Source organism: uncultured Friedmanniella sp. (genome assembly GCF_964244005.1).
Lineage (GTDB): Bacteria > Actinomycetota > Actinomycetes > Propionibacteriales > Propionibacteriaceae > Microlunatus.
This window is the reverse complement of the sequence record NZ_CAXTHG010000029.1, coordinates 1-51,773: the sequence shown is the minus strand read 5'-3', so window position 1 is coordinate 51,773 and position 51,773 is coordinate 1. Positions and strand designations below refer to the sequence as shown.

Sequence of the window (51,773 nt, the reverse complement as noted above, 5' to 3'; positions counted from 1 at the left end):
CCAGGGCCGGGTTCGAACCGGCGACCTTTCACTTTTCAGGCGAACGCTGCTACCAGCTGAGCTACCTGGCCGAAGGTCAGGCAGAAGTTCTGCCTCGCGCGGCACCAGACCTGGGTCTGCTGCCGCCTCCGCGACCCCGACGGGACTCGAACCCGCGACCTCCGCCGTGACAGGGCGGCGCGCTAACCAACTGCGCTACGGGGCCTTGACGGCCCTACTCGCTGCACCCTCATCGGGTGCCCGCGAAACTATAGCCTAGGACAGCGGACGGGGCGAAAAGCCGAGCGCGGGTTCGGGGCGAATGAGCGGCACGGTCCAGGTCAGGGTCGAGCCCTCGTCCGTCGGCACGGCCTCGAAGCTGCCGCCGAATTCCTCAGCTCGCCAGACCAGGTCGACCTGCCCGGGGTAACGGCCTCCCGTGTCCAGGGGCAGGCCTCGCTCGCGGGCGGTGACGGTCACCTCGGTCGCGGTGGCGGAGATGTCGACCGTCAGCTCCTCGACCGTCGTGTAGCGGCCGGCGCCACGAACGATCTGGTAGACGACGGCCGAGACGTTGGCGACGATCACCCCAGGAATCAGCAGGTCGTCCGCACCGTCCGCGGTGATGACCGGTTCGAGGCCCAGGGACGTCGCCAGCGGTTGGATGCTCGCCTCGACGGCCCGGAGCAGTCCGAGATGACTGCTCTCGTGGCCTTCGAAGGAGAAGATCGTGTGCCGGACGTTACGGGTGATCTGGTCGATCTCCGCCACGGCGGCGGCCAGCTTGTCGCGGGTGCTCTCGCCCACCTCGGGCCGGAGGCTGTAGAGCGACAGGCCGACGGCGAACAGTCGTTGGATCACACTGTCGTGGAGCTCACGGCTGACCCGTTCCCGGTCCTCCAGCATGAGCAGCCGAGACCGGTCGAGCCGTGCCTGCAGGCTCTGGTGCGCGACGGCGGCCTGGTTGGCGAACAGCTCGGCCATCTCCTGGTCCTGAGCGCTGAAGTAGGGACGGCCCCGCAGTCGACCGATGACGATGGTGCCCTGTGGCGCGTCGGAGCTCAGCGGGGCAACGAGGAGGGGGCCGATGTCGACGACCTCGCCGATCCGCTCGGCCATCTCATGCCGGAACGAGGCCATGTCGTCCACCCGAACCGCTCGGCCCGTGCGCATCGTCTTCAGGGCCACGCTGCTCGGATCCAGTGGGTAGCGCATGCCGCGCAGCCGGCTCTCGCCTCCCGGCACGTCGGGCAGGCAGACCGTCGCCACGTGCATCCAGGAGGCGTCCTCGGTCGGGGTGAAGATCATCACGAGGTCGGCGCCACCCAGGCCGTGCAAGGCGTCCGTCACGATCTGCAGGGCGTTGATCTCACCGGTCGGGTCCAGCAGTGCCCGTGTCACGCGGGTCCCGGCCTGGAGCCACTGCAGCCGTGTCCGCGCGAGATCGGCGAGCCGGGCCTGCTCGAGCAGGTCGCCGGCTCCCTCGGCCAGCCGGCCCACCAGCCGGAGATCCTGCTCGGAGAACGCGCCGGTGGCGCGGCCGGCGAGGTAGAGACAGCCGATCAGCCGGCGCCGGGACAAGATCGGGGTGGCGACGTAGGAGCTGTCAGCGGTCTTGTCCGGTTCGGCGTCCTCGTGACCGACGACAGGTTCACCCGTCTCGGCCACGGCTCGCAGCGCGGCTGCACCCCGCGGGTCGATGACCAAGGTGATCTCGTCGCGGTCGGCGACCAGGAACGACGGTTGCAGCAGCCCGTTGTCGCTGAGGACGGCGAGAACTCCGTAGCCGGCGGTCAGCACCTCTCGGGCCAGCTCGAGGACCCGCGGCATCAGCTCGGCTTCGGTCAGCTCGTTGACCATCTGTTCGCCGTGCAGACGCTCCAGTGCGGCGATGAGGCGCTGCGTCCGCACCTCGTCCGGGCCGAAGGGAGCATCCAGAGGGGTGGTGGGGGCCACGGCAGTACCTCGAATGAGTGGATGCTGCGCGTCGGTCCACGCGACGGACCCTCGCCCAAGATGTTAGTACGTCGATGCTTCAACCTGAGGCGCTGGGGGCGAGCTTCTCAGTGAGTGATCATGGCGCTCGGTGGGCTGAACGGGCGCGGACCGGCCGGAACCTCACCCTCGGACCGTCAGGAGCGGCGGACTCCGACGAGCAGGTAGAGGAGCGAGTTCCCGGCGTTCAGTACGGTCAGGACTCGCCAGAGCGTCTTGCTGCCGCGGATCTGGTCGGCCGGGCGGCGTCGGAGGTCTCGCCAGGCGAAGGCGGTGATGAGCGGATAGGCGGCAACGAGGCCGGCGGCGAGAGGGTTCAACCGCGTGCGTGTCATGACTCCAGGATCGACGTCATGTGCGCTTGGCGTCCAGACCGAGCGGCGATCAGGCCAGCAGTCTCTTGATCCGGATGCTCGAGCTGGTCAAGGACTTCTCGCTCAGCGGTCAGCCGAGGCCCACGTGGTCCGGGTGTGGGCGAGGTGGACGCGGGTCAGCTCCTCCAGCCCCGACCGGTCCTTGGCGACCAGAAGGTCGATCATCTGGCGGTGCTCGCGGGCGGAGACGATCAGCGTGCCCGCGCGGGCGAGGGCCTCGAGCCCGAGGAGCCGGTTGCGGCCGCGCAGCTGGCGGACGATCTTGACGATCTCGCGGTTGCCGTGCAGACCCAGGAAGCTGGTGTGGAACTCGGTGTCGAGCTGGAGATAGGTGCCGATCTCGTGGGCTCCGGCCGCGGCTTCCAGCTCGTGCGCGAGACCGCGGAGCCGGTCGACCTCGGGCTCCATCGTGGGGTCGTAGTGCTCGGCCACGGCACCCATCGTGGGCACCTCGAGCAGCGTCCGGGCCTCGACGAGCTCGTCGAGCTCCTGGTCAGACACCTCGGTGACGCGGAACCCCTTGTTCCGGACGGCGACGACGAGGTCCTCCTTGACCAGGTCCAGCATGGCTTCGCGGACGGGCGTGGCTGAGACGCCCAGCATCTCGGCGAGGGCAGGCGCGGAGTACAGCACGCCCGGCCGCATCCGGCCGCTGATCAGGGCCGCGCGCAGCGCCTCGTGCACCTCGTCGCGCAGGCTGCCCCGGCGGGCCCGGGCGGGGAACGAAAGGTCCATCCTGCCGTGGGCTGGCGTCGCGGCGGATGGCTCGGCGGGCGTGACCGGGGCGTCGGCGGAGAGGGTGGCGGCCATGAGCGGAAGGCTACTCTTGTGACAGTGCAATGTCACATGATACAAACGTGTTCCGACGAGACGAGGAACGCGAATGACCGAACGCAAGGCCTGGCACGGCATCTTCACCGCGAGTGCCCTCCCCTTCCACGACGACTACTCCGTGGACTTCGACGGCTACGCCGAGCACGTGGCCTGGCTGGCCGCCGCCGGTACGCACGGCATCCTGCCGAACGGCTCGCTCGGGGAGTACCAGACCTTGTCCGACGAGGAGCGCGCGCGGGTGGTGACCACCGCGGTCGAGGCGGCCCCGGAGGGTTTCGGGCTGATGGTGGGCTGCGGCGCGTACGGGACGCTGCAGTCGGTCCGCTGGGCCGAACAGGCCGCGGACGCCGGGGCGCAGTCGATCTTGCTGCTGCCGCCGAACAGCTATCGCGCCGACCCCGAGACGGTCCTGACCCACTACCGCGAGGCGGCCAAGGTCGGGCTGCCGATCGTGGCCTACAACAACCCGCTCGACACCAAGGTCGACCTGGTCCCCGAGCTGCTGGCGCAGCTGCACGCCGAGGGTCTCATCGTCGCGGTCAAGGAGTTCACCGGTGACGTGCGCCGGGCGTACGAGCTCCGCGAGCTGGCGCCTGAGCTCGACCTGCTGATCGGGGCCGACGACGTGCTGCTGGAGCTCGGCCTGGCCGGCGCCGTGGGCTGGGTGGCGGGATATCCGAACGCGCTGCCCGAGGCCTGCCTCGAGCTCTACACCCTGGCGACCTCGGGCAACGTCGCCGACCTCGAGCGCGCGCTGACGCTCTACCGGGACCTGCACTCCCTGCTGCGCTGGGACTCCAAGGTCGAGTTCGTGCAGGCGATCAAGCTGTCGATGGACGTGGCCGGCCGGAAGGGGGGCATCTGCCGGCCACCCCGGGCCGCGTTGCCGGCCGAGATCCACGCGCAGGTCGTGAAGGACACCAAGGCGGCCCTCGGCAAGGGCTACCGGTAGGCAATGACTGCCGCAACCGTCGGGACCGACCAGGTGGGATACCTGAGCGGCTCGCAGCTGGCCGAGCTGGCGACGCCGGCGGAGTGCGTCCAGGTCCTGGAGCGCAGCCTCCGCGAGGGCGGTGTCGATCCCGAAGCGGACAGCCCGCGGCTGTTCAGCGGGCTCGGCGCCGGCGAGTTCTTGCTGATGCCCACCGAGGTGGGTCCGTACGCCGGGGTCAAGGTCGTCACCATCGCGCCGGGCAACCCGGCGGTCGGCCACCCCACCATCCAGGGGGTCTACGCGCTGTTCGACGCCGAGCACCTTGCTCCGTTGGCGCTGATGGACGCGGCCGAGCTCACCCTCATCCGCACCTCAGCCACCACCGCCCTCGCCGTCCGCCACCTGCTGGCCGCCGGGGACCGGGCGCGGATCGGGCGGCTCGCCGTGATCGGGACGGGGCCCCAGGCGGTCCGCCACGTCCGCGCGATCGCGAGCGTGGTCGACGTCGACGAGGTCGTCGTGATCGGCCGGCGGGCCTCCGCCGCGGCGGCAGCGGTCGATCGGCTCAGCGCGGAGCCCATGCAGGTCCGTGCCGGCAGCCCGGACGAGCTGGCGGGGTCCGACGTGATCGTCTGCGTGACGTCCTCGGCGGTCCCGGTGCTGGAGGATGCGCAGGTGGCTCCGGACACGGTCGTTTGCGCCGTAGGATCGCACGGCCTCGACCGGCGCGAGATCCCGGCCGCGTTGACGCTGCGCAGCGACGTCGTCGTCGAGGGGAGGGCCTCAGCCATGCGGGAGGGTGGTGACCTGATCCCCGCCCGTAGCGTCGAGGAGTGGTCGCGGCAGCCGCCAACGAACCTTGCCGAGCTCGTCGCGGGCAGGTTCGTCCGTCGCCCGGGCCACCCGGCGCTGTACTCCGGCGTTGGCATGGCGTGGCAGGACATCGTCGTCGCCGGTCACCTCTTCACCCGCTGGCGCGAGCGCGTGTCGGGCTGACTGATCCCGTGTTGACCAAGGAGATGACCATGAACGCCACCACCGAAGCACCCCCGTTGCCGCCGGACACCCAGCTGCCAGCGGTCGACCGCTTGGTCGCGGAGGCCTCCGCCGCGGCCAAGACGTGGGCCGGCACGCCGCGAGCCGACCGGGCTCAGGCGCTGAGCGGCGTGGCGGCGGCGCTCGACGGTGCGGTCGAGGAGCTGCTGCCGATCGCGATGACGGAGACCCGGCTGGCCGAGGGGCGACTGCGCGGCGAGCTGCGGCGGACGACCTTCCAGCTCCGGCTGTTCGCCGAGGCGTTGCGGGACGGCTCCTACCTCGAGGTGCGGATCGACCACGCCGACCCGGACTGGCCGATGGGTGCTCCGCGACCGGACCTGCGGCGGATCCTGGTCCCGCTCGGGCCGGTGGTGGTCTTCGCGGCCAGCAACTTCCCGTTCGCGTTCAGTGTCGCGGGCGGCGACGTCGCGTCGGCGCTGGCCGCGGGCTGCTCGGTGCTGCTCAAGGTGCATCCCGGACATCCGCGGCTGTCGGCGGCCACCGGCGAGGTGGTGACCGAGGCGCTGGTTGACGCCGGCGCTCCGGCTGGACTGTTCACGCTCCTGTACGGCGAGGAGGCGGGCCGTGCGGCCCTGCGGGCGCCGCGGGTCAAGGCCGGCGCGTTCACCGGCTCAGTCCGGGGCGGTCGTGCCCTGTTCGACCTCGCCTCGAGCCGACCGGAGCCGATCCCGTTCTTCGGTGAGCTCGGCAGCCTCAACCCGGTTTTCGTCACCCGCTCGGCCGCGACCGCGCGGGGCGGCGCGGTGGCCGAGGAGTTCATCGCCTCCTTCACCTTGGGGGCGGGGCAGTTCTGCACCAAGCCTGGCGTGCTGTTGGCTCCTGTCGGCTCGCCCCTCACCGACACGCTGGCCGGCAGCGCGCTGCCGGAGCCGGCGCCGCTGCTCAACGAGCGGATCACCGACGGACACCGGCAGGTCCGCGACCGGCTGGCCGGCCATCCCGCGGTGACCGTGCTGGCCGCCGGGTCGGACGAGTCCGTCACCGCAGCGGACGGGGTGGGTTCGGCGGCGCCCGCGCCCACCGTGCTGCGGACGACCGTGACCGCGCTGCTGCAGGACCTCGACGAGCTGTTCTCCGAGTGCTTCGGACCGACGGTGCTGGTGGTGGAGTACGACGACGAAGCCGAGCTCCTCGCCGTCGCCGACGCCATCGACGGTCAGCTCACCGCCACCGTCGTCGCCGAGACCGACGACGCGATCGTGCCGGAGCTCGTCGCCCGGCTGGTGCCGAAGGCGGGGCGGCTGCTGTGGAACCAGTGGCCGACCGGGGTCTCGGTGACCGAAGCCCAGCAGCACGGCGGGCCCTACCCGGCGACGACCGCCTCGGCCACCACCTCGGTCGGGACGGCCGCCATCAGCCGGTTCCTCCGCCCGGTCGCCTTCCAGGGTTTCCCGGAGCAGTGGCTGCCGGACGAGCTGCGGGACGCCTCTCCGACCGCGCCGCCGCGGCGGGTGGACGGACACTGGCAGCTGTGAAGACCCGTCGCGTGATCAGTGCCGTCGACTCCCACACCGAGGGGATGCCGACCCGGGTCGTGACCGGCGGCGTCGGCGTCCTGCCCGGGGCCACGATGGCCGAGCGGCGGCAGTGGTTCATCGAGAACTCCGACGACCTGCGGACGCTGCTGATGTACGAGCCGCGGGGTCACGGGTCGATGAGCGGCAGCATCCTGCAACCCGCGACCCGGCCCGACGCCGACTACGGCGTGCTGTTCATCGAGGTGTCCGGGCTGCTGCCGATGTGCGGCCACGGCACGATGGGCACCGCGACGGTCCTGGTCGAGACGGGGATGGTGCCGGTCACCGAGCCGGTCACCACGATCAGGCTGGACACCCCCGCCGGCCTGGTGGTCGCCGAGGTCGCGGTCGAGGACGGCAGTGCACGGTCGGTCACCCTGACGATGGTGCCGTCGTTCTGCCTGGCGTTGGACCAGGTCGTCGACGTGCCCGGGCTGGGCCAGGTGCGCTACGACATGGCGTACGGCGGCAACTTCTACGCGATCGTCGACCTCGACGACCTCGGACTGCCGTTCGAGCGGTCGGCCAAGGGTGAGCTGCTGGCGGCTGGACTGTCGATCATGGATGCGATCAACGCCCAGAACGTGCCCAAGCACCCCACCCGGACCGACATCACGGGCTGCCACCACGTGTACCTGAAGGCGCCAGGCTCGACCGCCCAGCACTCCCGGCACGCCATGGCGATCTGGCCCGGTTGGTTCGACCGGTCGCCGTGCGGTACTGGCACCAGCGCGCGGATGGCTCAGCTGCACGCGCGCGGCGAGCTGGCCGTCGGCGACACGTTCGTGAACGAGTCCTTCATCGGCTCGCAGTTCCAGGGCCGGATCGCCGAGACCACCAGCGTCGGGGAGCTGCCCGGGATCATCCCGCGGATCACCGGTCGGGCCTGGGTCACCGGAACTGCCCAGTACATGCTGGACCCGACCGACCCGTTCCCGGCGGGCTTCCTGCTGTGAGCACGCACGCCGACGTCGTCGTGATCGGCGGGGGAGCTCTCGGAGCAGCGTGCGCCTACTTTGCCGCCCGCCAGGGCCTGCAGGTGCACGTCGTCGAACGCGGCAAGATCGCCAGCGGGACCACCAGCGGCGGCGAGGGCAACCTGCTGGTCTCGGACAAGGAGGCCGGTCCCGAGCTCGCCCTGTCGCTCTACTCCCGGGACGTGTTCCGCGACGACCTGGCCGAGTACGGCCCCCGGTGGGAGTTCCAGGCCAAGGGCGGGCTGGTGGTCGCCTCGACCGAGTCCGGAGCTGAGGACCTCGCGCGGCTCGCCAGCCGGCAGCGGGCGGCCGGGATCGAGGTGACCAACGTCGGTGGCGCGGAGCTGCGGGACTACGAACCGCACATCGCACCGACGTTGCGGGCGGGGGCGTTCTATCCGCAGGACGCGCAGGTCCAGCCCATGCTGCTCGCCGCCCACCTGTTGCGGCTGGCCCGCCACCTGGGTGCTGTGGTGCAGACCGGGACGGCGGTCACCGGCTTCCTCCGTCGTGGCGACCAGGTCACCGGGGTCCAGACCTCGGCGGGCACCATCAGCACGGGGGCCGTCGTCAACGCGGCCGGCACCTGGGCGGGCGCCGTGGCCGAGCTCGCAGGCGTCGACCTGCCGATCCTGCCGCGCCGTGGCTTCGTGCTGGTCACCGAACCGCTGCCCCTCACCATCCACCACAAGGTGTACGCCGGCGAGTACGTGGCGAACGTGCTGAGCTCCGACGAGGGCCTGCAGACGTCCCCGGTGATCGAGGGCACCGCCAGCGGGACGGTGCTGATCGGCTCCTCCCGCGAACGGGTCGGCTTCGACCGGACCGTCTCGCTGCCCGTGCTCGCGCGGCTGGCGTCGGGTGCTGTGGCGTTGTTCCCCACCCTCGCGTCGGTCAAGGTGATGCGCAGCTATCTCGGGTTCCGGCCCTACTGCCCCGACCACCTGCCGGTCATCGGCCACGATCCGCGAGCCCCAGGGCTCTGGCACGCCAGCGGGCACGAGGGCGCCGGGATCGGTCTCTCCGTGGGGACCGCCAAGCTGCTCACGCAGGCGCTAGTCGGACAGGCCACCGACTTGGACCTGGCGCCCTTTCGGCCCGAGCGGTTCGACGACGTCCACGAACAGAGGCAGTCCGCATGACCCCAGCGACCCCTGGGACCGAGGACGCGATCATCTTCGACGGTCAACCGGTCCCGGTGTCCCCGGGGCAGAGCGTCGGGGCGGCGCTGGTCAGTGCGGGGATCCGCTCCTGGCGCACGACCCGGAGGGACGAGCGTCCGCGCGGCATGTTCTGCGGCATCGGGATCTGCTACGACTGCCTGGTCACCGTCGACGACGCACCCCACCAGCGCGCCTGCCTGACCGCAGCCCGGCCGGGGATGCAGGTCAGCAGTGGGCCCGTTGCCGCGGCACGTCCGGTGCCCTCCCCGTCGGCTCGGCGGGGTGTCGACGACGCCGCTCCGGTCGACCTCGCCGTGGTCGGCGCAGGTCCGGCCGGGCTCGCGGCTGCGGCGACGGCCGCCGAAGCGGGTCTCCGGGTGGTCGTGATCGACTCGAACCTGCAGCCCGGCGGCCAGTACTGGCGGCACCCCGACGAGACCACGACCCCGGCTGCGCGGACCGGGCAGCACGAGGGGCGGGCGTACGACCGGCTGCGGCAGCGCTTCGACGCCGGCCGCGACGCCGGCCGGCTGCGCTACCTGCCCAACACCCAGGTGTGGTTCGTCGAGAGCCCCACCGACGACCTCTTCGTGCTGCGGACGACCGGCTTCAGCGACGTGGAACTGCAACCTGCGGGGCCGCGGCTGGTCCGGGCCCGGGCGCTGGTCCTGTGCCCGGGCGGCTACGACCGGCAGCTGCCCGTTCCCGGGTGGGACCTGCCGGGGGTGATGGCCGCCGGCGGCGTGCAGGCCATGCTCAAGGGTTACGCCACGCTGGTCGGGACGCGGGCGATCGTCGCGGGGACGGGACCCTTCCTGCTGCCGGTGGCGGCTGGCCTGGCCGCCGCCGGCGCGGAGGTCGTCGGCATCTCCGAGGCGGGGGCGGTGACGTCCTGGCTGCCCGAGCTCGGGGGTGCGGCACAGGTGCCCTCGAAGGGCCTGGACGCTGTTGCGTACGCAGCCCGGCTGCTTCGGCACCGGGTCCCGTACTGGACCCGGTCCGCGGTGACCGCGATCCACGGGACTGACCAGGTCCACAGCGTCACCGTGAGCACCCTCGACCGGGTCGGGCGGGTCAAGCCCGGCACCGACCGCGAGGTCGAGGTCGACCTGGTCGCCCTGGGGTGGGGGTTCACGCCGTCGCTCGAGCTCGTCACCTCGGTCGGCGGCGGCACCCGGCTCGACGTCGACGGCTCACTGGTCGCCGTCGTCGACGACCGACAGCGCACCACCGTGCCCGGGGTCTACGCGGCGGGGGAGGTCACCGGCGTCGGCGGCGCCTCGCTCGCGGTGCTGGAAGGCGAGCTGGCGGGGCTCACGGTCGCCGCCGACGTCGGCGGCCACCCGGACGCGGCCGCGGAGGACGCAGGCCGGATCCGCCAGCTGCAGGGCGCCATCGCCCGCTCCCGTGCGTTCGCGGCGGCGATGCACCGCGCCCATCCCGTTCCCGAGCACTGGGACGAGTGGCTGACCCCCGACACGGTCGTGTGCCGCTGCGAGGAGGTCAGCTACGGCGACATCCGGCACGCCTGCGACGAGCTCGGCGCCGAGGACGCGCGGACCGTCAAGGTGATGAGCAGGCCGGGGATGGGCTGGTGCCAGGGCCGGGTCTGCGGGTTCGCCACGGCGAAGATCGCCGGGTCCGGCGGCCCGCCGACGGCGGATGCGCTGCGCCCCATCGCCAAGCGCCCGCTCTGTGCGCCGATCGCTCTGGGTGAGCTGGCTGACCTAGCCGACTCGGCTGAAGTCCTGGGAGGCTAGCGCCATGGAACGCGTGCTCGGGATCGGTGGTTACTTCCTGCGGGCGGCGGACCCGGCGGCCCTCAGCGCCTGGTACCGCGACTGCCTGGGGCTGGACGTCGACGAGCGTGGCCTCTGGCAGCAGGACGTCGGCCCGACCGTGTTCGCGACCTTCGAGTCCGACACCGACTACCTCGGGTCCCTGAGCCAACAAGCCATGCTGAACTTCCGGGTCCGCGACCTGGACGCGATGCTGGCCCAGCTGCGCTCCCAGGGCGCCGACGTGACCGAGGACATCCAGGAGATGGAGCGCGTCGGACGGTTCGGCTGGGTCACCGATCCCGGGGATCACCGGGTCGAGCTCTGGCAGCCCGCCTGACGACTCCGGTCAGGGTGCCGTCGGCCAGACCGAGGCCGAGATCTTCGCCGCGATCGTCCCGAGCTGCTTCACCTCCGTACGGCTGAGGTGGTCGAAGATCAGCTCTCGCACCCAGGCCACGTGTGCGGGTGCGGTGGCGACCACCTTCTGGTGTCCCGCGTCGGTCAGGGTGGCGAGGGTGCTTCGACCGTCCGCAGGATCGGGTCGCCGCTCGACCCATCCTTGCTCCGACAGCCGGTTCACGATCTTGGACAGCCGCGAGAGCGTGCTGTTGGCGCGCCGTGCCAGCTCGCTCAGCCGCATCGTGCGGCCTTCGCGTTCCGACAGGCTGGCCAGCACGCCGTACTCGACGTGACTGAGGCCCGCGTCGCGCTGCAGCTGCGTGTCCAGAGCTGCGGGCAGCCCCATCACCGTCGCCATCAGCGGCACCCAGGCCGCTGCCTCGACCTCGTCCAACCATCCCCGGTCTGCACCGCTCATGGCGTCAGGCTAGCCCGGTTTACTTGACAAGGAAAGTTTCTCGGTTCAGACTATTGCTTGCCAGGGAAAGTAAATCTCCACCAGCTCACCCGTCAAGGACTCACCGTGGTCATCGCGTTCTACGTCATCGCCGGCCTCGCCGCGCTCGCCTTCCTCGCCGCCGGCCTGATGAAGCTCGCGCGCCCGAAAGACGCCCTCAAGCAGAACGGCATGGGCTGGGTGGACGACTTCTCCGCCTCCGCGGTCAAGCTCATCGGCCTGGCCGAAGTCCTCGGAGCTCTCGGACTGATCCTCCCGGGCGTCACCGGCATCGCGCCGGTTCTCAGCCCCGTCGCAGGCATCTGCCTCGTCGCTCTGATGATCGGCGCGGTCCTGGTCCACAACCGCCGCAAGGAGCCCGCCGGCCCGGCGATCGGACTCGCTGCCTTGGCCGCCGTTGCCACCGTTCTCGGCTTCCTCGTCATCTGAACCGCCGACGCCGCCACGACCTGCTGGCATCCCCAACGGGATTCGAACCCGTGCTGCCGCCTTGAAAGGGCGGTGTCCTAGGCCGCTAGACGATGGGGACCTGGTGCAGCGGTGACTATACCGTCGGCGGTCGAGTCAGGCGTGGTCGTCGCGGACGGGGGGCACGAGCCCGGCGTTCAGCATCGTGATCAGCCGGTCGGCGGCAGCAGGGTCGGCGCGGTGCCGCAGCAGGGCTTGATAGCCGACGACCAACGACTTCAGGTCGGCGACGCCGAGGTCGCTGCGTACGTCGCCGCTGGCCTGAGCGGCGGTGAGCAACCGCTCGAACGCTCGCAGCCACTCCTGCTCGGCTTCGGGGACGGCGGTGGCGAGGTCGAAGCCCGTACCGGCCAGCGCCTCCATCAGGCCTTGGTCGACGCCGCCCTCGCGGACGACCCAGTCGAGAAAGGCGAAGAACGCCGGCCCGGGCTCGGTCCGTTCGGCCATCTGTCCCGCGTACGCCGTGTGGTGCGCGAGCCGGTCGGCGACGATGGCGGCGAAGAGCGCGTCCTTGGTGGGGAAGTGCCGGTAGACCGTCCCCGGACCCACGCCGGCCCGACGCGCGATCTCGTCGATCGGGACAGCGAGGCCGTCGCTGGCGAAGGTCTCGTACGCGACCTGCAGCAGCCGGGCGCGGTTGCGGACCGCGTCGGCCCGCAGGCTGCGGGGTTCACCCACCGGAACTCCTAGCGGTACGAGGATCAGCCTAGACAAGCGGAGTGGACGTTCCTCATACTAGAAACGGAACGCCAACTACTACATCCTAGGACCCCATGATGACCACGATCCGTTGGACCGATGCCGACATCCCCGACCAGACCGGACGGGTGGCGGTGGTGACGGGGGCGAACACCGGGATCGGCCTGACGACGGCCCGCGCACTGGCGGCACACGGAGCGACGGTCGTCCTGGCGGTCCGCGACGTCACCAAGGGTGCGGCGGCGGTCGCCCAGATCGTCGCCGCGGTGCCGACGGCGGACGTCAGCGTCCAGCAGCTCGACCTCGGCTCGCTCGCCTCGATCCGGGCGGCCGCCGAGGCCCTGCGGTCGGCGCACCCGACCATCGACCTGCTGATCAACAACGCCGGGGTGATGTACCCGCCGCTGAGCCGGACCGCGGACGGCTTCGAGCTGCAGCTCGGCACCAACCACTTCGGACACTTCGCGCTCACCGGGCTGTTGCTGGACGGGCTGCTGGCCGCGCCCGGCTCCCGGGTGGTCACCGTCTCCAGCGTGGGGCACCGCATCCGGGCGGCGATCCACTTCGACGACTTGCAGTCCGAGCGGAGCTATGACCGCACGGCCGCGTACGGTCAGGCCAAGCTGGCCAACCTGATGTTCACCTACGAGCTGCAGCGGCGGCTCGCGGCGACCGGCGCGGGGACGACCGCCCTCGCCGCCCACCCCGGGGTGGCGGCCACCGAGCTCGGCCGTAACTCCCCCGGCGCTCTGAGGGCGGCGTTGCGGCTGCTCACGCCCTTGCTCCAGACGCCCGAGATGGGCGCCCTGCCGACGCTGCGGGCCGCGACCGACCCGACCGCGACCGGCGGTCAGTACTACGGACCGAACGGCCTGGGCGAGGCCCGCGGCTATCCGGTCGTCGTGCGCTCGAGCCCGCAGTCCTACGACACCGCGCTGCAGTCCCGTCTGTGGGCCGTCTCCGAAGAGCTCACCGACGTCCGGTTCGTCGGCCTCGACCCCAAGGCGAGCGTTCAGCCGTAGACGGTGATGTGCACGTGGTTGATGTGGTTGGCGCTGTCGCTGCCGCGGCTGGACATGTAGCGCCAGCCCTCGCTGTCACGCTGGATGTTCCAGATGTGCTGGTGGAAGATCACGTATTGGATACCGAGCTCGCGCGCGTGGGCCCGGGCCCAGTCCCGGACCGCGTAGCCCAGCGCCTGACCCTTCTTGGACGTGTAGTTCGGCAGCATGAGGTCGAGCGCGCGGCCTGAGGGGTGGTCGGGGATCGGGTCCTTGCGGACGCCGTAGTAGGTCACGATCTGCGGGAACTTCTCCATCGCCGCCCGGTGCACCTTGATCGCATTGGGCTTGAGCCCCTTCTCGACCGCGGTCCCGCCGCCACTGCTGGTGGACGGCTTCTTCTTCGCGAGGTACTTGGCGGTCACCCAGCGGACGGCCCGGTCGAAGATGATCTGGGCCCGGCCCCGCTCGACGACCCCGGTGATGCTGAGCTTGGTGCCGCGGGGGACTTCAGAAACGGCCTCGTAGGTGGCGGCGCTGGTCGAACGGATGTCCAACGTGGCGGTGGCGTAGCGGGTACCGGTGACGGGCGGCAGCGCCGGCGCGTCCGGCCGGGTGCTCGCCGGCACCGCCAGGTACTTCGCCGTCACCCAGCGCGCCGCCGACTTGTAGACGACCTGGGCGCGGCCGTTGGCGGTCGCGCCGGTGATCGAGAGCCGGGTGCCCTTCTTCACCTCACCGACCGTGGTGGATCCCGCTCCCGAACGGGTGCGGAGGTCGAGCGGCGCGGTCGCCACCCGGGTGCTCACCACCGCAGGCAGCCCGCTGACCACCTTCAGGTAGCGGGTGCTGGCCCAGCCCCGCGTCCGGCCGGCGATCAGCTGCGCGAAGCCCGCCTCGGTGCTACCGGTCATCGTGACCCGGGTGCCGGTAGCGATGACGCGCCGCACCGCGTACGTGGTGGCAGGCCCGCTGCGCACGTTGAGGTCGGTCGTCGTCACCCGGACCGAGCCGCTGGCGATCGTGGTCGACGGCGTCGCCGGGGTCGAGCTGGACACGTCGAGGTAGCGGGAGGCCACGTAGGCCTGGCGATTGCGGAAGCTGATCTTGGTCCAGCCCTTGCTGGTGCTCAGGGTGGTGACGCTCTGCCCGCTCGCCAGGGTCCCGATGATCTGGTGGCTGGTGCCCGGACCGCTGCGGACGTTGACGATCTCGCTCGCTGTGGCCCGCCCCGCCGCCTCCGCGGGAGGGACGCCGAGCAGTCCGAGGAACAGGGCGGCGCAGGCCACCAGTCCGGTGATCCTGAGCCTGCTGCCGAACGAGCGCATCCGGTGAACCTTTCCGTCCGGACCGCTCGGGCGAGCCGGTGTTGGTCGCCTGGGGACGACTTCGTCACATCGATCACACCTGCCCCACGAACACCAGGTTTCTCAGGACTCTAATGACGTTTCCGCCACGTTGGCAAGGTGTGAGTAGGACTTGAGCCATTCATGCAAGTCGACACGCCGAACAACAACGAAATAACTACACCGGTGTAGTTCCTCTCCTCGCTACGCTGCGGGAGTGACTTCGTCGTCCGTGGCCCGGTCCTGGCATGGGGTAACGGCCCTGGCGGCCGCCGTCGGTCTGGTGGCCCAGCTGGTCCTCGTCGTCGCGGGGGAGTCGGTGCTGGTCGAGGGTGAGCGTCCCGGTCTGGCCGAGCGACTGGCGCACTTCATCGGCTACTTCACCGTGCTGTCGAACCTGCTCGTGCTGCTCACGTCGCTCGCGGCCGCCCGGCGCCCCGACGTCGACGGCCGGCTCTGGCGGGTGCTGCGGCTCGACGCGGTGGTGGGGATCACCGTCACCGGCCTCGTGCACTGGTTCTTCCTGCGGCCGCTGCTCCAGCTGACCGGCTGGTCGTACGCGACGGACAAGGTCCTGCACGTCGTGGTGCCGGTCCTGACGGTGATCGGCTGGCTGCTCGTGGGGCCGCGGCCACGGATCACCCTGCGGGTCGTGCTGCTCGGCCTGATCTATCCCATCGGCTGGCTCGTGGTCACCCTGGTCGTCGGCGCGACCACCGGCTGGTACCCGTACCCCTTCCTGGACGTCGACGTCCGCGGCGGCGCGGCGGTGGCGGTCGTCTGTGTGGCGCTCGCGCTGCTGATCTTCGCGTTCTCGGCCCTGGCCTGGCTCTTCGACCGGCGTGCCCGACCCGTGCCGACGGGTGTCCGACGATGACGGTGGAGATGAGCGCGGCTGCGTTCGAGGACCTGGTCCGGCAGGCGCTCGACGACGTGCCGGCCGAGCTGGCCGCGCTGGTCGACAACTGCGTGATCCTCGTCGAGGACTTCGCTCCGCCGGGGGAGCCAGACCTGCTCGGCCTCTACGACGGGATTCCGCTGACCGAGCGGGGCGACCAGTACGGCGGTGTGCTGCCGGACCGGATCCTGCTCTTCCGGCTCCCGATCCTGGCGATCTGCGACACCGAGGAGGACGTGGTCGAGGAGGTCCACATCACCGTCGTGCACGAGATCGCGCACCACTTCGGCATCGACGACGACCGGCTGCACGATCTCGGCTACGGCTGAACCCGGTCCCTCAGGTGGTGACGGTCCGAACGCCCAGCGTTACCAGGATCGCGCCGCCAAGGCGGCTGACCGTGGTCGTGAATCGATGGGACTGGCTGATCCGGTGCCCGCGCAGGAGGACGGCCGACCAGAGACCGAGCCAGAGCGCCATGACAAGCACGTGAACGCTGGCGAGCAGCAGCAGCGGACCGACCTGAACCTGCTGGGCGGTGAGGAACTGTGGCGCCAGGGTGAGATAGATCGACGCGGCTTTGGGATTCAGCACGTTGGCCAGCAGTGCCTGCGGATAGGAGTGCCGACCAGTCCAGGGAAGGCGGCGTGCGGCTGGGACTGATCGCTGACGGCGGGTCTGCCAGATCGTGAACAGTCCCAGACCGATCAGGTATGCGCCGCCGACGATCTTGATCACCGTGAACGCCTCGGACGAGCGCATGACGATCGCGGAGAGCCCCGCAGCAGCCAGCAGGGCATGGGTGTAGATGCCCGTCGCCGTACCGGCGATTACCCAGCCGGCGCTGTGCCGCTGTCCCGCCACGATCCGCTGAGTTGCCAAGGTGAAGCTGGCACCCGGCGTGATGACCAGCGGAAAGATCGCGGCGAGGAACCCGACCAGGGCGATCCAGCTCACGCCGTGGCCGTCCGGCGCGTCAGCACGTGACTCGACCGCGCGGTGCTGACCCAGCGTTCGCAGCGGCCGAGGTCCTCGGGCGGGAGGTAGCCGGCCTGGCGGTCGGAGCGGTCGGTGGGCCGGCCGCCGCACAGCTGCGCCACCCGCTCACGGTCGGCGACCTCAGGCAGCAGCACGACCACGACGGACAGCCGCTGCTGGATCCGGTTCACCTCGAGCGTGCCCAGCACGTCCTTGGCGACGGCGGGGGCGACCAGGACCAGCGGCGTCCGGCTCAGCACCAGCCGTTCCAGCAGCCCGAGCAGCTCACGGATGCTGGCGACCTCATCAGCGCAGACACAGACGACGGGCTGGTCGAGCACCACCCAGCGGGCGGTCGGGTCGGTGACGAACTCCGCGGAGGCGTACCCGGCTGGGACCGAGGGGGTGGCCTGGTCGGCGAGCTGCTCGTTGACCGCTGTCCGCTCCGCCGCGCTCAGCGCAGCCGTCGGGGCGGCGCCGGTGGGCGGCCGCCGCGCCTGCAGGTCCGAGAGGTAGTGCGGCGACGGTGCGTCCGGCCGGAACCGAGGGATGACGCGCGCGGGCGGGGCGAGCATCTCCTGGTGGCGCCGACGGTTGCGGGCCCGGTCGTAGAGCGCTCCGAAGACGACGGCGGCGAGTCCGAGCACGACGAGTGCCGCCAGCCCGATGCTCCACGGGTCCATGCCCCAGGGTGGCACACGGCACTAACCTGGGCGCTCGGGAACGCGTGGGTCAGGAGGCAGCGTGGAGCGGTACGAGAGCTGGGTCGACCGTCAGATCCGCGAGGCGCAGGAGCGCGGGGAGTTCGACAACCTTCGCGGTGCCGGCAAGCCGATACCCGGCCTCACCGGCCGGGACGACCCGGACTGGTGGGTCAAGGGGCTGATGGAGCGCGAGCAGATCCGGCCGCCGCTACCCCCGGCCCTGGCCCTGCGCAAGGAGGTCGCCGAGCTGCCGCAGACCCTGGCCGACGCCCGCGACGAACAGGTCGTCCGCGACCTGGTGGCGGCCCTCAACCAGCGCATCCTCGAGCTGCGCCGCGAGCCCGCTCGCGGCCGGTCGCCCGTCCTGGTGCCAACCGTCGACGTCGAGCGCGTCGTCGCCGAGTGGCGGCAGCGCAGCTGAGCGCACTTCACCTTCGGCAAAGGCCGGAGTCAGGAGGGCTGGCTGCGCAGGAAGTCCCGGAACCAGTGGCCGCTCTTCTTCACCGTGCGGACCTGGGTGTCGTAGTCGACGTGGACGAGACCGAAGCGGCGGCTGAACCCGAACGCCCACTCGAAGTTGTCCAGCAGGCTCCAGGCGAAGTAGCCCTTCAGCGGCAACCCCTTGGCCACCGCGTCGGCACAGGCGGCCGTGTGCAGCTCGAAGTAGTGCCGCCGCTCCTCGTCGTCGACCTGACCGTCGGCCCCCACCTCGTCGGCGTAGGCCGCGCCGTTCTCGGTGATGAAGACCGGTAGCTCGGGCGCCCGCTCGTGCACCATCTCCACCACGTCGACCAGTCCGTCGGGGTGGATCTCCCAACCCATCTGCGTCTTCGGGGCGCCGGTGTCGACGATCTGGACGTTCTCGCTGCCCGGCGCGGGGCTGGGCACCGACGGGTCGCTCCAGACCCTGTCCTCCGGGCCGGCGACGGTGTGCCGGCTGTAGTAGTTGATGCCCAGGAAGTCGACCGGGGCGGCGATCACCTGGAGGTCGGCGCTGCGCTCGTCGAACCAGTCGCTGACCCCGGCGTCGAGCAGCACGTCTGAGGGGTATCCCCCGAGCAGCAGCGGGTCGAGGAAGAAGCGGTTCGCGATGCCGTCGGTCCGCCGGGCCGCCTCGCGGTCGACGTCGGAGTCGGAGGCGGCGTGCACCGAGTAGAGGTTGACGGTGATCCCCAGGGTGGAGTCGGCGTGCCGGCTCTCGCGCATCGCGTTGATGGCGAGCCCGTGCGCGAGCAGCAGGTGGTGCCCGGCCTTGAAGGCCTCGGCGCCCAGCTGCTTGCCCGGCGCGTGCAGCCCGCTGCCGTAGCCGAGGAACGCCGAGCACCACGGCTCGTTGAGGGTGATCCAGTGCTTGATGACGTCGCCGAGGGCGTCGTGGGTGAGCGCGGCGTAGTCACGAAAGGCGGCGGCGGTGTCCAGGCTGAGCCAGCCGCCCGCGTCCTCCAGCGGCTGCGGCAGGTCCCAGTGGTAGAGCGTCGCGTACGGGGTGATGCCGTGCTCGAGGCAGGTCTCGGCGACCCGCCGGTAGAAGTCGAGGCCGGCGTCGTTGGCCGGGCCGGTGCCGGTCGGCTGGATCCGCGGCCACGCGATGGAGAAGCGGTAGGCGGTGAAGCCCAGGTCGGCCAGGATGGCGATGTCCTCGGTGTAGCGGTGGTAGTGGTCGTCGGCCACATCGCCCACCGTGCCGTCGGCGACCGTGCCCGGCGTGTGGACGAAGGTGTCCCAGATGCTGGGGCCGCGGCCGTCCTCGGTCACCGCCCCCTCGATCTGGTACGAGGCCGTGGCGGTGCCCCAGACGAAGTCAGCGGGGAAGGTGGACATCAGGAGGTCTCCTCAGGGCGATGGTCGAGCCAGTGGTCGCGGGCCGGCAGCAGGTCCTCCAGCGCGGTGAACAGGTCCTCGGGCAGGTCCTGGGCCACAGCCGTGACCAGCGCGTCGAGCCGGCTCGGTCGGGAGAGCCCGACCACCGTCATGGCCACCCGTGGGTCGCGCACCGAGGCCTGCAGGGCGGCGGTGGCGAGGTCGGTGCCGTGCTCGGTGCAGAGCCGGTCCATCGCCGCGACCGCCCGCAGCGTTGCCTCGGGCGCGGGCCGGTAACCGTAGGTCGTGCTGCCGCCGCGGGGTGCGGCCAGCAGGCCGCCGCCGTAGATCGCCGCGTTCACGACGGCGATCCCGGACTGCTCGGCCTGGGCGATCAGGTCCGTCGCACTGCGGTCGACCAGCGTCCAGCGGTTGTGCACCAGCAGCACCTCGAAGCCGCCCAGGTCGAGGTAGCGCGCCATCTCGTGGACGTTCCCGCCGGCCAGCCCGACGTGCCCGATCACGCCTTCGTCGCGCAGCGCCATCAGGGTGGCGACGGCACCGCCGGGGGCGCTCAGCTCGGCGAAGTCGTGCTGCTCGGGGTCGTGCAGGTAGACCAGCGGCAGGTGGTCGAGCCCCAGCCGCTGCTGCGACTCGGCCACACTGGCGCGGACCCGGGCGCCGGAGTAGTCCCGGCCCTGGGCGTCGACCTTGGTGGCGACCAGGAAGTCCGCCGGCAGACCGCCGCGAGCCGCGATGGCCGCGCCGATCCGACGCTCGCTCTCGCCGTCGCTGTAGCCGTTGGCGGTGTCGATCACCCGTACGGGAGAGTCCAGCGCGTACGCCGCGAGGGCGACGCCGTCGTCGTAGCTGAGCGCGTGGCCGAAGACCTCGGGCATGCTGCCGAGCGGCGACCCGCCGACCGCGACCGCGCTCACCGGCAGTCCGGTCGCGCCCAGCGGGCGGATCCAGTCGGAGCCGCCCGGGGCCGTCAGCGGTGTCATCACGAGGCCAGCCTGCCGGTTGCTGCTCATCGCCTTTCGTCGGGGTCGGTTTCGTTGACATCCGTCAACCTGTACCGACAGGATGATAGGCCGTTCCCCTACTCCGGCATCTCCGCAACTCTCGGCCCGACCCTCAGGAGCAGTGTGGCTACCTCGGCACCCGTCCGCTTCGGCCTGATCGGTACGGGCTGGCGGTCGGCCTTCTTCGCCCGGCTGGCGCGCCAGGCCCCGGATGCGTTCGAGGTGGCGGGCGTGGTCAGCCGCCGGCCCGAGCGGGCGGCCGAGGTGGCGCAGGCCTGGGGAGTGCCGAGCTGCGCCGGAGTCGACGAGCTGGTCGCGACCGGCCCCGAGTTCGTCATCCCGTGCGTGCCCTGGTCGGAGATGGGCCCGACGACGGCGGACCTGGTCGGTCGCGGGGTGGCGGTGCTGGCCGAGACGCCACCCGCCGCTGACCTGGCCGGGCTGCGGGAGCTCTGGGCGGCGGTGGGCGCCGGGCTGGTGCAGGTGGCCGAGCAGTACCTGTTCATGCCGGCGCACGCCGCCCGGCTGGCCCTCACCCGGCAGGGCGTGATCGGCCAGGTCACCTCGGTCCAGGTGTCCTCGACGCACCTCTACCACGCCGTGTCGATGATCCGCGGCTTCCTCGACGCCGGCCGGGCACCGGTACGCGTCCACGCCCAGTCCTTCTCCGCGCCGCTGGCCAACCCGCTCAGCCCCTCAGGCTGGTCGGGTTCGGCGGAGCCGGAGCCGCTGACGACCACGCTGGCCACCCTGGACTTCGGCGACGGCCGGATGGGTCTGTACGACTTCACCGACAACCAGTGGTGGAACCCGCTGCGGACCCGGCGGATCGTCATCCGCGGCTCGCTCGGCGAGATCGTGGACGACCACCTCGTCCGGCTGGTCGACCCGACGACCGCCGTCGAGTCCCACCTCGTCCGCCGCCAGGCCGGCGTCGACCTCAACCTCGAGGGCCTCGGCCTGCAGCACCTCAGCCTGGACGGTGAGGTGCTGTACCGGAACACCTACCCGGACGCCCGATTCTCCGAGGACGACCTGGCCGTGGCCGACCTGCTGGCTGCCACCGGCGCCTGGCGCCGGGACGAGGGTCCGCCGCCGTACCCGCTGGCCGAGGCCTGCGCCGACCACCAGATCTCCCTCGCCATCGGTGAGTCGATCCGCACGGGGCAAGCCGTGACCACCACCACTGAGAGCTGGTCGGCCCGATGACGTGGTGCGAGGGAGCCGTGGTCGTCGTCACCGGGGCGGCCGGTGGGGTGGGCGGAGCGACCGCTGCCTGGCTCGCGACGCGGGGGGCGGCGGTGTTCTCCCTGGACCAGCGCCAACCGGCGGACCTGGCCGGCACCTTCGTCGAGGTCGACGTGCTGGACGAGGCCTCGGTCCAGCAGGCGGTGCGCAGCGTGGTCGAGCAGGCTGGCCGGATCGACGGTCTGGTGGCCGCGGCCGGACTGTCGGAGGAGCCGACGCCGGCGGAGGAGATGACGCTGGCGACCTGGTCGCGGACGATCGGGGTCAACCTCACCGGGGTGTTCCTCACCTGCCGCGAGGTGGGCGAGGTGATGCTGGCCCAGGGCTCGGGACGGATCGTCACCGTCGCCTCGATGTCGGGCGCGCACGTCGTCAACGTGCCGCAGCAGCAGGTCGCCTACAACGCCTCCAAGGGCGGCCTGGTCGCGATGACCAAGTCGCTCGCGTACGAATGGGCGCCGCGCGGGGTGCGGGTGAACGCGCTGTCGCCGGGTTACGTCGACACGCCGCTGCTGGGCAGCAAGCACGACCTGCACGAGGTGTGGAAGGCCGCCACGCCGGTCCACCGCTTCGCCGAGCCGGACGAGGTCGCCGCCGCGGCGGCCTGGCTGCTCAGCGACGAGGCGGCGTTCTGCGTGGGTACCGAGCTGTTGATGGACGGCGGCTACTCCCTCGCCTGAGGGTCGCCGGCAGGACCGATCGAGGAGCCAGCTGATGAGCACGATGCGCGCGGTCGTCTACGACCGGCCGGAGCAGTTCGAGGTACGGGAGGTGCCGGTCCCAGAAGCAGGGCCGGGCGAGGTGTTGCTCAAGGTGCTGGTGGCCGGCGTCTGCGGTACCGACCGGCACCTGCACCTGGGCGAGTTCGGGCCGACCTACCCGTTGACGCCCGGGCACGAGGTCGTCGGTGAGGTGGTGGCGCTCGGCGATGGCGCCGCCGCGGACCTGCTGGGGCACCGGGTGGTGGTTGACAACACCGCCTCCTGCGGACGCTGCGTGGAGTGCCGGCGGGCTCGCCCGGCCTTCTGCGAGCACCTGGTGGCCCAGGGCGTCAACGCTCCCGGCGGCTTCGCCGAGTACGTGCTCACCGACGCCGACCGCTGCTTCCTCGTCGACGACCTCGACCCGGAGGTGGCCGTGCTGACCGAGCCGGTGGCCTGTGTGGTGCACGGGCTGGACATGCTCGACCTCACGCCGGGCGCGGACGTGCTGCTCTTCGGCGCCGGTCCGACCGGGCTGATCCTGACCTCGTTGCTGGTCCGCTCCGGCGCCGGTCGGCTGGTGGTCGCCGCACCCACCGCCGCCAAGCTCGCGCTGGCCGACGCCCGCGGCGCCGACGTCACCGTCCAGGTCGACCGGGACGACCCCGACGCCACGACCGCGCGGCTGGCCGAGCTCGCGCCGGCCGGGTTCGACGTGGTCATCGACGCGACCGGAGCACCAGCGGTCCTCGGACCGACGCTGAGCCTGACCCGGACCGGCGGCACCGTCTTCGTCTACGGGATGACGCCGGAGTCGACCCGCTGGCCCGTCGCGCCGTACGACATCTTTCGACGCGAGCTGACCATCAAGGGCTCGTTCGCCCAGCAGTTCTCCTTCGACCGGGCGCTCGCCGCTCTGCGCAGCGGCCGGGTCGACCCCAGGGGACTGGTCAGCCGACGCTTCGGTCTCGACCAGTACGCCGAGGCGCTCGCCGCCGTGGCCGACAGCGCCGTGGTCAAGGCCGTGCTGGTCCCCTGAACGCCCCCGTGACCCGCATCAGTGGTTCGGCGATGGCCTCGCCCGGTGGCGTCCGGGTCAGGGTGACCTCGAACCGGCTGCGGTCGCCGCGGTGGTAGGCGACGAACACCTCCACCGGACGGCCGCCGGCGTAGGAGGTGCTGCGCAGCACCAGCACCGGCGCGCCGGGCGCGATGGCGAGGGCTTCGGCGAGGTCGTCCGACGCCACGGCGGCCTCGACGCCCCGGGTGCCGTGGGTGAGGGCGACGCCGTAGCGCTCCTCCAGCACCGCGTAGAGCGACTGGTCGGTGAGGTCGTCACTCAGCAGGCCGGGGGCCACCTCGTACGGCAGGTAGGTGGTGGTGAGCACCCACGGCTCGTCGTCGACGAACCGCAGCCGTTCCAGCACGATCAGCGGCGCCCCGGGCTCGAGCCCGAGCAGCGAGGCGATCGGCTCGTCGGCCGGCACCCGCTCGAGCCGCCGCACCTCGCTGCGCAGGTAGGCGCCACGCGCGGCCACGTCCTCGTACAGCCCGGTCAGGGACTGGACCAGGTGCTCGGAGGTCTTCTGCGGCGCCACGAAGGTGCCGCGACCCTTGACCCGCTCGATCACGCCTTCGGTCTCGAGCTCGGCCAGCGCCTGGCGGACCACCGTGCGGGACACGGCGTAGGTCGAACACAGCTCGTGGTCGCCCGGCAGCCGGTCGCCGGGGGCCAGCGCCCGCTCGCGCAGGTCGGCCAGCACGATCTGCTTCAGCTGGTGGTAGAAGGGCAGCGGCGAGGTGCGGTCGATCGCCGGAGCCATGGCCGCACTGTATCCCTTGACGTCCTGTACGTACAGGACTACCTTTTGCGGGTGTCGAAGACGCCCCCGGACAAGGACGTGTCGACGCCGCAGCCGGTCGTGCTGGCGACCAGCCGTTCGTTCTCCTCCGGCGACCTCGACCTCGCCGGCGAGCTGGCCGCCGGGGGCTGCCGGGTCGTGACCGGGCCGGCTGACCACGACCTCCGAGCTTTGCGGCCCCTGCTGGCGGAGGCGGTCGCCTGGATCGCCGGAACCGGTCCGGTCACCGCCGAGCACCTCGACGCTGCTCCCCAGCTCCGGCTCGTCGCCCGCTACGGCGTCGGCGTGGACGCGGTCGACCTGACGGCGGCTGCGGCCCGGGGGCTGCTCGTCACCAACACCCCCGGCGCGAACACCGGCGCCGTCGCCGACCACGCGGTGGCTCTGATGCTCGCCGCGCTCCGCGACGTGACCGCCGGCGACCGTGGCGTCCGCGCGGGCCGGTGGACGGTACGGCGGACCCGTCAGCTGGGCGGTCTGACCGTCGGCATCGTCGGGCTCGGGCGGATCGGCCGTGAGGTCGCCGCCCGCCTGCAGGGCTTCGGCAGCACGCTGCTCGGCCACGACCCCTGGGTGGATCTCGCGCAGGTCGCCGCCCTGGGCGTCGAGGTGGTGGGCCTGGACGAGCTGGTCCGGCGCAGCGACGTGATCACCCTGCACGCTCCCGGCGAGGAGGTGCTGGTCGACGCCCGGCTGCTCGGCCACGTCCGGCCGGACGCGATCCTGGTCAACACCGCTCGCGCCACCCTGGTCGAGGAGTCGGCGCTCGCCGAGGCGCTGCGCCATGGCCGGCTGCGCGGCTACGCGGCCGACGTGCTGGCCACCGAGTCCGATCCCTCCGGTGCCGGGGTCAGCCCGCTGCTGGCCGATGACCTGGTCGACCGGACCCTCTTCACCCCGCACGCCGCCGCCCAGACCGTCGAGGCGGTCGACCAGATGGGCCGCGGCGCGGTCGACGCCGTCCTCGCCCTGGTCCGCGGCGAGCCGCTACCGAACCTGGTCCGGCTGCCCACGACCGTCCCCGGAGGACCCGATGGCCAGCCCTGACCGCGCCGCGGACGACCTCACCGCCCTGCGCCGGGCGGGCGTGGTCGCCGTGCTCCGAGCCCCCTCGGCCGCGGCCGCACTCGGTGCTACCGAGGCGCTGCTGGCGGGTGGGGTGACCGGGATCGAGATCACCTACAGCACCCCGGACGCCGCCGCGGTGATCGCCGAGGTCCGGCGCCGGCACGGGGAGGCGGTCTACCTCGGCGCGGGCACGGTGCTCACGGCAGCGCACGCCCACGAGTCGGTCGAGGCGGGCGCGGAGTTCCTGGTCAGCCCCGGCACCCGGCCCGGACTGGCCGAGGCCATGCTGGCGACGGGCGTGACCGTCCTGTCCGGGGCGCTGACGCCGAGTGAGGTGATGGGCGCGCTCGACGCCGGCGTGCACGTGGTCAAGCTGTTCCCCGCGTCCCTCGGCGGACCAGCGTTCCTCAAAGCGCTCCGCGGACCCTTTCCGGACGTGCCGTTCGTGCCGACCGGCGGGGTGAACGCGGGCAACCTGGCCGAGTGGCTGGCGGCCGGGGCGGTCGCCGTGGGGGCGGGCGGCGAGCTCTGTTCCGCGACCGCGATGGCGACCGGAGACTGGGCGACCATCACCACCTCGGCAGCCGAGTTCGCGGCCGCGGCCCAAACAGCGCGGGAGCCGGCGTGACGCGCGGGCCCGACTCCTACATGGGCTTCGTCGGCGTGAGCACCGGGGGATCGTCCATCCGCCGGGTCTTCCCCGAGTGGGCCGACGTGCTCGGCCTGCCGACGCGCAAGCTGGTCGGCCACGACGTCGCTCTGGACGCGCCGGCGCAGGCGTACCGCGACGTGGTCGAGTCCATCGCCGCCGACCCCGAGCACTGGGGCGCGCTGATCACCACCCACAAGGTCGCTGTGCACGCGGCCGCCGCCGACCTCTTCGACGCCCTCGACGAGCTGGCGACGACCTTCGGCGAGGTGTCCTGCATCGCCAAGCGCGACGGACGGCTGCTCGGCAGCGCCAAGGACCCGGTGACGGCCCGGCTCGCGCTGGAGGAGTTCCTGCCCCCCGACCACTTCTCCCGGACGGGCGGCGACGCGCTGATCCTGGGCAGCGGCGGCGCCGGGACCGCGCTCAGCCACCAGCTGGGCGTCCGCGCCGACCGGCCGGCGCGGATCATCTGCACCGCGCTCGACGCCGACGCCCTCGACCACGCCCGCGAGGTGCACGAGCGAGCCGGGTTGCCGACGTCGCTGTTCCGCTACGTCCAGACCGCCGGGCCCGACGACGTCGGTGCGCTGCTGGCCAGGCTGCCCCCGGCCAGCCTGGTCGTGAACGCGACCGGGATGGGCAAGGACCGCCCCGGTTCGCCGCTGCCCGACGACGTGGCGTTCCCGGTCGACGGTGTCGTCTGGGAGTTCAACTACCGCGGCTCGCTCGAGTTCTGGCACCAGGCGCTTCGCCAGCGCGAGGACCGTGGCCTGCAGGTGGAGGACGGCTGGCGCTACTTCGTGCACGGCTGGACCCAGGCGGTGGCCGAGGTCTTCGACGTGGCCATGCCCGCGGCAACCGTGGACGAGCTGGGCCGGGTCGCCGCCCGGTTCCGGTGACGTCGGCGGTGGCGAGGATCACGACGGTGCTGGGCGAGCAGGATGCCGCCGCCCTCGGCCGGACGAACTACCACGAGCACCTCTTCCAGGTCAGCCCGTTGCTGCCCGGTGACGAGCTGGACGACGAGCCGCGCAGCCAGGTCGAGGCCGGGTCCCTGCGCGGGTCGGGGTTCGAGGCGATGGTGGACGCGACGCCTACCGGCCTGGGCCGGCGGCCGGCGGCACTCGCCCGGGTCAGCGCGGCCACCGGTCTGCAGGTGGTGGCCACCACCGGAGCCCACCGCGAGCCGCACTACGGCGCCGGGCACTGGCTGACCGAGCTCGACGAGGACGCCCTGGCCACGAGGTTCTGTCGGGACGTCACCGACGGGATGCCCGAGCAGGACGGCCCCGGCTCCGGTGTGGTGGCCCGGACGCCGTCCGGGGAGCCCGTCCGGGCCGGGGTGGTCAAGGCCGGCGTCGGCTACTGGAGCATCAGTGCGTTCGAGCGGCGGGTGCTCGCGGCCGTCGCGACCACCTGGCACCAGACGGGCGCCGCGGTGATGGTGCACCTCGAGCACGGCAGCGCCGCGTTCGAGGTGCTGGCGGTCCTGGCCGCGCACGGCGTGCCGACGTGCGCCGTCGCGCTGGCCCACGTCGACCGGCTTCCTGATCCCGGGCTGCACGCCGAGCTCGCCGCGGTCGGCTGCTACCTCGGCTACGACGGGTTTGCCCGCAGCCAGCGCTGGCCCGACAGCGTGCTGATCGACTGCCTGCTGCGGGCGGCGTCGCTCGGCGCCACCGAACGGCTGCTGCTCGGCGGCGACGTGGCGCGGCGGACCCGCTACCGCGCGTACGGCGGGATGCCGGGTCTGGCGTACCTGGGGGAGCGGGTACTGCCCCGACTGGTGCGCGAGGGCTCGGCCGAGCTGGTCGAGGCACTGCTGGTCACCAACCCGGCCCGCTGGCTGGCCGGGGACGACGCGAGGAAAGGACGAGGATGACCACGACTCCGGAGACGACCGCGGGGCTGCCGGTCCCGCCGGTCGCGATGACACTGCTGGCCGAAGCCGGCCGGCTCGAGGGCAGCAACGCCCGCTACGAGAAGTTCCTGTCCGACCTCGGCGGGCTCTACCGCGACGACGAGGCGTACGCCCGGGCCCTGGCCGAGGACGACGGCGCGCCGGTCTACTGGGTGGAGAGCAGCACGAGCGAGCCCGGGCCGGGTGGCCTGATCACCGGCATCAGCGTGCTCGAGCCCGGTTCGGTCGGTGAGGAGTACGCCATGACGCGCGGCCACCTGCACGCCATCGCCGACCGGTCCGAGCTCTACGTCGGGCTCAGCGGGCAGGGGGTGATGATCTTGGACACCGTCGAGGGGGACAGCACGGTGGTGGAGATCGGCCCAGGGCAAGCGGTCTACGTACCGGGCGGCTGGGTGCACCGCAGCGTGAACGTCGGCCGCGAACGGCTGGTCACCCTCTTCTGCTACGCCGCTGATGCGGGTCAGGACTACCTGATCATCGAGCAGGCCGGTGGGATGGCGTCGTTGGTGATCAAGAACGGAGACGGCTGGTCCTCAAGGAAAAACCATGATCATCATGGTTACCGGAGCCCGAGACCATGATCATCTCCCACGACCTGGGGACGACAGGGAACAAGGCCACCCTGGTCAGCGACGACGGTCGGGTGCTGGCGGCGGTCACGTCCACGTACGGCACCGACTTCGGCCCGCGCGGCAAGGCCGAGCAGCAGCCTGAGGACTGGTGGTCGGCCGTCTGCGCGGCCACCCGCAAGCTGCTGGTCACGGCCGCGGTGGGCCCGGCCGAGGTGGAGGTGGTCTCGTTCTCGGGCCAGATGATGGGGGCGGTGCTGCTGGACGGGAGCGGTGTGCCGGTACGGCCGGCGATCATCTGGGCCGACACCCGGTCGGTCGCCGAGACCGCCGTGCTGGTCGAGCGGGTCGGGATGGAACGCGGCTACCGGATCACCGGGCACCGGCTCAACCCCACGTACTCGTTGAGCAAGATCATGTGGGTGCGCGAGCACGAACCGGAAGCGTTCGCCCGGGCCCGGACTGTCGTGCTGGCCAAGGACTTCGTCGCGTACCGGCTGACCGGGGTGCTGGCGACGGACCCGTCGGACGCCTCCAGCACCAACGCCTACGACCAGTCGGCCGGTACCTGGTCTGATGAGCTGATCGAGACGGCCGGGGTGGACCGTTCGCTGTTTCCCGAGATCGTCGCCTCGACCGCGGTGGTCGGCACCGTGACCGACGAAGCGGCGACCGCGACCGGGCTGCTGGGCGGTACGCCGGTGGTGATGGGCGGCGGCGACGGGCCGATGGGCGCGTTGGGCGCCGGCATCATCGGGCCCGAGTCGGGGGCCTACGCCTATGTCGGCTCGTCGTCATGGGTGTCGGTGGCAGCCGACGCGCCGCTGCACGACCCGCTGATGCGCAGCATGACCTTCAACCACGTCGTGCCCGGTCGCTATGTGCCCACCGCCACCATGCAGGCCGGCGGCGCGTCGCTGGAGTGGGTGGTCGAGACCCTGGCACCCGGCCAGGACGACCGCTATCCCCGGCTGCTCGCCGAGGCGGCGCAGGTGCCGGCGAGCGAGGACGGCCTCTACTTCCTGCCGCACCTGCTGGGGGAGCGCTCGCCCTACTGGAACCCGGCCGCGCGGGCGGTCTTCGCCGGCCTCGGCCGGCACCACGGCCCAGCCCACCTCACCCGGGCCGTCGTCGAGGGCGTGGCGTTCAACCTGTACACGGGTCTGCGGGCCTTCGTCGAGAACGGGAACCAGATCGACGCGGTCGACGCCATCGGCGGGGCCGCCAACGCCGCCCTGCTGCTGCAGGTCTTCGCTGACGTCTGGGGCGTGCCGGTGACCCGGCGCAACCTCGTCGACGAGGCGACCGCGGTCGGCGCCGCCATCGTCGGTGGCGTGGGCGTCGGCCTCTTCGACGACTTCGCTGTCGCCGACCGCTTCTCCGCCGAGCTCGACACCTTCACCCCAGACCCCGCCCGGCACACCCGCTACGGCGCCGAGTACGCGCTCTTCCTCGACGCCTACCGTCGGCTCGAGCCCTGGTTCGACAAGCTCTGACCGCCGCGTCCCGAGCCTGTCGAGGGCCCCGAAGGGGTTGCGCGCTCTCGTGCGGCTCAGCGGACGGTGATCACCAGCCTCGACGTGCCCTGACCGGCGGGGCGAGCGACGGTGGCCTCGAGCCCGCGGGTGGTGCGGTGCAGGGTGGGCCGGACCTCACGTCCGTCCAGAGTGGCCGTGCGGACGCGGGCGCCGGTGGGCAGGACCGCGCCAACGGTCAGCGCGATCCGGCCGTGCCGGGTGACCGTGGTGCTGTAGACCCGACCGTGGTGCTGCGCGGCGACGTCGACGCTGCCCCGGCCGATCCGGATCGCCTTCCCGGAAGCCCGCGTCTGGCCCTTCGGTACCTGCGGCACGACGGCCGCCCGGCCGCGGCCGGCGTCAGGAGAGACGCCGAGCCACTGGTGCACGACCGGCCAGAGCACCCCGTACGCGCCCCAGGCCTGCATCACCATCGAACGCTGCGTGGTCAGCTTGTCGATGTTGGCGCCGAAGTCCCCGCCGGGCACGATCTCGGGCATCATGCCCGGCATCTCCCACAGGTCGGGGTCGAGCTGGGCCCGCGCGTTGCCGGTGGTGTAGACGCCCTGCTGGCTGGCGCCGAGGCGGCCGTAGTTGCCCTCGCTCACGGCGGCGATCGAGGAGTTGAGCGTGAAGATGCTGCGCTCGCTCGGGACCGCGGAGACCGTTGAGTCACACGTCGTTCCCGGGTTGCCCGTGGGATCTGACGTCGCTCCCGTCCCGGTGTGGAAGAGCCCCAGCCCGGCTGCGGTGTAGCAGGCGCCCTGGTGTTCCTTCAGCGTCGCGACGCCGTGGCTTCGGCTCGCCAGCGGAGCGGACGGGCGGCCGGGCAGGGTCGGCAGCACGGCGTCGGTCGGGGTCAGTCCGATCCAGTGCCGCTGGAAGATCTTGGTGTTGGCCCCCTCATCAGTGGACACAGCCTTGAGCGAGTCGGCGTAGGAACGGGTGTCCCCGCCGTACCACCAGGCCTGCTCGAAGCGGTCGAGCAGCGCCTTTGCGTGGGCGACGGCCCAACGACGGGTCTTGGCGTCGCCACGAGCCCAGGCCAGGTCGGCCAGGTCGGCGTAGCCGCGGATCGCGTACACAGCGTTGTCCAGCTTTTCCTCGCCCATTCCGGCGCGCTCGACGTTGCCGAGACCCTCGGGCCACCCGTCGGAGTCGGCGTCCTGCTTCGCGACCCACTCCATGGCCTTGACGCTGGCCGGGTAGAGGTCGCGCAGGAGGGCCCGGTCGCCGGTCCAGTGCCAGACCAGGTTGACCGCTGAGGGGTACTTGGCGGACTCGTCGGTGTTGCCCTCGTCGCCGTTGGCGCCGAAGTAGACGGCGCCGTCCGGGGTGACCTCGTGCACGATCTTGCCGCTGCCGCCGTTGACGACGGCGGACACGTCCCGCAGGGCGCGCAGATGGGCCTTGATCGGGTCGAACTGGCCGGCAGCCACGGCCGCGTACGCGGTGTACTCGCCGTCAGTGCCGAAGAGCCAGGTGTAGTCGGGCCAGCCGGCGCCCAACCAGCTCATCGACCTCAGCGTGCCGGCCGGCGCCGGATACTCCTTCCCGGCCCGGACCACGCGCAGCTGGACGTCGTCGACGGTCTGCTCCGACGCGGCGAGCATCTGCTTGGACCAGCGGACACTGGCCGCGAGCTGGGGGTCACCGGGCAGGTCGACCACGGTACTGGCGTCGATCTGCTCCCGGACTGCCAGCTTGTCCTCGAGCACGCCGGCCGGGTCACGCAGGGCGGCGCGCAGCTCGGATCGGGCGCGGCCCACGCCTTCGGTCGAGCCGCCGACGCCGAACCAGACCGTCCTGTTCTCACCTGCACGCAGCTTGACCCGGTACGTGAGCTGGCCGCCGGTGCCCTTCCCGTAGGCGGTGTCGTCGCACTCCTCGGTCTGGGTCGGGGCTTTCGGGCCGGACGGCGGACAGATGACCGCCGGGTCCTGCGGGCCGCGGTGGTCGGGTCCGAGGGCGGTGGCGGTCGGCTGGAGGTCGGTACCGACCACGGCCGCCCAGTTGTGCTTGGTCTGGTGAGCGCCCGGCGGGGTGCCGCGGTCGCGGAACTCGAGGTTACGGCCGCGGACCGATGCCGTGTCGGGCAGGTTGACCGTGGTCTGGTTGGGCGTGGACTCACCCCACGGGTAGGAGCTGATCAGCTCCGAGTGGGCGTCGGCGGTCAGCGAGATGGTGCGGGTGCGGGTGGAGCGCAGGGTCAGGCCCATCAGGGCTCCGGAGACCCCGTCCGGTACGACGTCGGTCCGGCTGGCCGCGACTCCGTGGGTGGTGGGCAGGTCCGTCCGTACGTAGCCCCAGCCGGTGGTCGTCTTGGTGCCCTGGCCGACCCAGTCGCCGTTGATCCCGAACCACAGACCGTCCAGCAGTTTGAGGTTGGGAAGCCAGACCCCGCCCATCTCGCCGCGGGTGTGGAACCCCGCCGCCGGGAAGCGGCCGTCGGCCGAGCCGAGCACCCAGGCTCGGTCGCCGGTGACCACCGTCCGCCGGTCCGCCAGCCGCGAGGTCTCGCTCAGCTCGGGCGACCGGGCCAGCGTCGGGTCCAGCACCGGCGCCGCCGCTCGCGCCGCCGGGGAGGTGAAGCCGATCAGGGGCAGGATCAGCGCGCCGGTGGCCGCGAGCGCGACCATCCTGCGACGGTTTGTGGTGTTGCTGGTCACGGGGTGCGGCCTCTCCGTCGAAGCACGTGCGGGGTCCCTGTCTAGCGGTCGCTTCGGCCGGCCCGCAAGGGACCCCCTGCCCCCGGTCGGCCGGCTACCAGGGAACGGTGCGGTCCTGGTAGTCGAGGTAGTGCAAGCCGCCCTCGTGCTGGTGGGCGGTGATCGTGTCCACAACGCCCGTCACGCTCTCGTCGACACCCATCGGCGCACCCTCCCCACCCAGCTCCGTCTGGACCCAGCCCGGATCCATCAAGAGCAGCGTGCGGGTGTCGTCGGCGTGCCGGGCTGCGTAGCTCCGCATCAGCTGGTTGAGCGCAGACTTGCTCGCTCGGTAGACCTCGTGCCCGCCGTTGGTGTTGCGGGAGATGCTGCCCTGAGTGGACGACATGACGCCGAGGGTTCCGTCCGGGGGCACGAGACTCTGAAGCGCTTCGAGGACACGCATCGGTGACAGTGCGTTGGTCACCATCACCTCGACGAAGGTGGCCGTCGTGACCTGGTCGAGGACATCGGGGTCGTTGGCGATGGCTCCGTTGACAAAGACCAGGTCCAGCTGGCGGTCCGCGGACGGTGCCGATGACCTGCCACCCGCGAGCGACGAGCTCGCGGCACAGCCCGAGCCCATGGTTCGCGAGGCCCCGACGACGAGTGCGGTCTTCCGTGCGTCGTCCACGCCACTCCTTCTCCCACGATGTGGGGCCAACGGCAGTCGTCCTCGGACGCCGCGCTCAACGCTAAGCATCTGCGATGATGCTCCTTGGGTCAGAGCGGGTCAGGCTGGGTTGTCCAGGTTGGTCCTCGATGCCCGGGCCTCTAGCTCAATTGGCAGAGCAGCGGACTTTTAATCCGCGGGTTGTGGGTTCGAGTCCCACGGGGCCCACGGCGCGGGCTACTCGTTGGCGAGAGTCAGCCAGGCGCTCTCGCCCGCGTCCGCCGAAGCCTCGGTGTCGGTTACCCCGAGGATGGCCACATCTCGGAACGCGCCGACCGTCGCCGAGTGGATCTGGTTCGTCCCGTCGCAGACGAACTCGCCCTGGTCGAGGATCCTCACCTCCGCCGCGCTGTCCACGTCACCGGTGTTGTCGAACACCTTCCAGACCAAGCGGCCCGTGTGACTCCGGCAGGCGCCGCGCACCACCAGCTCGTCACCGGCAACGGCATCGGGGCCGACAGACACCTTGTTGTCTCCGGGTCGGGTGAACCAGAAGCGGGCGACCTCTCCCGCCTCAGGCGAGCTAGGTGGAGCTACGGCGGGTCCCAGACCGCTGACAGAGGCGGACGGGGCAGGGTCCGCCGGGCTGCCGTCGGCCCCACCGCAGCCGCCCAGCACCACCGAGACCACTGCCACCGAGGCAAGTACGGCCGCCCAGCCGACCTGAGGAGACCCTTCGCGCACCGAGGCACGGTAACAATCTCCAGAGGGGTCAAGAACTTCTAGGCTGACGGTTCGAAGGGGCCTTGGCAGGACGCCGCGAGGTCAGAGGTGCGCGGTCCAGGTGAGCCGGGTGCCGCCCTCGGCGGGGGCGGTGATGGTCAGGGTGCCGCGGTGCCGCTCGGCTCGACGGCGCATGTGGCTCAGCCCGCTGGACCTCACCGTGGGGCCGATCCCTATGCCGTTGTCGGCGATGGTCAGGGTCAGCACCCCCTCCCGGTTGGTCAGCCTGACCGTGACGGAGGTGGCGTGCGCGTGCCGGGCGCAGTTGGACAACCCTTCACCGGTGACGGCGAGGATGTCGTCGGCGACGTCGTCCTCGACTGCCGCGTCGATCGGGCCGGCGAAGTGCAGCTGGGGCGGATAGCCCAGGTGCTCGGTCTGGGAAGCGGCGAGCTCGAGCATCCGCGTCTGCAGGCCGCGCGCGTCGTGACGGCTCGGCTGCAGCTGGAAGATCCGGGTCCGCAGGGTGCTGATCGTGTTGTTGAGCGCGTCGACGTAGCGTCCCACCCGGGCCGTTCGTTCGGCCACGTCGGCGACCGTGGACAGGCCCTCGAGACCCATCCCCACCGCAAAGAGCTCCTGGATCACGTGGTCGTGCAGGTCCATGGCGATCCGGTCGCGGTCCTCCAGCCTCGCCAGCTGCAGCTCGGACTGCCGGGCCGCGTTGAAGGCCAGCGCCACCGCGGCCTGGGTGGCGAAGGCCGACGTCATCGCCAGGTCAGCCTCGCTGAACTCCGTGCTGCCGGCCACGCGGCCCAGCGTCATGGCACCCTCGGCGTGGTCGCCCGCCACCAGCGGCACCACCATCACCGACCCGACCCGGACGTCGCCCACGGACGAGGCGCGGTCGTCGCCGTAGTTGTTCAGCAGCATCGGCCGGCCGGAGCGCAGCGTCAGCTGGGCGTCGCGCCGCAGCTCAGCGAGGTGCGACAGCGTCTCGTCGGCCAACAGGCTGCTCTCCGAGGCCACGCCGGCCGCGTAGGTCTCGTCCGGCAGGGTCACGGTGACGAAGTCGGCCCGGGCGGCCCGCAACGCGGACTGACACACCAGCTCCAGCGGGTGGGTGCTCTGGTTGGACAGCAACGTGTTCGCCAGCCCGCTCGCTGCGATGAGCCACCGGTGACGCTGCTCCGACTCCTCGAACAGGCTGGCGTTGGCCAGCGCCACGCCGGCGGTGGCGGCCAGGGCGGTGACGATCTGCTCGTCCTCGTCGGTGAAGACCGCCGGCGCCTGCTTGCGCAGGTAGAGCCGCCCGTACACCTTGGCGCCCATCCGGACCGGCAGCTCGAGGAAGCCGGTCGCGGTCGACTCCTCCGCCGTTGCGTCCCCGTAGTCGGGGGTCTCTGGTGCCTCCTCGCCGTCGATCGTGTCCGGCGCGAGGAGTTCGGACACCTCGTGCCAGGCCGGGTGGCCCTGCACCTTGCTCAGCAGCGAAGCCGGCATGCCGACCTGGACGATGGCGTCCATCCGGTCGTTCGCGCCCATCACCACGATCGCGGCGTACCGCGCCTGGAGCAGGGTGCGGGCCTCCTCGACCAGGGTCTCCAGCAGTGACGACAGGCTGAGGTCGGAGGCCAGCACGGCGTTCGCCCGCAGCAGGCCGCGGAGTCGCCCCTGGGTGGTCAACACGTCGTCCGCGCGGAAGCGCAGCTGCTCGAGCAGCTGGTCGAGGGCTACCCGCGGCATCTCGAGCGCTCCGGCGACGGCGCCAGCGCGAGGGCTGCGGCCAGCGGCGTCAACGCCGGGGGAGTCGCCGGTCTCCACCGATGGATCGCCCGTCGCGATGGAGGTGGGGGTCATTTCCTGTGCGCTCACCAGAGAAGCCTTCGATGTGCTCGATAGCCCCCGAACGCGACGCTCGCGCTTGAGCCCGGAATGCTACCGCCCCACAGCGACATGGGTGATCCGCTGCTGAGGGGTCTGGACGATGTACTGCAGGTGAGCCTCGGTCAGTGCCTCGTCGACGATCATCTGCGCGACCTCGGCCAGCGGCCGGTCGGTCGCGCTGCTGATCCGCTGCAGCCTGGCCAGTGCCTGCCCCTCGTCGCAGTTCCGGCTGATCAAGATCCCGACCGCCTGGTGGACGATGCGGGCGTAGCCGGACTGCTGCAGGATCCACTGGGCGCACCACCACAGCCGGTCGCGGGCGATGATGTCGGCCATCGCGTAGGCGAGGGTCATCAGCACGCGGACGTCACGCGGGTCGAACGCGTCCTCGGCGCGTGAGTAGACCGCGAGTGCCCCGCCGGGGAACGCGGGACCGAGCATGAGCGGCACCGCGACGGCGCTCGCCGTGTCGTCGGACGTCAGTGCCCGGCCGAGCCGGGGCCACCGGCGGTCGGCGGCGAGCCGTCCGGACACCGCGGCCTGCCCCGAGTCATCGAGGTCCGGACCGGACCCTCCTGCAGCAGCCACTCCGTCCTGAGGACGGCGTGTGCGGTCGGCGGGGTGGCGACGATGCCGGCGTGCGTCGCGGCTTTCGATGACGGCTCGGGCTCACGAGGCCACGGACCGGAGTCGGCGATCGCGACGCCCGCGCCGGACGCGGACGGGACGGCGTTGATCACGTTGACGCAGAGATCGTCCAGCTTGCGTCGCAAGGAACGGTCGATCACCTCGTCGAGGACCCGACCAGCGGTGGGGACCGAGCGCCTACGTGGTGGCGCGTCCCTGCAGCGACTCGGCGTGGGTGGTGTGGCCGCCGAAGACGAAGGGGGAGCTGTTGGGAGCGGGGTCGACGGACACGACTGGTCCTCACGCGCGGTGCCCCACGCCACGCCGCGAAGGCGATCGGGAGAGCGGAAAACAAGTGACGCGGGCGACGGAGGAGTTACCCCCACGAGCGTGCGGCGGATGTGATCGGCACGCTCGGACCAGGTCGGCTAATGGGTGTCAGCATCCACATCATCGCTCTTCGGCACCCACTGCTGTCAAGAGCCCGAGCGCCGTTCGTGTCAGCCTCGAAGGGCGGACGTATCAGCAGGAGTGCTCGCGCACTCTGACGTCGTAACCGTGGCAGGACTGCCCGTTGCCCTGTCCGCTGAGAGGAACGCCCATGGCCGAGGCAGCCAACCACCCCGCACCCGACCCCTTTGCCGAGGCGTCGTTCCTGCACCCCACGCTCGACTGCGACATCGTGATGAAGGGCGGCATCACCAGCGGGGTGATCTATCCGCTGGCGGTCTGCGAGCTCGCCCAGACCTACCGGCTGCACTCCGTCGGCGGCGCGTCCGCCGGAGCGATCGCTGCCGCGGCGGCCGCGGCGGCCGAGGTGGGCCGCCAGTCCAAGACGGCGACGGTGCCGAACCCGGTCCAGACGAGCCCCGCCGCCCTGAGCTCCGCCGCCACGGGCGGCACGTCGCCGCTGCCGCCAGGCTTCCTCGGGCTGTCTAGGTTCCCCACGCTGCTCTCCGGAGCCCAGTCGGACGGCCGTTCGCTGCTGTTCCACCTGTTCCGGCCGCAGCACGGGGCGCGGCGGCTCTTCGCACTGCTCACCGCGGGGCTGGACGAGGTGTCCCGGCTGCCGAGCCCGGCTCCGGCCGGGTCGATGCTGAAGGTCGCCGGCCGGGTCCTCCGCGGCCTGGTGATCCGGGCCAAGCGCCGCGTGCTCGTGGGCGTGTTGCCCGGTCTGGTGCTGGCCGCGGTCGGCGTCGTCGGCCTCAGCGGTGCCCTGAACGCCGCCGGCGTCGGGAGCTCGCTGCTGCTGACCCTGGTGGGTCTGGGGCTCGCGTTGGTCGGGGTGCTCGTCGCGGCGCTCACCGCCGTCGTCGCGGACCTGAGGCAGCTGCCGGCCCAAGGCTTCGGCATCTCCTCCGGACGCGGCGAGACCGACGCCGACCTGGCCCTGACACCCTGGCTGTACGCGCGGCTGCAGGAGCTCGCCGGCCGCCCGATGGCCGAACCGCTGACCTTCGGCGACCTGGAGAAGCACGACGTCGTGCTCAAGGTGATGACCACGAACCTCAGCCGGGCGCAGCCGATGGCGATGCCGTGGGACGACGGCACCTACTTCTTCGACCCCGCCGAGTTCGAGGCGCTCTTTGGTCCCACGGTCGCCCAGGCGATGGTGGACAGTCCGCCGCCACTGCCGACCGAGGCTGCGGAACGTGGCGACCGCGAGCGGCTGCTGCAGGCGGTGCTGCCGAAGCGGCCCTTCCCGCCGGCCGACAAGCTGCCGATCATCGTGGCCGCCCGGATGAGCCTCAGCTTTCCGCTGCTGATCGCGGCCGTTCCGCTCTACACCATCGACCGCGCGGACGCCTCGTCCCCGGTCCCGCTGGTCAACTGGTTCTCCGACGGCGGGCTGACGGCGAACCTGCCGGTGCATTTCTTCGACTCCCCGCTGCCCACCCGACCCACCTTCGCGATCGACCTCGCCGATTTCTCCGCTGACCGGCCGCGGGTCGCCGACGAGCGACAGAACAGCTATCTGCCGAAGGTCACCGAGGGTGCGCTGCCGCGGCGGACCGCCTCGTGGACGGCCAAGAGCCCGCTGGCTCAGCTGCTCGCGTTCGGCATGTCGTTGGTGCAGACGGCCCGCGGCTGGGTCGACGAGGCGGCCCTGGTGATGCCGGGCTACCGCGACCGCGTGGTGACGGTCTTCCAGGACCCCGACGCCGGCGAGGGTGGGCTCAACCTCGCCATGCCCGAGCTGACCGTCAGCCGGCTCAGCACCCGGGGCCGCTTCGCCGCCGCGAAGCTCGTCGAGCAGTTCGGACCGACCGGTCACGGCTGGGACAACCACCGCTGGATCCGGTTCCGGACGGCCACCGCCGGGCTGAGCGACTGGTTCGGCCGTTTCGAGCACGGCTACGCAGCGACCCAGTCGGCGTTCTACGACGACGTCCTCACCGGGGTGACGAAGGAACCGTCCTACCCGATGACGGCCGGCCGGCTCAACGCCGCCCAGAAGCGGATCGAGGGGCTGCGGACGGAGATCGCGACCTGGGCGGAGGAGCCAACGGACACCTTCACCGAGGACCGGCCACTACCGCCAGCGGTGCTCCGGCTCGTACCGCCGGCGGGATGAGGAGCTGGGCTCGACTCGGAGATGCGCACGAAACAGAGGTGAGCGAGAGGCGAGAGAATGCTCGGGGGTTCATTCCCTCGCCCCTCAGTCATGGACGCTACTACTGTCGTGCAACCCGCGGTGTCGAAATGTCCTGTCCAGTTATGGACATGTCCACTTGAGGACAACTGGGTCGTTGCGTCTAGTTCGACAGATCATGAGGTTGTAACGTCAAGTACGGGAGTTGAGACGATCGGGGGATCGGGCTCCGCAAACAAGAAGCAGAGCCGGCTGGCTGCGGCCCGCTGGCTCTGCTTCACCTCACCGTCGTGGCCAGCAGGGCGAATGAGACCAGCCAGTGCGTCGACATGAAGTCACCGGCCACGATCTCCTGACTCACCACCGCGATCTGGGTCGCCGAAGCCGCGGCCACCCGCTGCCGTGACTGGACCGGCAGGCTCGAGCTGAGCAGTCGCAGCTGCCAGGCGCGTGAGAGGCCCAGCCCGAAGAGGTGGACCAGCTGGCCGTCCGTCCGGTCGAGCACCTTGGGTACGCGCAGCAGCGGGTCGTCCTCGGTGCCCAGCGTCGGCAGGAACCTGGCCAGCCAGTCGGTGAACTCGGCCGGGGACAGCACCCGCCGCATCAGGTCGGCCTCACACAGGGCCGGGGAGAGGAAGTCGTTGCCGCTCGGCTCCCACGACGCTGGATAGTCCCGGTCACTCCCGAACCAGCGTCGGGCGTGCCGTCCGACCGCCTCGACGACGTCGGCTCGGCCGAGGGCACCGTACGCCTCGAGCGCCAGGCTGGCCGCGAACGCGGTGTTGCCGTGCACGCCGTGCCGGACCGGGTACGCCAACCGGGGCAGCCAGGCCAGCAACAGGTCGGCAACGGTGTCGGCCACCGGAGCGAGCGCGGCGGCCCAGCCGCGCGCTTCCGGCCGGGGGCAGTCCGCGACCGCGGCCGCCAGCATCCCCGCCCAGGCCCAACCGTACGGGCGCTCGTAGGAGGGCCGCTCCTGCAGGTAGGCGGCCTCGACCCGACCGTGCTCGAGGGTCAGTCGCTGGTCGAGGAGCGCGGTCAGCCGCGCCACCCGTTCGGCCCCGAGCGCCTCGGGCGCCAGGGTGAGCAACCGGACCGCCGACCACTGCATGTGCGCCGAGGAGTGCCAGTCGAAGCTGCCGTGAAAGGCCGGGTGCAGCCGGACGGGGTCGGCGTCCACGTCGTCTGGGCCGGTCGTGACGTGCGCGGCGCCGTACGGGTAGGTCGTGCCCAGCACCTGGAGGACGGTGTCGGCCCAGCCGGCCGCGTGCTCGTCGCGCATGGCGCTCACCATCGCAGGCCGCCGGTGGCGCTCGGCGTGACCCCCCCGCCCGTTACGCGGCCGTCGCGCCGGCTTCTCACGTGGCCCGCGCCTACACTCCCGAACGTGGCCGACGAACGGACGGATCCCCTCTCGCTGGTGGGCGCGGTCGCGGTGGTCGTCGACGAGACGACCGAGCGCGAGGGCCCGGTGCACCTGGCGGGCGGTGTCGTGGCGGACCAGCCCGGGGCGGGGGCGGTCGAGCTGGACGTGAGCGGCTGCCTGGTGACGCCGGGGCTGGTCAACGCCCACCACCACCTGCTGCAGACGGCGTTCCGGACGCTGCCCGGCACCCGTGGCGTGCCGATGGCGGCCTGGCTGCCGACCATGGCTGCGGCGTACGCGTCGGTCGGCGTGGACGCCGAGCTCTGCCTGCTCGCGGCGCGGGCCGGGCTGGCCGAGAGCCTGCTCAGCGGGGTGACCACCGTCGCCGACCACCACCTGACCTGGCCGGCGGAGGCCGACCCGGTCGCGATGGCGCGGGGGACCGCCGAGGCGGCGCGTGGGCTCGGTGCGCGGCTGGTCTTCGTCCGCGGTACGGCCCGCGACGACCCGCAGGTCGCGGCGACCTCGGCGGCCGAACTCGCCGCGGCCCTGGTGCCCGGCGGCGTGGGCGGGGTCAGCGCGGACGGGATGCTGCAGCTGGCCGTCGGCCCGGCCGGCGTGCACAGCGACAGCGAGGAGACCTACCGGCTGCTCGGCGAGGTGGCCGCCCGGTTCGGGCTGCGGCGGCGGACGCAGAGCAACGAGCAGGTCGACGTGGCCGTCGCGGCCGAACGCTACGGCCGGCGCCCCCTGGACCTGCTCGAGGACTGGGGCTGGCTGGCGCCCGACGTCACGCTCGCCCACCTTTGCGACGTCACCGCCGACGAGATCGTCCGGATCGCCGCGAACGGGGTGAGCGCCACCCACGCACCGGGCTGCGACCTGCCGATGGGCTGGGGGGTGGCGCCGGTCGCCGCGCTGCGGGCCGCCGGGGTTCCGGTGGGGCTCGGCACCAGCGGCGGCGGCAGCAACGACGCCGGTCACCTGCTGGCCGACGCTCGGCTGGCGATGCAGGTCGCCCCGCTCGCCGGCAGCCGGTTGAGCGCCCGGGAGGTGCTGTCCATGGCCACGGCCGGCTCGGCGACCGGACTCGGCCGGCCCGAGCTCGGCCGGCTGCGGGTCGGGGCGGCCGCCGACCTAGCCGTCTGGGACGTCAGCGGGGTCGCCGACGCCGGGGTCGCCGACCCGGTGGCCGGGCTGCTCTGGGCCGCTCCCGGCCGCCGCCCTCGGCACGTCGTGGTGGCCGGTCGGTTGGTGGTCCGCGACGGCGAGCTGGTCAACGCCGACGAGCCTCAGGTCGTCGCCGACCTGCACGCCCGCGTCGGCCGCTAGAGCTCACCAGCGCAACCTGGTCAGAGGTCGAGGACCAGCAGGGGGCCGGCGGCACGGGAGACGCAGATCATCATGGTGTCGGCCGCGTCCTTCTCGTCGGGGGCGAGGACGGAGTCGCGGTGCTCGATGGCGCCCTCCAGCACGGGCGTCTCGCAGGTGCCGCAGGTGCCCTTGCGGCAGGAGGACACCACCAGCACCCCCTGCTCCTCGACGACGTCGAGCACGGACCGGTCCAACGGCACCTCGACGGTCACCCCGGTCAGGGCCAGCTCGACCTCGAAGATGTCCTGCCACACCGGCGGCCCGAACTCCAGCGGTTCGAAGTGCTCCACGTGCAGCTGCCCGGCCGGCCGGTCGCCCCACGCGGCCTCCACCGCCCCGATCAGACCGGTCGGGCCGCAGGCGTAGACGTGCGTCTCCGGCGGCAGCTCGGCCAGGGTGACCGCGACGTCCAGCCGGGTGTGTTCCTCGCTGACGTGGGTGTGGACCCGGTCGCCGTACGCCTGGGTCAGCGCGTCGGCGAAGGCCATCCGGCGCCGAGCTCGGCCGGCGTAGACGAGCGTGAAGTCGGTGCCGGCCGCGGCTGCGGCGCGCGCCATGGACAGGAACGGCGTGATGCCGATCCCGCCGGCCACGAACACCACCGGCACCCCAGGAGGTGGCTCGTAGATGAAGTGGTTGCGTGGCCCGCGGATCCGGACGGCCGACCCCACGCTGAGGTCGGTGTGCACGGCGGCCGAGCCGCCGCGGCCGTTGGGCTCCATCAGCACCGCGACGGTGTAGCGGGACCGGTCGGCCGGGTCGCCGCAGAGCGAGTACTGCCGCTCGATGGGTCCATCCGGAGCACCGGCCAACAGCAGGTCGATGTGCGACCCGGGCTCCCAGGGCGGCAGGTCGCGGCCGTTCTGGGGGACGAGCTCGAGCCGGACGACACCCTCGGCCACCTGGGTGTGCTCGGTGACCACGCAGTCGCGTTCGACGTCGCTGAACATCCCGCTCACGGTGTCGCCCCGATCAGGTCGGTGACCAGCTGAGGCGCGGCCGTGCGCGCGGCCGTGCTGAGCAGCACGTGCTGCTTGACCACGAACAGCCGGTACCGGGCGCCGTCGCGTGAGTACCACCGGTGGGGCGTCCCGCCGGCGTAGTAGAGCGAGTCGCCGACGCCGAGCTCGTAGTGCTCACCTTCTGGGCTCCCACTGGGGTCGACCCTGCCCAGGTCGACCCTGCCCAGGTCGACACTGCAGCTACCCTCCAGCACGTGCAGGAACTCGCCCTCGGGGTGCCGGTGGAAGTCACCGCGCTCAGTGTTGTCCGCGACGAACGTCATCGGGTAGAACGGCCGGTCGCCCGCCACCAGCAGCCGGGCCTCGCCGAGGCCGTAGCGGCCGTGGCTGCCTTCCTCAGCCCGGACCAGGGTGGGCGCCGGTCCCGGCGCCGGACCGTCCAGCTCGACCGCAGCGGCGATGATCTCGAGCTGGCTGCTGCCCAGGGCGTACGCGATCCGCGACAGCGAGGCCATGCTGGGGCGGGCCAGACCGCGTTCCAGCTGGGACAGGAACGGCTGTGACAGCTCGGCGAGAGCGGCCAGCTGGGTCAACGTCAGCCCGCGGGCACGCCTCAGCTGCCGCACGTAGCGGCCGATCCGCTCGTCGTCGTTCGCGCCCCAGCTCGCCATCAGGATCCTGACTCTAGTGTCGTGGTGCTGCTCGTAACGACGCAGGAATGCGATAGCAACCCGACCGGAACACCGAGTCCCTACGGTCACGATATTGGCCTGATCAATACCGCACGTAGCGGTCTGGAGGCTGGACAGGGGGAGCCGTGCTCACTGCGTCGCCCCTCGCCCTGCTGCGGAACGCGACCCTGGCCGACGGCTCGCAGGTCGATGTCGTGCTAGCGGACGGCCTCGTCACCGCCGTCGTCCCCACCGGTCAGGCCGCTCCGAGCGACGCGCAGCTGGACCTCACCGGCTACCTGCTGCTGCCCGCCGTCGCCGACCCGCACGCCCACCTGGACAAGGCTCGCTCGTGGACCGCGATCCAGCCGCCGATGGGCGACCTGATCAGCGCGATCGGCGCCTGGCGGTCCTACTCCGACGTCATGACCGAGGACGACGTGGCCGCCCGGGCCCGGGCCCAGGCGCTGGCCATGCTCGCGCTCGGGACCACCGCCGTCCGCACCCACGTCGACATCCGGCTCGGCGACGACCCGACGCTGAACGTCCGGGCGCTGGTCCGGGTGCGCGAGGAGCTCGGCTCGCTGATGGACCTCGAGCTGGTCGCGCTCGCCGGCCCGGACACGACTGACCGGGCGGTCGACATGGCTCTCGACCTGGGCGTGGACCTGGTGGGCGGCGCTCCGCACCTCGCGCTCGACCCCCTCGCCGACATGACGCGGCTGCTGTCCATCGCCGAACGGCGGGGGGTCGGGGTCGACCTGCACGTCGATGAGTCCCTGGACGGGCCCGTCACCCTGGACGCGTACGCGCGGGCGGTCCGCGGCTGGAGCCAGAACGTCTCCGCCGGGCACTGCTGCCGGCTGGGGACGCTCGAGACCGCCGAACGGGTGAGGATCATCGCCGAGGTGGTCGCCAGCGACGTCGGGATCATCGCCAACCCGATCACCAACCTGTACCTGCAGGGCTGGCAGCACGACACGTCGACGCCGCGCGGCCTGGTGCCGGCCCGCGAGCTGCTGGACGCCGGCGCCCGCTTCGCCGCCGGAGCGGACAACGTCCGCGACCCGTTCAACCCCCTGGGCCGCAGCGACGGGCTGGAGACGGCGATGCTGCTCGTGGTCGCCGGCCACCTGACCACGGCCGAGGCGTACGCCGCAGTCAGCACCGGCGCCCGTGACGTCATGCGGCTGCCCGCGGCCGGACCTGTCGTCGGCGCCCGAGCCGACCTGCTGGCCGTCCGCGGAGTCGACCTCGCCGAGGTGGTCGCCTGTGCCCCCGCCGACCGGATGGTGCTCCGGGCCGGCCGGCTGGTCGCCCGGACGACCACGCAGCTCGAGCTCGCCGCGCCCGTACCCACATCCCAGACTTCGTCCGCGACCCTGCAGGAGGCCTGATCCCGGTGACCGCACCAGCAACCCCGGCACACCTGACGGCCGAGCCACCACCCGCGCCCGCGGACTCCCTGGTCGACTTCGCGGGCATCGCCATGCAGTTCCCCAACGGCACGGTGGCGCTCGCCGGAGTCGACCTGACCGTGCGACGCGGAGACTTCGTGACGGTGGTCGGACCCAGCGGCTGCGGCAAGAGCACCCTGCTGCGGATCGCGTCCGGGCTCGAGACCGCCAGCGAGGGCTCGGTGAGCCTGGGCACGAAACGGACCGGCTACGTGTTCCAGGACGCGACCCTGCTGCCGTGGCGGACGGTCCAGGCCAACGTCGAGCTGCTGGCCGAGCTGGCCAAGGAGCCGCGCCGCGTCCGCGCCGAGAAGGCCAAGGCGGCGATCGACCTGGTCGGGCTGACCGGCTTTGAGCGCGACCTGCCCAAGCAGCTGTCCGGTGGCATGAAGATGCGCACCTCGCTGGCCCGCTCCCTCACCCTCGACCCCGAGCTGTTCCTCTTCGACGAGCCGTTCGGGGCGCTGGACGAGATCACCCGCGAACGGCTGGGCGATGAGCTGCTGCGGATCTTCGGCGAGCGTCAGTTCGCCGGTCTGTTCATCACCCACTCGGTGGCCGAGGCGGTCTACCTCTCCACCCGGGTCGTGGTGATGAGCGGCCGACCGGGGAGGATCGTCGACTCCTTCGAGGTCGACCAGCCCTACCCGCGGGATCCCGACTTTCGCTTCACCCCCGAGTTCGCGGCCCTCAGCGGCCAGGTGTCGCACGCGCTGCGCGGAGCCCACTCGTGACCGCGCTCGGTGGTCGCGCTCCGCGCTCCGGGGTCCTGGGCTTCGCCGCATCTCAGTCGTTCGTCGCGATTCCGGACGACGGGGTTCGACGTCGTGCCAGATCCGCGCGTCGTCCGGGATCCCTCCTCACTCCCGAGAGGCTTCGCCCATGACCGCCACCGCCGTCAAGCAGGCCGCCGAGGACAGCCAGCCAAAGGTGGTGGCGCGGCCGCCGGCCAAGCGCGGCGACCGGCTCAAGGTGTACGGCCCACCGCTGATCGCGTTCGGGGTGATCCTCGTTCTCTGGTACGCGATCGCCGGCTACCTCACCGCCCAGGGCCGGACCACGATCCTGCCCAACCCGACCCGCATCATCGTCGAGTCGTTCGCCCCGAGCGACCCGCGCGACAAGCCGATCACCCCCGACCTGCTGGCCAGCCTGGGCCTGTCGACCGCGGTGGCGCTGACCGGTCTGGCGATCTCCATCGTGATCGGGGTCGTCTGGGCGGTGCTGATGTCGCAGGCCCGGTGGGTGGAGCGTTCGCTCTTCCCGTACGCGGTGATGCTGCAGTGCATCCCGATCCTGGCCCTGGTGCCGCTGATCGGCTCGAGCCTGGGCTACAGCCTCGAGTCGCGGGTGCTGGTCTGCGTCCTGATCTCGCTGTTCCCGATAGTCTCGAACACGCTGTTCGGACTGCAGGCCGCGGACAAGAGCCAGCGCGAGCTGTTCCAGCTGCAGGGCGCGAGCCGTTGGACCGTGCTGATGAAGCTGCAGTTCCCCGGCGCCATGCCGGCGATCTTCGCCGGGATGCGCATTTCCGCCGGGCTCGCCGTCATCGGGGCGATCGTCGGCGACTTCTTCTTCCGTCGCGGCCAAGCGGGCCTCGGGGTCTTGATCAACAACTACGCGTCCCGGCTGCAGACCCCCGAGCTGTGGGCGGCCGTGCTCACCGCCTCGCTGCTGGGCGTGGTGATCTTCCTGGTCTTCGGCTGGATCGGCAAGCTCGCCGTCGGCCGCTGGTACGAACCTTCTGCCTGACCCGCTCGACCCCGTCTGCTCCCACTCGTTGACGCCTGACCAGGAGACCCATGATCACCCTGCCCCGTGCCTTCGCCGGCGCGTCCGCCCTCGTCCTCGTCGCCGGACTGGCCGCCTGCGGGTCGTCCGACACACCCGCAGCCAGCCCCGCCCCCAGCGCGGCGGCGGGTGCGGTCGACCTGTCGGCCGACTGTCCCGCCACGGTCGTCATCCAGACCGACTGGAACCCGGAGTCCGAGCACGGCGCCCAGTACGCACTGCTCGGCAGCGAGTACAAGGTCAACACCAAGCTCAAGAGCGTGTCGGGTCCGTTGATGTCCTCAGGCAAGCCGACCGGGGTGAACGTGGAGATCCGGGCGGGCGGGCCGGCGATCGGCTTCGAGTCCGTCGCCACCCAGATGTACAAGGACGACAAGATCACCCTCGGCTACGCCAGCACGGACGGCCAGATCCAGACCTCCAAGGAGCTGCCGGTCAAGGCGGTGATGGCTCCGCTCGACATCAACCCGCAGATGATCATGTGGGACCCGGCGACCTATCCCGACGTGAAGACGATCAAGGACCTGGGTGCGACCGGGGCCGTGGTGCGGGTCTTCGGCGGCGCTTCGTACATGGAGTACCTGGTCGACAGCGGCCAGATCGACCGCAAGAACGTGGACGAGGGTTACGACGGCACGCCGGCCAACTTCGTTGCTGCACAGGGAAAAGACGCGCAGCAGGGCTTCGCCAGCGCCGAGCCGTACATCTATGAGAACGAGGTCACGGACTGGGCCAAGCCGGTCGCCTTCCAGCTGATCCACGACGCGGGCTGGCAGGTCTACGCGGGCACCATGTCGGTCAAGAGCGCCGACTTCGAGAAGCTGTCTCCGTGTCTGAAGAAGCTGGTGCCCGTGATGCAGCAGGCCGAAGTCGACTTCTACAGCGACCCGGTGGCGACGAACACGTTGATCTTGGACCTGGTCGAACAGTACGACACCGGCTGGGTCTACTCCCAGGGCGTCGCCGACTTCTCTGTCCAGCAACAGAAAGCCCTCAAGCTGGTCAGCAACGGGACGAACGATGAGGTCGGGGACTTCGACATGGACCGGGTGCAGAAGATCTTGGACGTGATGGGTCCGATCGCCGACAAGCTGGGGACGCCGCCGGCCGCCGGGCTCACGGTGGACGACCTGGTCACGAACGAGTTCCTCGACCCGAAGATCGGGCTCAAGTGACCGCGGTCGACGACCTCTACGCCGAGCTGGTCGAGCTGTTGGGCTCGCGCGGGGTGTCGATGGACCGTCGGATCCGTGAGAAGGCGTCGGTCGACGGCGCGAAGATGTCGCCGATCATCGTCGAGCAGCTGCCGCTGGGCATGGCCGACGTGGTGGCCTTTCCGACCAGCGCCGAGCAGATCGCGTCGGTGGTCGGGGCGGCGGTGCGGTACGGGGTCGCCGTCACCCCGCGCGGCAAGGGCACCGGCAACTACGGCCAGGCGATCCCGATGCCGGGCGGGCTGGTGCTCGACATGTCCCGGGCCCGCGCGGTCGTCGAGGTCGGGGACGGGGTGATCACCGCCGAGGCCGGCGCGCCGATGGTGACGCTGGAGCAGGCCGCCCGGGAGACCGGCCAGGAGCTGTGGATGTACCCCTCGACCGCGCAGTCGAGCATCGGCGGCTTCCTCGCTGGCGGGTCCGGCGGCACCGGGTCGCTGCAGCACGGCAGCAACAGCATGGGCTTCGTGGCCGCGCTCGACGTGGTGCACGCCGTCCCGGACGCCGCGCTCGTGCACGTCGAGGGCGACGAGGCCCAGCCGTACCTGCACAACTACGGGGTGGCCGGGATCATCGCCCGGGCGACCGTCCGGCTCGACCCGGTGAGGGACTGGCACGGCTTCTACGCCAGCTTTGACACCTTCGACGACCTGCTCACGGTGCTGCGTCCGATCGGGGGCCTGACGCCGACGCCGCGGCTGGTCTCCGGTGACCTGCCGATGTTGGCCGACGCGCTGCCGGCGGACCCGGCGATCCCGGCCGGCCGGGCCAGCCTGCGAGCGATCCTCGACGTGGCCACGCTGGACGCCGCCACCGCGCTGGTGGAGTCGGTCGGCGGGCGGGTCGAGGACGTCCGGCCCGGTCCGCAGCCGTGCGTCAAGATCAGCACGCTGTCCTACAACCACCCCATCGAGTGGCTGCAGAAGACCTCGCCCGGCCGCTACTTCCACCTCGAGGTCGGCGGGCACGCGCTGGTCGACCGGATCGAGGAGGTGCACGCGGTGTTCGAGGGCGGGATGCTGCACATCGAGGCCCAGTACGACGGCTCGCCGATCGGGATGCTGGCGGGGGTGTACGAGAGCCCCGAACAGGTCTACGCCGGGATCGACGCGTTGCGGGAGCTCGGCGTCGGGGTGCACAGCCCGCACCAGTGGCACGTCGACTTCGAGGTCGAACGCACCCGGGCGCTGGCCGCCCGGACCGACCCGCACGGTCTGCTCAACCCCGGCAAGCTGGTCGCCGAGCTGGCGCCGGGAGCCGGCAAGACCATGGGCGGTCAGACCACGGTCGGCGCGTCCTGATGGCGGGGCGCAAGCTGGCCGAGCTGGCGGGCTCCGCGGTGGCGTCAACGCTGACCGCGGACTCGGTGATCATCCTCCCGACGGGAGCGATCGAGCACCACGGGCCGCACCTGCCGCTGGTCACCGACGCGCTGCTGGCCGAGGCGATGGCGACGGCGGCCGTCGAGCAGGGGGTGGCCGAAGGCCTTGACCTCTGGCTGCTGCCGACGCTGACGTACACGAAGTCCGACGAGCACCACTGGGCGCCGGGGACGATGTGGCTCAACTACGACACGCTGATGTCGACCCTGGTCGACCTCGGCCGGTCGGTCGCGGCGACGCCGGCGAAGAAGCTCGTCTTCATGAACGGGCACGGGGGCAACTCAGCGCTGCTGCAGGTGGCCAACCGCGAGCTGCGGCGCCGGTTCGGGCTGGTCACCTTCGCGATGCCGGCCGGGCTCCAGACCGCCGGGACCGGCGGGACGGACGGCGCCGACGAGCTCGGTCAGGGGATCCACGCCGGGCACGGGGAGACGTCGCTGGTGCTGCACGTCCGGCCCGACCTGGTCGACATGAGCCTGGCCGAGCGGCACGTGCCGGAGCACCTGGCCCAGCTCGAGTACATCGGCATCAACCGCAAGCCGGTGTCCTTCGGCTGGCTCAGCAACGACTTCGGTCCCACCGGGGTGGTCGGCGACCCGACCCAGGCCTCGGCCGAGGCCGGGCGCGCAATCTTCGAAGCCTCGGTGGCCGGTTCGGTGGCCGCCCTGCACGAGATCGCGGCGTTCCGGCACCTGCCGTGACCCCGCACGAGCTGGCTCGGTGCTGGCTGCCGGCGAACGACGACGAGGCGCGACCGCTGCTGACGCTGGCCACGGTGGACGCTGACGGCGCGCCGGTCGCCCGGACCCTGCTGCTGTCAGAGGTCACCGGGACCGGGTTCGCCTTCCACACCGATGCTCGGTCGGCGAAGGCAGCCGAGCTCGAGACCGACCCGCGGGTGTGCCTGGTCCTGCTGCTGCCCGAGCAGGCTCGCCAGCTGGTCGTGCAGGGACGGGCCGAACGGCAGTCGGCGGAGCGCAGCACCGCCGCGTACGGGCGACGGTCGGCCTACCTGCGGCACCTCGCCTGGCTGAACGACGCCGAGCTGGCCGGACTGGACGACGACGAGCGCCGGGCCCGCTGGGCCGCGGCCGTCGCCGAGCTGCCGGAGGGGCGGCCGGAGCCGCCGGGGACCTGGGTGGGCTATGACGTCACGCCCTCGCGGTACGTCTTCTGGGAGGGCGGACCCGAGCTGGCCAGCCGGCGCACCGAGTACCGGCTGGTCGACGGCGGCTGGGTGGTCCGCCACCTGCCGGGCTGAGCTCAGTCCCTAGGATGCCGAGGTGGAACCCTCAGACTCGCGGCTGGTGGCGCTCTACGACCGGGACAACCCGGACGGCCCGGACCACGACTACTACCGGGCTCTCGCCAACGAGGTTCAGGCCCGCACCATCGTGGACCTGGGCTGCGGCACGGGCCTGTTGACGGTCTCCCTCGCCACAGGGTCGCGTCGCGTGATCGGCGTCGACCCTGATCCGGAGATGCTCAACGTCGCCCGCGGTCGACCGGGAGGCGACAGCGTCGCATGGGTCCTCGGGGACTCGCGCTCGATCAGCGCGGTGGACGCCGATCTGGTGGTGATGAGCGGAAACGTTGCGCAGGCCATTCTCGGGGAGGAGTGGACGACAACCCTGAGCGACGTCTTCGCGGCCTTGCGGGACGGCGGTGTGCTTGCGTTCGAGAGCCGCAACCCGGCGGTCCAGGCATGGATGCACTGGAACCGAGCCGGGACCTACGGAACGCGTGACACCCCCAGCGGTCGGCTCACCGAATGGCTGGACGTCACCGAGGTGGCCGCGGACGGCAACGTGACCTTCGAGGCGCACAACGTCTTCGGCGCGACCGGTGAGCACCTCATCGTCACCAGCACGCTGGCTTTCCGTGACTGCGACCAGCTGATGGCTGACCTTCAGGCTGCGGGTTTCCTCGTGTCCGGTCTCAGAGGGGGCTGGCAGGGGGAGGAGCTCGGCGAAGCCTCTGGGCTGATCGTGGTGGAGGCGCAGCGGCGCCCCGTCAGCGCCTAGGCGGTGCTGACGTCTGCGGGCGCGGCGGCGCGCCGGACCTGGTCGGCGAACTGGTGGCGTCCAAGGGGCGGGGTGCCCTGGTTGGTGAGCAGGTAGGTGAAGCCGGTCGGGGACCGGAACAGGTACCGGCCGGGTTCGGGTTGTCGGCGGCGCCAGCCGCCGTGGGTGACCGCACGGTGGCTGGACCGGCTGAGCGGACCCCGGTTGGCGAGGCCGGTTTGGCCCGGCGGCCCACCAGAAGCCATCAGGATGTACGGAACGGTGTGGTCCAGGTCGAGATGGGCGGTCGTCCCGACCCCGTAGGGGAACACTTCCGCGGGATGTCGGATCCGCATGAAGTCCCGGATCCTTGTCGGGGTCTCGTAGGCGTCGACCGCGGGCTTCATGGGCCGGATCTACCACTGGTCGGATGGTGAGGTGGCATTGGTGGGCGGTCAACCAGGCCAGGAACT

Annotated in this window: 52 protein-coding genes and 3 tRNA genes; 32 read left to right on the top strand and 23 right to left on the bottom strand. The window is 71.7% G+C overall.

What is annotated here, in order from left to right; genetic code table 11:
* Nucleotides 1-131: 131 nt before the first annotated feature.
* From ACFE76_RS16690 to ACFE76_RS16675, 4 genes are all read right to left on the bottom strand, one after another.
* A tRNA-Asp gene (locus tag ACFE76_RS16690) sits at nt 132-205 on the bottom strand.
* Nucleotides 206-255: 50 nt separating this feature from the next.
* The gene (locus ACFE76_RS16685; protein ID WP_375432902.1) at nt 256-1,935 is read right to left on the bottom strand and encodes a GAF domain-containing protein; all 1,680 of its coding nucleotides are present in this window, start codon (nt 1,933-1,935) and stop codon (nt 256-258) included.
* A 176-nt stretch (nt 1,936-2,111) separates the two neighbouring features.
* Nucleotides 2,112-2,309, bottom strand: a complete 198-nt coding sequence (locus tag ACFE76_RS16680; RefSeq protein ID WP_375432901.1) for a hypothetical protein — start codon at nt 2,307-2,309, stop codon at nt 2,112-2,114.
* A gap of 102 nt (nt 2,310-2,411) precedes the next feature.
* Nucleotides 2,412-3,158: a GntR family transcriptional regulator gene (locus ACFE76_RS16675; protein WP_375432900.1), complete on the bottom strand. Its 747-nt coding sequence runs from the start codon at nt 3,156-3,158 to the stop codon at nt 2,412-2,414.
* A 73-nt stretch (nt 3,159-3,231) separates the two neighbouring features.
* Here ACFE76_RS16675 and ACFE76_RS16670 point away from each other — a divergent pair, with 73 nt between their 5' ends.
* Genes ACFE76_RS16670 through ACFE76_RS16640 form a run of 7 tightly spaced genes read left to right on the top strand, consistent with a single transcriptional unit; the run spans nt 3,232 to nt 10,950 of the window.
* Nucleotides 3,232-4,134, top strand: a complete 903-nt coding sequence (locus ACFE76_RS16670; protein ID WP_375432899.1) for a dihydrodipicolinate synthase family protein — start codon at nt 3,232-3,234, stop codon at nt 4,132-4,134.
* A gap of 3 nt (nt 4,135-4,137) precedes the next feature.
* Nucleotides 4,138-5,112 carry an ornithine cyclodeaminase family protein gene (locus tag ACFE76_RS16665; protein ID WP_375432898.1) on the top strand — a complete coding sequence of 325 codons (975 nt, stop codon included), beginning with the start codon at nt 4,138-4,140 and terminating at the stop codon, nt 5,110-5,112.
* A gap of 29 nt (nt 5,113-5,141) precedes the next feature.
* The gene (locus tag ACFE76_RS16660) at nt 5,142-6,650 is read left to right on the top strand and encodes an aldehyde dehydrogenase (NADP(+)) (RefSeq protein ID WP_375432897.1); all 1,509 of its coding nucleotides are present in this window, start codon (nt 5,142-5,144) and stop codon (nt 6,648-6,650) included.
* Nucleotides 6,647-7,648 (top strand): proline racemase family protein, encoded by a 1,002-nt coding sequence (locus ACFE76_RS16655; RefSeq protein WP_375432896.1) that lies wholly within the window; start codon nt 6,647-6,649, stop codon nt 7,646-7,648. Before ACFE76_RS16660 ends, ACFE76_RS16655 begins: the two co-directional genes overlap by 4 nt.
* Nucleotides 7,645-8,811: an NAD(P)/FAD-dependent oxidoreductase gene (locus tag ACFE76_RS16650; protein WP_375432895.1), complete on the top strand. Its 1,167-nt coding sequence runs from the start codon at nt 7,645-7,647 to the stop codon at nt 8,809-8,811. Before ACFE76_RS16655 ends, ACFE76_RS16650 begins: the two co-directional genes overlap by 4 nt.
* A complete protein-coding gene (locus ACFE76_RS16645; RefSeq protein WP_375432894.1) occupies nt 8,808-10,592 on the top strand; it encodes an FAD-dependent oxidoreductase in 1,785 nt (594 codons plus the stop codon). Before ACFE76_RS16650 ends, ACFE76_RS16645 begins: the two co-directional genes overlap by 4 nt.
* A 4-nt stretch (nt 10,593-10,596) precedes the next feature.
* A complete protein-coding gene (locus ACFE76_RS16640) occupies nt 10,597-10,950 on the top strand; it encodes a VOC family protein (RefSeq protein WP_375432893.1) in 354 nt (117 codons plus the stop codon).
* 9 nt (nt 10,951-10,959) lie between these two features.
* Here ACFE76_RS16640 and ACFE76_RS16635 read toward each other — a convergent pair whose 3' ends face one another.
* A complete protein-coding gene (locus ACFE76_RS16635) occupies nt 10,960-11,430 on the bottom strand; it encodes a MarR family winged helix-turn-helix transcriptional regulator (protein ID WP_375432892.1) in 471 nt (156 codons plus the stop codon).
* Nucleotides 11,431-11,535: 105 nt separating this feature from the next.
* Between ACFE76_RS16635 and ACFE76_RS16630 the strand changes: the two genes are divergently transcribed.
* Complete coding sequence (locus ACFE76_RS16630; RefSeq protein ID WP_375432891.1) at nt 11,536-11,898, top strand: DoxX family protein; 363 nt, start codon at nt 11,536-11,538, stop codon at nt 11,896-11,898.
* 24 nt (nt 11,899-11,922) lie between these two features.
* Here ACFE76_RS16630 and ACFE76_RS16625 read toward each other — a convergent pair.
* A tRNA-Glu gene (locus ACFE76_RS16625) sits at nt 11,923-11,998 on the bottom strand.
* A 35-nt stretch (nt 11,999-12,033) separates the two neighbouring features.
* Nucleotides 12,034-12,615, bottom strand: a complete 582-nt coding sequence (locus tag ACFE76_RS16620; RefSeq protein ID WP_375432890.1) for a TetR/AcrR family transcriptional regulator — start codon at nt 12,613-12,615, stop codon at nt 12,034-12,036.
* Nucleotides 12,616-12,713: 98 nt separating this feature from the next.
* On the opposite strand from ACFE76_RS16620, the gene ACFE76_RS16615 reads away from it, so the two are divergent.
* Nucleotides 12,714-13,658: an SDR family NAD(P)-dependent oxidoreductase gene (locus ACFE76_RS16615; protein WP_375432889.1), complete on the top strand. Its 945-nt coding sequence runs from the start codon at nt 12,714-12,716 to the stop codon at nt 13,656-13,658.
* Here the strand turns inward: ACFE76_RS16615 and ACFE76_RS16610 are convergent.
* Nucleotides 13,649-14,965 (bottom strand): SH3 domain-containing protein, encoded by a 1,317-nt coding sequence (locus ACFE76_RS16610; RefSeq protein ID WP_375432888.1) that lies wholly within the window; start codon nt 14,963-14,965, stop codon nt 13,649-13,651. The genes ACFE76_RS16615 and ACFE76_RS16610 overlap by 10 nt on opposite strands.
* 235 nt (nt 14,966-15,200) lie before the next feature.
* Between ACFE76_RS16610 and ACFE76_RS16605 the strand changes: the two genes are divergently transcribed.
* Both ACFE76_RS16605 and ACFE76_RS16600 read left to right on the top strand, forming a co-directional pair.
* The gene (locus tag ACFE76_RS16605; protein WP_375432887.1) at nt 15,201-15,860 is read left to right on the top strand and encodes a Pr6Pr family membrane protein; all 660 of its coding nucleotides are present in this window, start codon (nt 15,201-15,203) and stop codon (nt 15,858-15,860) included.
* Nucleotides 15,861-15,868: 8 nt separating this feature from the next.
* Nucleotides 15,869-16,210, top strand: a complete 342-nt coding sequence (locus tag ACFE76_RS16600) for a metallopeptidase family protein (protein ID WP_375432886.1) — start codon at nt 15,869-15,871, stop codon at nt 16,208-16,210.
* 10 nt (nt 16,211-16,220) lie between these two features.
* Here ACFE76_RS16600 and ACFE76_RS16595 read toward each other — a convergent pair whose 3' ends face one another.
* Nucleotides 16,221-16,838, bottom strand: coding sequence for a LysE family translocator (locus ACFE76_RS16595; RefSeq protein WP_375432885.1), 618 nt, complete (start codon nt 16,836-16,838; stop codon nt 16,221-16,223).
* On the bottom strand, nt 16,835-17,542 hold the full coding sequence (locus tag ACFE76_RS16590; RefSeq protein WP_375432884.1) for a hypothetical protein: 708 nt from the start codon (nt 17,540-17,542) through the stop codon (nt 16,835-16,837). The genes ACFE76_RS16595 and ACFE76_RS16590 overlap by 4 nt, the downstream gene beginning before the upstream one ends.
* Before the next feature lie 61 nt (nt 17,543-17,603).
* On the opposite strand from ACFE76_RS16590, the gene ACFE76_RS16585 reads away from it, so the two are divergent.
* Complete coding sequence (locus ACFE76_RS16585) at nt 17,604-17,984, top strand: DUF1992 domain-containing protein (RefSeq protein ID WP_375432883.1); 381 nt, start codon at nt 17,604-17,606, stop codon at nt 17,982-17,984.
* A gap of 29 nt (nt 17,985-18,013) precedes the next feature.
* Here the strand turns inward: ACFE76_RS16585 and ACFE76_RS16580 are convergent, their stop codons facing one another.
* Together ACFE76_RS16580 and ACFE76_RS16575 are read right to left on the bottom strand one after the other, a co-directional pair.
* A complete protein-coding gene (locus ACFE76_RS16580) occupies nt 18,014-19,384 on the bottom strand; it encodes a GH1 family beta-glucosidase (RefSeq protein ID WP_375432882.1) in 1,371 nt (456 codons plus the stop codon).
* Nucleotides 19,384-20,397 carry an aldo/keto reductase gene (locus ACFE76_RS16575; protein WP_375432881.1) on the bottom strand — a complete coding sequence of 338 codons (1,014 nt, stop codon included), beginning with the start codon at nt 20,395-20,397 and terminating at the stop codon, nt 19,384-19,386. Before ACFE76_RS16575 ends, ACFE76_RS16580 begins: the two co-directional genes overlap by 1 nt.
* Before the next feature lie 114 nt (nt 20,398-20,511).
* Here ACFE76_RS16575 and ACFE76_RS16570 point away from each other — a divergent pair, with 114 nt between their 5' ends.
* Genes ACFE76_RS16570 through ACFE76_RS16560 form a run of 3 tightly spaced genes read left to right on the top strand, consistent with a single transcriptional unit; the run spans nt 20,512 to nt 23,376 of the window.
* Complete coding sequence (locus ACFE76_RS16570; RefSeq protein ID WP_375432880.1) at nt 20,512-21,597, top strand: Gfo/Idh/MocA family protein; 1,086 nt, start codon at nt 20,512-20,514, stop codon at nt 21,595-21,597.
* Nucleotides 21,594-22,316 carry an SDR family NAD(P)-dependent oxidoreductase gene (locus ACFE76_RS16565; protein WP_375432879.1) on the top strand — a complete coding sequence of 241 codons (723 nt, stop codon included), beginning with the start codon at nt 21,594-21,596 and terminating at the stop codon, nt 22,314-22,316. Before ACFE76_RS16570 ends, ACFE76_RS16565 begins: the two co-directional genes overlap by 4 nt.
* Before the next feature lie 34 nt (nt 22,317-22,350).
* Complete coding sequence (locus ACFE76_RS16560) at nt 22,351-23,376, top strand: zinc-dependent alcohol dehydrogenase family protein (protein WP_375432878.1); 1,026 nt, start codon at nt 22,351-22,353, stop codon at nt 23,374-23,376.
* On the opposite strand, the gene ACFE76_RS16555 is transcribed toward ACFE76_RS16560, so the two are convergent.
* Nucleotides 23,354-24,160, bottom strand: coding sequence for a GntR family transcriptional regulator (locus ACFE76_RS16555; RefSeq protein ID WP_375432877.1), 807 nt, complete (start codon nt 24,158-24,160; stop codon nt 23,354-23,356). The genes ACFE76_RS16560 and ACFE76_RS16555 overlap by 23 nt on opposite strands.
* Nucleotides 24,161-24,211: 51 nt before the next feature.
* Between ACFE76_RS16555 and ACFE76_RS16550 the strand changes: the two genes are divergently transcribed.
* The 6 genes from ACFE76_RS16550 to xylB are packed head-to-tail and all read left to right on the top strand — an operon-like array spanning nt 24,212 to nt 29,908.
* Nucleotides 24,212-25,246 carry an NAD(P)-dependent oxidoreductase gene (locus ACFE76_RS16550; RefSeq protein WP_375432876.1) on the top strand — a complete coding sequence of 345 codons (1,035 nt, stop codon included), beginning with the start codon at nt 24,212-24,214 and terminating at the stop codon, nt 25,244-25,246.
* The gene (locus ACFE76_RS16545; RefSeq protein ID WP_375432875.1) at nt 25,233-25,895 is read left to right on the top strand and encodes a bifunctional 4-hydroxy-2-oxoglutarate aldolase/2-dehydro-3-deoxy-phosphogluconate aldolase; all 663 of its coding nucleotides are present in this window, start codon (nt 25,233-25,235) and stop codon (nt 25,893-25,895) included. Before ACFE76_RS16550 ends, ACFE76_RS16545 begins: the two co-directional genes overlap by 14 nt.
* Complete coding sequence (locus ACFE76_RS16540; RefSeq protein WP_375432874.1) at nt 25,892-26,818, top strand: hypothetical protein; 927 nt, start codon at nt 25,892-25,894, stop codon at nt 26,816-26,818. The genes ACFE76_RS16545 and ACFE76_RS16540 overlap by 4 nt, the downstream gene beginning before the upstream one ends.
* Nucleotides 26,819-26,844: 26 nt before the next feature.
* Nucleotides 26,845-27,801 carry a phosphotriesterase gene (locus ACFE76_RS16535; protein WP_375432873.1) on the top strand — a complete coding sequence of 319 codons (957 nt, stop codon included), beginning with the start codon at nt 26,845-26,847 and terminating at the stop codon, nt 27,799-27,801.
* The gene (locus ACFE76_RS16530; protein ID WP_375432872.1) at nt 27,798-28,424 is read left to right on the top strand and encodes a glucose-6-phosphate isomerase family protein; all 627 of its coding nucleotides are present in this window, start codon (nt 27,798-27,800) and stop codon (nt 28,422-28,424) included. Before ACFE76_RS16535 ends, ACFE76_RS16530 begins: the two co-directional genes overlap by 4 nt.
* The gene (xylB, locus tag ACFE76_RS16525; RefSeq protein WP_375432871.1) at nt 28,421-29,908 is read left to right on the top strand and encodes a xylulokinase; all 1,488 of its coding nucleotides are present in this window, start codon (nt 28,421-28,423) and stop codon (nt 29,906-29,908) included. Before ACFE76_RS16530 ends, xylB begins: the two co-directional genes overlap by 4 nt.
* A 56-nt stretch (nt 29,909-29,964) precedes the next feature.
* Here the strand turns inward: xylB and ACFE76_RS16520 are convergent, their stop codons facing one another.
* Complete coding sequence (locus ACFE76_RS16520; RefSeq protein WP_375432870.1) at nt 29,965-32,568, bottom strand: glycogen debranching protein; 2,604 nt, start codon at nt 32,566-32,568, stop codon at nt 29,965-29,967.
* Between the two features lie 124 nt (nt 32,569-32,692).
* Nucleotides 32,693-33,271, bottom strand: coding sequence for an SDR family oxidoreductase (locus ACFE76_RS16515; protein ID WP_375432869.1), 579 nt, complete (start codon nt 33,269-33,271; stop codon nt 32,693-32,695).
* 134 nt (nt 33,272-33,405) lie between these two features.
* On the opposite strand from ACFE76_RS16515, the gene ACFE76_RS16510 reads away from it, so the two are divergent.
* Nucleotides 33,406-33,478: transfer RNA gene (locus ACFE76_RS16510), tRNA-Lys, on the top strand.
* Between the two features lie 9 nt (nt 33,479-33,487).
* Here the strand turns inward: ACFE76_RS16510 and ACFE76_RS16505 are convergent.
* The 4 genes from ACFE76_RS16505 to ACFE76_RS16490 form a co-directional block, all read right to left on the bottom strand.
* Nucleotides 33,488-33,994, bottom strand: coding sequence for a hypothetical protein (locus ACFE76_RS16505; protein WP_375432868.1), 507 nt, complete (start codon nt 33,992-33,994; stop codon nt 33,488-33,490).
* 81 nt (nt 33,995-34,075) lie between these two features.
* Nucleotides 34,076-35,848: a GAF domain-containing sensor histidine kinase gene (locus ACFE76_RS16500; protein ID WP_375432867.1), complete on the bottom strand. Its 1,773-nt coding sequence runs from the start codon at nt 35,846-35,848 to the stop codon at nt 34,076-34,078.
* A gap of 63 nt (nt 35,849-35,911) precedes the next feature.
* The gene (locus ACFE76_RS16495) at nt 35,912-36,394 is read right to left on the bottom strand and encodes a GAF and ANTAR domain-containing protein (protein ID WP_375432866.1); all 483 of its coding nucleotides are present in this window, start codon (nt 36,392-36,394) and stop codon (nt 35,912-35,914) included.
* The gene (locus ACFE76_RS16490) at nt 36,340-36,648 is read right to left on the bottom strand and encodes a hypothetical protein (RefSeq protein ID WP_375432865.1); all 309 of its coding nucleotides are present in this window, start codon (nt 36,646-36,648) and stop codon (nt 36,340-36,342) included. Before ACFE76_RS16490 ends, ACFE76_RS16495 begins: the two co-directional genes overlap by 55 nt.
* Nucleotides 36,649-37,088: 440 nt before the next feature.
* Here ACFE76_RS16490 and ACFE76_RS16485 point away from each other — a divergent pair, with 440 nt between their 5' ends.
* A complete protein-coding gene (locus ACFE76_RS16485) occupies nt 37,089-39,062 on the top strand; it encodes a hypothetical protein (protein ID WP_375432864.1) in 1,974 nt (657 codons plus the stop codon).
* A 295-nt stretch (nt 39,063-39,357) separates the two neighbouring features.
* Here ACFE76_RS16485 and ACFE76_RS16480 read toward each other — a convergent pair whose 3' ends face one another.
* On the bottom strand, nt 39,358-40,362 hold the full coding sequence (locus ACFE76_RS16480; RefSeq protein ID WP_375432863.1) for a DUF2891 domain-containing protein: 1,005 nt from the start codon (nt 40,360-40,362) through the stop codon (nt 39,358-39,360).
* Between the two features lie 105 nt (nt 40,363-40,467).
* Between ACFE76_RS16480 and ACFE76_RS16475 the strand changes: the two genes are divergently transcribed.
* Nucleotides 40,468-41,778 carry an amidohydrolase family protein gene (locus ACFE76_RS16475; protein ID WP_375432862.1) on the top strand — a complete coding sequence of 437 codons (1,311 nt, stop codon included), beginning with the start codon at nt 40,468-40,470 and terminating at the stop codon, nt 41,776-41,778.
* A gap of 20 nt (nt 41,779-41,798) precedes the next feature.
* Here the strand turns inward: ACFE76_RS16475 and ACFE76_RS16470 are convergent, their stop codons facing one another.
* Nucleotides 41,799-42,770, bottom strand: coding sequence for a PDR/VanB family oxidoreductase (locus tag ACFE76_RS16470; RefSeq protein WP_375432861.1), 972 nt, complete (start codon nt 42,768-42,770; stop codon nt 41,799-41,801).
* Between the two features lie 5 nt (nt 42,771-42,775).
* Nucleotides 42,776-43,453: a helix-turn-helix domain-containing protein gene (locus tag ACFE76_RS16465; protein WP_375432860.1), complete on the bottom strand. Its 678-nt coding sequence runs from the start codon at nt 43,451-43,453 to the stop codon at nt 42,776-42,778.
* Between the two features lie 146 nt (nt 43,454-43,599).
* On the opposite strand from ACFE76_RS16465, the gene ACFE76_RS16460 reads away from it, so the two are divergent.
* From ACFE76_RS16460 to ACFE76_RS16425, 8 genes are all read left to right on the top strand, one after another.
* The gene (locus ACFE76_RS16460; protein ID WP_375432859.1) at nt 43,600-44,850 is read left to right on the top strand and encodes an amidohydrolase family protein; all 1,251 of its coding nucleotides are present in this window, start codon (nt 43,600-43,602) and stop codon (nt 44,848-44,850) included.
* A 5-nt stretch (nt 44,851-44,855) separates the two neighbouring features.
* On the top strand, nt 44,856-45,644 hold the full coding sequence (locus tag ACFE76_RS16455; protein WP_375432858.1) for an ABC transporter ATP-binding protein: 789 nt from the start codon (nt 44,856-44,858) through the stop codon (nt 45,642-45,644).
* Nucleotides 45,645-45,792: 148 nt separating this feature from the next.
* Nucleotides 45,793-46,662: an ABC transporter permease gene (locus ACFE76_RS16450; protein ID WP_375432857.1), complete on the top strand. Its 870-nt coding sequence runs from the start codon at nt 45,793-45,795 to the stop codon at nt 46,660-46,662.
* Nucleotides 46,663-46,712: 50 nt separating this feature from the next.
* Nucleotides 46,713-47,876, top strand: a complete 1,164-nt coding sequence (locus ACFE76_RS16445; protein WP_375432856.1) for an ABC transporter substrate-binding protein — start codon at nt 46,713-46,715, stop codon at nt 47,874-47,876.
* Nucleotides 47,873-49,216 (top strand): FAD-binding oxidoreductase, encoded by a 1,344-nt coding sequence (locus ACFE76_RS16440; protein WP_375432855.1) that lies wholly within the window; start codon nt 47,873-47,875, stop codon nt 49,214-49,216. Before ACFE76_RS16445 ends, ACFE76_RS16440 begins: the two co-directional genes overlap by 4 nt.
* A complete protein-coding gene (locus ACFE76_RS16435; protein ID WP_375432854.1) occupies nt 49,216-49,998 on the top strand; it encodes a creatininase family protein in 783 nt (260 codons plus the stop codon). The genes ACFE76_RS16440 and ACFE76_RS16435 overlap by 1 nt, the downstream gene beginning before the upstream one ends.
* On the top strand, nt 49,995-50,558 hold the full coding sequence (locus ACFE76_RS16430) for a pyridoxamine 5'-phosphate oxidase family protein (RefSeq protein ID WP_375432853.1): 564 nt from the start codon (nt 49,995-49,997) through the stop codon (nt 50,556-50,558). Before ACFE76_RS16435 ends, ACFE76_RS16430 begins: the two co-directional genes overlap by 4 nt.
* Nucleotides 50,559-50,580: 22 nt before the next feature.
* Nucleotides 50,581-51,321, top strand: a complete 741-nt coding sequence (locus ACFE76_RS16425; RefSeq protein WP_375432852.1) for a class I SAM-dependent DNA methyltransferase — start codon at nt 50,581-50,583, stop codon at nt 51,319-51,321.
* Here ACFE76_RS16425 and ACFE76_RS16420 read toward each other — a convergent pair.
* Entirely contained in the window at nt 51,318-51,707 is a 390-nt protein-coding gene (locus ACFE76_RS16420; RefSeq protein WP_375432851.1) for a hypothetical protein, read from the bottom strand. The genes ACFE76_RS16425 and ACFE76_RS16420 overlap by 4 nt on opposite strands.
* Nucleotides 51,708-51,773 lie beyond the last annotated feature (66 nt).

What these genes read in the sequence shown, in the direction of transcription:
- ACFE76_RS16530 (WP_375432872.1), top strand. Translation starts at nt 27,798, where the DNA reads ATGACCACGACTCCGGAGACGACCGCGGGGCTGCCGGTCCCGCCGGTC.
- ACFE76_RS16555 (WP_375432877.1), bottom strand. Translation starts at nt 24,160, where the DNA reads ATGGCTCCGGCGATCGACCGCACCTCGCCGCTGCCCTTCTACCACCAG.
- ACFE76_RS16645 (WP_375432894.1), top strand. Translation starts at nt 8,808, where the DNA reads ATGACCCCAGCGACCCCTGGGACCGAGGACGCGATCATCTTCGACGGT.
- ACFE76_RS16575 (WP_375432881.1), bottom strand. Translation starts at nt 20,397, where the DNA reads ATGAGCAGCAACCGGCAGGCTGGCCTCGTGATGACACCGCTGACGGCC.
- ACFE76_RS16660 (WP_375432897.1), top strand. Translation starts at nt 5,142, where the DNA reads ATGAACGCCACCACCGAAGCACCCCCGTTGCCGCCGGACACCCAGCTG.
- xylB (WP_375432871.1), top strand. Translation starts at nt 28,421, where the DNA reads ATGATCATCTCCCACGACCTGGGGACGACAGGGAACAAGGCCACCCTG.
- ACFE76_RS16615 (WP_375432889.1), top strand. Translation starts at nt 12,714, where the DNA reads ATGACCACGATCCGTTGGACCGATGCCGACATCCCCGACCAGACCGGA.
- ACFE76_RS16635 (WP_375432892.1), bottom strand. Translation starts at nt 11,430, where the DNA reads ATGAGCGGTGCAGACCGGGGATGGTTGGACGAGGTCGAGGCAGCGGCC.
- ACFE76_RS16470 (WP_375432861.1), bottom strand. Translation starts at nt 42,770, where the DNA reads ATGTTCAGCGACGTCGAACGCGACTGCGTGGTCACCGAGCACACCCAG.
- ACFE76_RS16665 (WP_375432898.1), top strand. Translation starts at nt 4,138, where the DNA reads ATGACTGCCGCAACCGTCGGGACCGACCAGGTGGGATACCTGAGCGGC.
- ACFE76_RS16560 (WP_375432878.1), top strand. Translation starts at nt 22,351, where the DNA reads ATGAGCACGATGCGCGCGGTCGTCTACGACCGGCCGGAGCAGTTCGAG.
- ACFE76_RS16545 (WP_375432875.1), top strand. Translation starts at nt 25,233, where the DNA reads ATGGCCAGCCCTGACCGCGCCGCGGACGACCTCACCGCCCTGCGCCGG.
- ACFE76_RS16520 (WP_375432870.1), bottom strand. Translation starts at nt 32,568, where the DNA reads ATGGTCGCGCTCGCGGCCACCGGCGCGCTGATCCTGCCCCTGATCGGC.
- ACFE76_RS16640 (WP_375432893.1), top strand. Translation starts at nt 10,597, where the DNA reads ATGGAACGCGTGCTCGGGATCGGTGGTTACTTCCTGCGGGCGGCGGAC.
- ACFE76_RS16580 (WP_375432882.1), bottom strand. Translation starts at nt 19,384, where the DNA reads ATGTCCACCTTCCCCGCTGACTTCGTCTGGGGCACCGCCACGGCCTCG.
- ACFE76_RS16465 (WP_375432860.1), bottom strand. Translation starts at nt 43,453, where the DNA reads ATGGCGAGCTGGGGCGCGAACGACGACGAGCGGATCGGCCGCTACGTG.
- ACFE76_RS16600 (WP_375432886.1), top strand. Translation starts at nt 15,869, where the DNA reads ATGAGCGCGGCTGCGTTCGAGGACCTGGTCCGGCAGGCGCTCGACGAC.
- ACFE76_RS16480 (WP_375432863.1), bottom strand. Translation starts at nt 40,362, where the DNA reads ATGCGCGACGAGCACGCGGCCGGCTGGGCCGACACCGTCCTCCAGGTG.
- ACFE76_RS16435 (WP_375432854.1), top strand. Translation starts at nt 49,216, where the DNA reads ATGGCGGGGCGCAAGCTGGCCGAGCTGGCGGGCTCCGCGGTGGCGTCA.
- ACFE76_RS16590 (WP_375432884.1), bottom strand. Translation starts at nt 17,542, where the DNA reads ATGGACCCGTGGAGCATCGGGCTGGCGGCACTCGTCGTGCTCGGACTC.
- ACFE76_RS16565 (WP_375432879.1), top strand. Translation starts at nt 21,594, where the DNA reads ATGACGTGGTGCGAGGGAGCCGTGGTCGTCGTCACCGGGGCGGCCGGT.
- ACFE76_RS16450 (WP_375432857.1), top strand. Translation starts at nt 45,793, where the DNA reads ATGACCGCCACCGCCGTCAAGCAGGCCGCCGAGGACAGCCAGCCAAAG.
- ACFE76_RS16485 (WP_375432864.1), top strand. Translation starts at nt 37,089, where the DNA reads ATGGCCGAGGCAGCCAACCACCCCGCACCCGACCCCTTTGCCGAGGCG.
- ACFE76_RS16445 (WP_375432856.1), top strand. Translation starts at nt 46,713, where the DNA reads ATGATCACCCTGCCCCGTGCCTTCGCCGGCGCGTCCGCCCTCGTCCTC.
- ACFE76_RS16670 (WP_375432899.1), top strand. Translation starts at nt 3,232, where the DNA reads ATGACCGAACGCAAGGCCTGGCACGGCATCTTCACCGCGAGTGCCCTC.
- ACFE76_RS16675 (WP_375432900.1), bottom strand. Translation starts at nt 3,158, where the DNA reads ATGGCCGCCACCCTCTCCGCCGACGCCCCGGTCACGCCCGCCGAGCCA.
- ACFE76_RS16680 (WP_375432901.1), bottom strand. Translation starts at nt 2,309, where the DNA reads ATGACACGCACGCGGTTGAACCCTCTCGCCGCCGGCCTCGTTGCCGCC.
- ACFE76_RS16420 (WP_375432851.1), bottom strand. Translation starts at nt 51,707, where the DNA reads ATGAAGCCCGCGGTCGACGCCTACGAGACCCCGACAAGGATCCGGGAC.
- ACFE76_RS16610 (WP_375432888.1), bottom strand. Translation starts at nt 14,965, where the DNA reads ATGCGCTCGTTCGGCAGCAGGCTCAGGATCACCGGACTGGTGGCCTGC.